This is a genomic window from Intestinimonas sp. HCP28S3_D6 (assembly GCF_052065695.1).
Classification (GTDB): domain Bacteria; phylum Bacillota; class Clostridia; order Oscillospirales; family Oscillospiraceae; genus Intestinimonas.
Map to the genome: position 1 here is coordinate 1 of NZ_JBQHTM010000026.1, position 49,567 is coordinate 49,567.

The window sequence follows — 49,567 nt, forward strand, 5'->3', positions numbered from 1 at the left end:
TTGCCGGCTTGATTCGGTTTGCCCATGCAACGAAAATATGCTGATCCTCCGCCGCAGTTTGCCGATATTGGCAGATGGTGCGGTTTTTTCATGTCATTGCGCGGTGTTGCCTTAGATACCGCAGCCCACATCATCTAAAGAGATGCATATATTACAGATCTACGACTTCCATAATATCGCCAATATCACAGTGTAATGCAGAACAGATTTTCACCAAAGAATCTGTTGATACATTTTCATTGCGACCTAACTTTGCTATTAGTGCAGAACTCACTCCGGCAGCTTGTTGTAAGTCTTTCTTTTTCATGTCCAAATCGATCAGGAGTTTCCATAGTTTTTTATAACTAACTGCCATTTATACATTCCTCCGTGACAAATCAAAATGTATCTTATGATATTATACTTTGTTTCTTTTTCTTCGTCAATAAAAGTGCACGATTCTAAAGTTTTTCAGCTCACTTTGAAGGATCTTCCACAGTTTAATATAAATACCTTTTTACATATCACTTATTAGTAATATGTTTGAAATGTGATTTTCTTCATGTCCAATAATATGATGAATCGCTTTTTGCGCAAATGCCTTGCTAATCATAGTGTCCCACTCTGCCAACTGGACAAGCTCTGCTTTTCCTGCCTCAAAATCAAACGAAATCTCACCCCATTCGCCGTCGTTGTCCACCTGGTAGAGGTAGACAGCGGCGGCGATTTTCTTTTTGCGTTTGGTCTGGGATTTGCGTTTCAATCGAATCATATGAAGCGCCCCAGCTTCTGTCAGCAGACAGGCTAAGTGTTCCACGGCTTTACGATAGACCCGTTCTGCACCGCTGGCTGTGCTGCCCTCAAAGAGGATTGCCAGTTCTTCAAAGGTCAACCGGGTGCTGATGGGGCTGACCCGCCCACAAGTCATACAGATGGCGTTTCTCTTTTCCAAAAGGGTCTGCTCTCGGTAATTCAGCTTTTCAAATGCCTCCCGGACAGCTTTAGCCTGGATGCCGTTCCATAGAATCTCCGCATAGTCCCAGTGATCATCCCGGCTGACATCCTCGCCGGTTTCTTCGCTGTCCTCGTCCTGTACGGTTTGGTAAAACGGAACACGGCTGCGATTTTGCTTGGCCAACGCCAAAAACTTCGCTGCGGTCTCCTCGGTGCAACCGTTTTTCTGGGCATATTTCTGGATTGCCGCCTGTTCAGACTGGCCAGATTGATTGTAGAGCCATGCAATTCCACGCACAGCTTTGTACTCATCCACATTTTCAAAGGAACCGGCCTCCTCCTGCATCCGACAGGTCAAAAGAGCGTTCCCGATAAAATGATGGGCATAGGTCAGAAAATCCGCCCCTTGTGCGGGAGCGTATTCCCGGAGACAATCCAGCATGGCAAGCACACAGCCCATTTTGTAGTACAAAAAGCGTTCCGGGTCATAGCGATCCAGCCCCTCCCGCAGCAGGAAACGGCGAACACGGCCATTAAGCCGATTTTCATAGCAGTGCAGGAAAAAGGAAAACCAGCGCAAATTATGGCGCTGTACAGCCTCAAGGATGTAGTCGTTTAGGTTTCCCCAGATAGGCGGTTCGGGGTCAAGCTGAAAGATGCGTTCCACTTCCCGCATGGTCACGCCCCTGGGTTCCGTCAGAAAGCTGTATTTGGCACAGTAAGAAGACAGATCCCATGTCCACGCTGTATCCATTTTCCCTCACCGCCTTTCTGATATTTTGCTGCTTATTTCTTTTTTACTGCTTCTAAAAGTGCATCCTGGGTCATTTCCTGCTCGTAGACAGTGCTGGCATAGCGCTGATCTGAAAGCGCACGGAACATCTTATCTTTTGCCAGCTTTTTCATAGTTGCTGCCGTTTCTTTATCCAGCTTTCCACGGCGGGTGCTTTGCAAAATGGTGTTCATACGGCGGGTATAAATGGCCTTGATGGGGTGATCGTCTGCAAGCTCCCGCTGCTCCCGGCCTCTTAGATTGCCGATTTGCCGACACGTCCGTCCCCGTTGGTCGCCGGGGGCCAGACCACCGCAGTATTTGGTATGCCGTGCATCAATGGTGAGAAACCATCTGCCGCAGATGGGGCATTTCTTGGGTGCATGGCCCACACAAAGCCCCTCAAACAGATCGGAACGGAACATCCCCACAAAGGAGACATAGTGCATCCGCTTGACCAGCTGAGGCTCCGTCTTTCCGGGTCGAGTGGCGGCTACATACTGCACCGAAGCATTGGTCAGGGTCATCCAAGCCGGGTTATCCAGCGACAGAGTTGGCTCACTTTTGAAGAACTGCCCGAACATTGCCGCATAACCGTCCGAGGTACGGTCATAGCCGGGTTCATTCAACCGCTCTGCAAATTTCGTCAGGGCCTCCTTGTATTGCCCCAGAGAATAACTCAAATGCCCCAGCACCTGCGCTATTCGGACGAGCATTGTTGCCTTGCTGTGCTGACCAGTCAAAGCACAAATCAGCTGCTCCTGCTGGGTAAGCTGCAAATAGGCTTTGGCGTCCTCCATATATTCCTCGGAAAAGATGGCTGCAAGTTTTTGCTCAAAATAGCTTCGATTCAGTCGGGAGAAGGGTGGTGTAACCTGCAAAAAGGAGATGATCTCGCCAGCGGCCTGCTGCACCTGCGGCAGCAGCTCCATATCCACGGAACCGGTGTTCATCCCCTGAAGTAGCTGGTTCAGCACATTGCAGGGAGTATCCAGCTTCTCAATGGTGCTGTCCGGGATGTTCAGCACCTCGCAGCCAATGGTTCCCGTGGGCATGGTACTTCCCTCATAGGTCACGGTGTCCTGCCAGAAATCCAGCGACAAAACTGCATGGTTGATGATCTGATCCATCTTCTCCCTCCTGTCATGTTTTTTTATTTTCATAATAGCACACAATTAAATTCTTGTCATGTTTTTTGAAAACGGCTTGTCATGCCATCAGCCTGTTTTTTTCGATTTTCCCCATAACCTATACAGAGGGGTGAGAAAACTGCCCCATCAAAAAGGAAATGGAGGGAATCTGTATGAATCTGTTTGAAGTGGTGAAAGCCAATATTAACACACAGGAAGCAGCGCAAACGTATGGAATTGACGTCAACCACTATGGTATGGCACTGTGTCCGTTCCATAATGACCGTCATCCGAGCCTGTATGTTTCGGATGACCACTACCACTGTTTTGCCTGTGGGGAGCACGGGGATGTGATCGACCTGACTGCCAAACTGTTTGACCTTCGGCTGTATGATGCGGCCCGAAAACTGGCGTCGGACTTTCACCTTGCACCGGACAAGCCCTTGCCGGAAGCCATTCGTCGGAAAAAGAAACACAAGACCAAAGCACAGCAGCTTCGTGAGAACGAGCAGCTGTGCTTTTCTGTTTTGAACAAGTATCGGCGGCTTCTCCTGGATTGGAAAAAACGGTATGCACCGCAAGCGCCGGAAGCTGTGTTAGATGAGCGTTTTGTGGAAGCCTGCCACCGGCTGCCCTGGGCAGAGTATCAGCTGGACATCCTGCTGCAAGGCGATTCTTATGAACGAGGCGAAGTCGTGAGCGAACTAACGGCAGACGGGTACATCCGCAAATTGCAGGCCCACCTGAGAGAGGAGCAATACCATGAACAACCCTGTTTGGATTGATGATAAAGGGAAAATCATCGAGCCGGAATATTGCCGGGATTTCCTGTCCCGGCATCCAATGCGCTGCATCAATGATCGCTTTTATACTGTGGATGGCCCGTTGCCGGATGAAAGCAAATTGAAGCGGACAATTTATGAGGAAATCTCTCCCTGGCTTCATGCCAAGGTTGCACAGACGGTGGAGCAGATAATCAAAGCGTTGAAGCTGGCGGCATACACAGACCCGTTGCCCCTGCAATGTGACCGCATCCATGTGGCTAATGGCACTTATTTTCTGGACGGTACATTCACAGAGGAAAAAGAATACTGCAACAACCGCTTGTCGGTGCCTTATCGGGCAGATGCTCCCGCACCGGAACAATGGCTGCATTTCCTTTCGGAACTGTTGGAACCGGAGGACATTCCCGCCTTGCAGGAGTATCTGGGCTACTGCCTGATTCCGTCCACCAAAGGTCAGAAAATGCTCATGCTGATCGGCAAAGGCGGCGAGGGCAAAAGCCGGATCGGTGTGGTGATGAACGCCATTTTCGGGCTAAACATGAACACCACTTCTATCCAGAAGGTAGAAAACAACCGTTTCGCCAGAGCAGACCTGGAGGGCAAGTTGCTGATGGTGGACGATGATCTGGATATGAATGCCTTGACCAAAACCAACTATGTAAAATCCATTGTGACAGCAGAACTGCGAATGGATTTGGAACGGAAGAAAGAGCAGAGCTATCAGGGGCAGCTGTATGTGCGTTTTCTCTGCTTCGGCAACGGGGCATTGACTGCGCTTCACGACCGCAGCGACGGTTTCTTTCGCCGCCAAATCATTCTGACTACCAAGGACAAGCCTGCGGATCGGTTCGATGACCCATTTCTTGCCGAGAAACTGATTGCCGAAAAAGAGGGAATCTTCCTCTGGATGCTGGAGGGACTGCGGCGGCTGATCGCCAATCACTATCACTTTACCATTAGCCAGAGAGCCAGGGATAATATCTCTTCCGCTGTTCGGGACGCCAACAACATTCTGGACTTTCTCGATTCTGAGGGTTATGTGGCATTCAAGGCCGACTATGAAGCCAGCACTAAAAATCTGTATGCAGCCTATAAGCGGTGGTGTGAGGACAACGCAGAAAACCTACTGTCCCCAAAGAGCTTCGCAAACCAGCTTAGCCAAAACGCAGAACGCTACAATTTAGAGCCGGTCAGCAATCTGCACATCGGCGGTGGAAAACGGTGCCGGGGATATATGGGTATTTATATTCTGCTCTCGCCTATGGAGTTGTAATGAAACTTCAAAAACTTCTGTTCGTGCGTTCATGCGTTCCTAATCGGGTGCAGCCTGTGGAACGAAGGAACGCACGAACGCAAAAAATCGAAGTTCATTTTTGTTGTTCGGCTCAGAGGGCGCTCTAAAATCCTTACTTCCCAATCAATGGTTGTGCAAACAGTGAAAAACACTACTGTAAACAGAACGCAAATCATCATTCGGTGATTTGCGAAACAGTGACGCTGGTATGCGGTAAGGTGACTATTTTCACGGTTTCGCTTGCAAGCCCACCTAACGAAAAAGTTGATGGGGGCTGTTGCGGACAGTTCTTCACAAGCGCAGTTCTGAGCGATTTTTGAGCAGCAATCAAGATTTACTCTACCGTGCAGCGTGTATGCTCCACGGTAAAACCATTTCATGAAAGAATGAGGTATTTTCTATGAAATACAATTTGAGAAATGAAATCAAGTCGTACATCGTGCGTTCCGGTTACACGATGCAGGAAGTCGTTGATCGGCTTTCTGAGGATTACGGCTGGAGTGACAGCGTTTCCAACCTGTCCAATAAGCTCCAGCGGGAGTCCCTGCGGTATGTAGAGGCGGTACAGCTTGCCGACGCCCTTGGTTATGACCTCGTATGGCAGAAGCGGAGGGACAAATGATGCCTGTCGTTCCTGCGGCCCGTCTCTCTCGTCCCCATAGCAATAACGCAGTATTGCTATGGACAGGCGGCGAAAACATTCGATTTTTCGCTGCCGCCGGATGGCTGATGTTTCGCAAAACATCGGCTGTCCGGGCTGAACAACAGGAAACGATGCAGGCGGTTTCCGGGCAGTTCAGCAGCGGTCATCGCAATGACCGCAATTCCCCCTCGGAGAGCCCACGGCACTTTGCAGCCCTTCGGGATGAAAGTGTCATAGTGGGTTATTACACTTCCCGCAGGAAGTGCATCCCCGCCCCCCAGCCGTCTGCCGCACAACGGAAAGGAGCTGATTTGTATGGCCAGAAATGACGGAATCGACCGCACCTTTGCCCGTAACCAGGACTTGCCCACCCTTGATGATGTGGCAAAGGTGCAGGAACACAATGAACGAGAAAAGGACAGCTACTCCAACCAGGATATTGATACCACCCAGACCTACCGGAATATCCACTTCAAAGCTCCCACCGACAGCTATACCGCTATGTTCGATCAGATGATTGCTGATGGGATTATCTCCACCCGTGGCCTGAAAGCCGATGCGGTGAAATACGGGGAACTGATTTTTGATGTGAACTCCGCCTATTTCCACAATCACGGCGGCTACGAATATGCCAAGCAATTCTACACCGACGCATACAAAGCTGCCGTAGAGATCGTGGGCGGTGAGCAGTATATCCTCTCTGCCGTCATGCACGCCGATGAACGCAACCGGGCTATGTCGGAAGCTCTGGGGCAGGATGTGTATCACTACCACCTTCACGTGGTCTATATCCCGGTGGTGGAAAAACAGATTCTCTGGTCGAAGCGGTGCAAAGATAAGGCCCTTGTGGGCACAGTCAAGGAGACCATCATGCAGGTCAGCCGCAGTAAAAAGTGGGAATCCAAGGTAGCTCTGGATGAGCAGGGTAATCCGCTTCTGACCTCCAAGGGGAAGAAAGTCCTGCGGACATCATACAGTGTCCTGCAAGACGATTTCTTCAACTATATGAAAGCTGCCGGATATACCGATGTGGAGCGTGGAGAGCGTGGCAGCACCGAAGAACATCTGACTGTGACCCAGTTCAAAGTGGCACAGGAGCAGCAGCGGCTGGAAGATGTGACCGCTCAAATCGCTCAGACAGAGCAGGCGCTGGACACTGTACAGGCTGCCGTTGAGAAAAAGCAGAAGGAACTGCAATCCCTGCAAAAGCAGACCAAAGAACAGCGCACCACCGCCCTGACCGTACAGGAAATCCGCTCCATGGGGAAAAAGACGATCACCGGCAATATCACTCTGACCCCATCCGAGTGCAGCACACTCAAGGATTATGCGGTCAATGGGATTCTTGCCAAGGCAGAAAACAGCCGCTTGGAAGATAAGTTGCAACAAGCGCAAAAGAGTGCTGCTGTCTGGAAACAGCGATATGAATCGCTAAAAGAACAGGTACGGCCTTATCTGGAAGCTGTCAAGCTCGCACCCGAAAAGGTGCGGGCTTTTCTTGATGCTATTTTGACCCGTACCTGGCAAACAAGGCAGCACGATCAGCCTTCCCGCCGCAAGTCGCAAGATATGGAACTTTAACAGAAAGGGATTTTTGCTTATGACCAATCTGACAACAAAACTCAATAAGCTGGTGCTCGATAATGCTCCTTCGGAAAAGCTGATTAACGCTTGTGCCGAAATCGATATTGAATCCTGCTTTGACCCGATTTTTGAACCGCCGATTGATTTTCTGGAAGAATGCCGGAAACGCTGGGAAAACCGGATGAATCCGTTCACCGGTACGGTGGAACGAAAAATCGGAAATACCTGGTATCTGCTGGAGACTGTATGCGACGGAAATGAGCCGCTTACTCACAAGGTAAAACGGCTCATTTTCTCGGATAAGGAGGCGCTTTGTTCATGACACAGACTCAAATTCATGCTACAATATCACCATGCACACCGATTCTGTCAGCTGACCCAACCGTAAAGGAGGACGCTATGTTGGATCAGCAGAAAATCACCATCCTGTACTGTCGCCTCAGCAATGAGGATGCACTGGATGGAGAATCAAATTCGATACAGAATCAAAAAGAGTTTTTAACCCGGTACGCAGCCGAGCATGGCTACACCAACCTGAAAATTCTGGTGGATGACGGATATACGGGAACCAATTTTGACCGCCCCGGCGTACAAGAAGGCTTTGCACTGGTTAAGCAGGGGCTTGTCGGTTGCTGGCTGGTCAAAGATCTCAGCAGGTTTGGCCGAGATTACCTGACCGTTGGGCAGTACACAGACATCATTTTCCCCAGCTACGATGTGCGTTTTATCGCCGTCAACGATGGTGTGGACAGTGAACGAGGCGACAGCGACGGCTTTGCCGCTATTCGTAATTTGTTCAACGAATGGTATCCACGGGACACCAGCAAAAAAGTCCGGGTTGTATTCCGTCAGAAAGGCACCAGCGGAAAGCATCTGGGAAAACCGCCCTATGGTTATCGCACTGACCCTGCCGATAAAGACCATTGGATCATTGACGAGGATGCCGCCCCAGTAGTCAAGCGCATCTTTGACCTGGCTATTGGCGGCAAGGGGCCGGAACAGATTGCCCGTATACTGGAGAAGGATAAGGTGCTGACTACCAAGGCGCTGTATGCTAAACAGTCGGAAAACCATCCTGACCCGAAAAAGCGGAAGAAGATGCCTGAGCGCCCTTACCATTGGATTGGTCAATCGGTTGTGGGTATTCTGGAACGGATGGAGTACACCGGCTGTACCTGCAATTTCAAGACCTATTCCAAGTCCTACAAGCTGAAAAAGCGGATTCCCAATGCAATCGAAGATATGTGTATCTTCCCTGATACGCAGGAAGCAATCGTTTCTCAGGCTCAGTGGGACAGGGTGCAGGAGCTGCGAAAAAACAAACGCCGTCCCACAAAAGCGGAACGGCAGGGATTATTCTCCGGGCTTCTGTTCTGTCCCGATTGCGGGAACAAGCTGCACTTTGCTACCTGCAAGAGCTTTGACGGCAAGCAAGACCATTATGTATGCTCCAGCTACAAAAGCGGCCGAGGCACCTGTTCTGCCCACTATATCCGGGAAGATGTACTGCGGGAACTGGTGTTGGAACGCATCCGTGCGGTCAATGCCTATATCCGGCAGGACGTGGAGGGCTTTCAGGAGGAGTGGCTGCAATGCCGCCGTTCCGATCAGGAACGCAACATCCGTGAAGATCGGAAACGAGTGGAACAGGCCAAGAAGCGGCTGGCTGACTTGGATGTTCTTCTGTCCCGACTCTATGAGGATTTTGTCCTGGGCGATCTGAACAAGGAGCGGTACAAGAAAATGACCGCCGATTACGAGGCAGAACAGGAACGGTTAAAGCTCGAAATCGAAGTGACGGAAGAATGGCTGGAAACGCAGGAAACCATGAGTGCGGATGTGGATGCCTTTGTCGCCCTGACTCAGAAGTATGTGGATGTACCGGAATTGACACCTACGATAGTCAATGAGTATATCAAGAAGATTGAGGTGTTTGCGCCAGACAAATCCAGTGGCAAGCGGGTACAGAAGGTAAAAATCTACTTCAACTTCGTGGATGACGTAGAGATTCCTGTGATTTCCGAGCCTGTTGTTGCGAAATCTACCCCTGGACGCAGAAAAACGGCGTGACCATTGCGGTCACACCGTTCTCTGCCCCTCGCAAAGCTAAATAGTACCTTATCACTATTAAGCCTTTGGAAACGGGTTTTTTGTTTCACTCTCTTGTGATGGTGGAGATAAGCGGGATCGAACCGCTGACCTCTTGAATGCCATTCAAGCGCTCTCCCAGCTGAGCTATACCCCCAAATGAAAGAGAGTGACGATATGAAACTGTAAGTGGTGGAGATAAGCGGGATCGAACCGCTGACCTCTTGAATGCCATTCAAGCGCTCTCCCAGCTGAGCTATACCCCCATATGAGTTCCGCCCGGAACTGCGGCGTCCCGTACAGAACGGATATTATTTTACCATCGAGTTTCGGGAATGTCAAGGGCTTTTTCAGATTTTTTTGGGGAAAGTTGTTTTGAGGATGAAAATTTGAATATCAAAGAAAATTGTGCAAGTTTACGATTGACATTTTCCAGGAACATGATAAAATTACGCTTAAATTATTTTAGTTAAAAAAATTTAATTAAAATAATAGAATTGAGAGCCCGCCCCCTGCGGGCGAAAGGAGAACGCGACGATGTTTGAACAGGTGAGAGATGTTATTGTGGATACCCTGAGCTGCGATCTGGAGGCCGTGACCATGGACGCCCGCCTGGTGGAGGACCTGGAAGCCGACTCTCTGGACGCCGTGGAGCTGAACATGGCGCTGGAGGAGGCCCTGGGCTTTGCCATCGATGACGAGGAGCTCCAGAACATGAAGACGGTGGGCGACATCGTCCGCTATCTGGAAGCCCATCAGGAGTAAGCCATGGAGCTTTCTGACATCCTGGCCCTGCTGGACCGCTTTGACGCATCCTCTGCCGCCTCTATGAAACTGCGGCTGGGGGATCTGCGCCTGGAGCTGAACAAGGCGGCAGCACCCGCCGCCGTAGTCGCCGGGGCTGCCGCCGCACCTGCGGTGGTCCCCGTGCCCGCCCCCGCTGCAGAGGTGCCCGAGGCTCAGCCGGAGGGCGCCACTGTGAAGGCACCCCTGGTGGGTACCTTCTATGCCGCCTCCGCCCCCGGCGAGGCCCCCTTTGTCTCCGTGGGCGACACGGTGAAGAAGGGCCAGACCCTCTGCGTGCTGGAGGCCATGAAGATGATGAGCGAGGTCCCCGCCCCCTGTGACTGCGTGATCCTAGAGATCCTGGCCAAGGACGGGGACCTGGTGGGCTTTGACGCCCCGCTCTTCCAAATCAGGGAGCTGTGAGTTTATGTTCCATCGAATCCTGATCGCCAACCGGGGCGAGATCGCCGTGCGTATCATCCGCTCCTGCCGGGAGATGGAGATCGAGACGGTGGCGGTGTACTCCACCGCCGACGCCGACGCCCTCCATGTGAAGTTGGCCACCCAGGCGGTTTGCATCGGCCCCGCCAAGGCGGGGGAGAGCTACCTCAATATGTCGGCCATCCTCACCGCCGCCCTGGAAACCGGCTGCGACGCCATCCACCCCGGCTACGGCTTCCTCTCCGAGAACGCGGAGTTCGCTGACCTGTGTCAGCAGTGCGGACTGAAGTTCATCGGCCCCTCCGGAGACGTGATCCGGAAGATGGGCAACAAATCTGCCGCCCGGGACCTGATGCGCGCAAACGGCGTGCCGGTGGTGCCCGGCTCCGACGGCCCCGTCTCCAGCGCCGAGGAGGCCCTGGAGATCGCCGGGACCATCGGCTATCCCGTCCTCATCAAGGCCAGCGCCGGCGGCGGCGGCCGCGGCATGCGCCGGGTGGACGCCGCTGAGGACCTGCCGGCCCTCTACGCCGCCGCCCAGGCGGAGGCGGTGGCCTGCTTCGGGGACGGGGAGCTCTATGTGGAGAAGCTGATCCTCAGCCCCCGCCACATCGAGTTCCAGATCCTGGCCGACAGCCAGGGCAACGTGGTCCATCTGGGGGAGCGGGACTGCTCCATCCAGCGCCGCAACCAGAAGCTCATGGAGGAGTCTCCCTCCAAGGCCCTGAGCGCCCAGCTGCGTGAGGCCATGGGCGGCGCGGCGGTGCGTGCGGCCCAGGCAGCCGGCTACCAGAGCGCCGGTACCGTGGAGTTCGTACTGGACCACGACGGCAACTTCTACTTTATTGAAATGAATACCAGAATTCAGGTGGAACACCCAGTCACCGAGTTCGTCACCGGGCTGGACCTCATCCGGGAGCAGATCCGCATCGCTGCGGGCCTCTCGCTGTCCATCCGGCAGGCGGACGTCCGGCAGACCGGCTGGGCCCTGGAGTGCCGCATCAACGCCGAGGACCCCAGGGGCGGGTTCCGCCCCGCCCCTGGCAGGGTGGAGTTCCTGCACCTGCCCGGCGGTCCCGGTGTCCGGGTGGATACCGCCCTCTTCAACGGCAGCGAGCTTTCTCCCTGGTACGACTCCCTGGCGGCCAAGGTGGTGGCCTACGCCCCCACCCGCCTGGAGGCCATCCGCAAGATGCGCCGGGCCCTGGAGGAGCTCATCATCGAGGGCTTCCCCACCACGGCGGACCTGTGCCACCTGATCCTGTACCAGCCCGATTTCATCAAGGGCAGATATGATACCGGCTTCCTGGAGCAGCACATGGACGAGCTGCTCCAGTGGGATTGTGAGGGCAGCAAATGAGAGATTCCTTTCGGCAGCGGCGGGAGCGCATGATCCAGCTCAAAACCCGCCGCGAAGGCAAAGAGACCGACATTCCCCGCAAGCACATTGCCAAGGCGGTCTTTGGCAAGTGCCCCGACTGCGGGTCCATGGTGCCCAAGACCGAGCTGGCCCGCACCCTGTATGTATGCCCCAAGTGCGGCTACCACCATCCGGTGGGAGCCTACCTGCGGCTGAGCATGCTCCTGGACTCCAAGAGCTTCCGGGAGCTGGACGAGAAGCTCACCGCCCCCAATGCCCTCAAGTTCCCCGGCTATGACGACAAGCTCCAGGCGGCCCGGAAGAACACCGGCCTCACCGAGGGCGTAGTCACCGCCCGGGGCAAGATCGACGGCCGCTTGGCCGTCTTTGCCGTGCTGGACAGCCGCTTCCTCATGGGCAGCATGGGGGCGGCGGTGGGGGAGAAGGTCACCCGGGCCGTGGAGTATGCCGACCGGGCAAGCCTTCCTCTCATCATCTTCTCCGCCAGCGGCGGCGCCCGGATGCAGGAGGGCATCCTGTCCCTCATGCAGATGGCCAAGACCAGCGCCGCTCTGGAGCAGTTCAGTGAGCACGGCGGTCTTTATATCTCCGTGCTTACCCACCCCACCACCGGCGGCGTCACCGCCTCCTTCGCCTCCCTGGGCGACGTGACCCTGGCCGAGCCCGGCGCCCTCATCGGCTTTGCCGGGCCCCGGGTCATTGAGCAGACCATTGGGCAGAAGCTGCCCGAGGGCTTCCAGCGCTCCGAATACCTGGAGGAGCACGGCTTCGTGGACCAGATCGTCCCCCGGAGCCAGATGAAGGAGACCCTCTCCCTTCTGCTGAGACTCCATGAGAAACGGGGTGAGGACCATGGCTGAGATCACTGCGGCTGAGCGTGTGGCCCTGGCCCGCCACGCCGGACGGCCCGGCACGGTGGACTACATCTCTGCGCTCTTTACCGACTTTTTTGAGTTCAAGGGGGACCGGCAGTGCCGGGAGGACCCCGCCATTCTGGGCGGGGTGGCCCTCTACAAGGGCCACCCGGTCACCGTCATCGGACACCGGAAGGGCAAGACCCTTCAGGAAAATATGACCTGCAACTTTGGTATGCCCGGCCCCGAGGGCTACCGGAAGGCCCAGCGCCTCATGCGCCAGGCTCAGAAGTTCCGCCGGCCGGTCATCACCTTTGTGGATACCCCCGGCGCCTACCCCGGCCTAGAGGCCGAGGCCCGGGGACAGGGGGAGGCCATCGCCTCCACCCTGGCCCTCATGAGCTCCCTGGACGTGCCGGTGGTCACCATCGTCACCGGCGAGGGCGGCAGCGGTGGGGCTCTGGCCCTGGCCGTGGCCAACCGGGTGCTTATGCTGGAGAACGCCGTCTACTCCGTCCTCTCCCCGGAGGGCTTTGCCTCCATCCTGTGGAAGGACTCCAGCCGGGCCGGTGAGGCGGCTGGGATCATGAAGCTCACCGCCCGGGACCTGGTGGAGCTGGGCGTCGCCGATGAGGTCATCCCGGAGCCGCAGGGAGGGGCCCATGAGAATCCCCAGGCCGTCTTTGTGGCGGTGGACCGGGCGCTGTCCCGCGCTCTGGACCGGGTGGTCCGGGAGGGGGACTTCGCCCAGCGGCGCTATGAAAAATTCCGAGGGATGGGCATGCCCCGCTCCCGGAAGGAGGGGCTATGAAGGGATTGAAGATTGTGTCCACCGGCCGGGCTCTGCCCGCCAAGGTGGTCACCAATGATGATATGAGCAAGCTGGTGGAGACCAGCGACGAGTGGATCACCACCCGTACCGGCATCCGTACCAGACACTTCTGCGAGGACGAGACCCAGTCCGACCTGGCCGAGCAGGCGGCACGGAGGGCGCTGGAGCAGGGGAAGGTGGAGCCCAAGGACCTGTGTGCCTGCATCGTGGCCACCGTCACCCCTGACCACTCCGCCCCCACCAGCGCCTGCCTGTTGCAGCAGCGGCTGGGCCTACCTGAGGACATCCCCTGCTTTGATATGAACGTGGGCTGCACCGGCTTTATCTACGCCCTCCAGGTGGCACGGGGCTTCCTGCTCCAGAGTAGCCGGCCCTACGCCCTGGTCATCGGGGCGGAGTCCCTCAGCCGCATCACCGACTTTACCGACCGCGGCACCTGTGTCCTCTTCGGCGATGGCGCCGGTGCGGTGGTGGTGACGTTGGAGGAGGGTGGCCTCTACGCCTGCACCCTGGGCGCACGGGGGGATGCCGAGGCCATCCTGATCGAGGGACCCGGGCCCGAACGGCCCTATATCCACATGGACGGGCAGAAGGTGTTCCGCTTCGCCGTAGAGGCGGTGCCCAACTGCATTCACGTCCTGCTGGAGGAGACCGGCCTGAGCCTGGAGGATATCGACTGGTTCGTGCCCCACCAGGCCAACAAGCGCATCATCGACCATGTGGCGAAGAAACTGAAGGTCCCCAACGAGAAGTTCTACCAGAACATGATGCGCTACGGCAACACCTCAGCGGCCAGCATCCCCATCGCGTTGGACGAGATGAGGGAGCAGGGGCTGCTGAAAAAGGGCCAGAAGATCCTGTGCGTGGGCTTCGGCGCCGGTCTCACCTGGGGCGGCGCCCTGCTGGAATGGTAATAAGGGCAGGCCGGTACCGGCTGCCATCAAGAGAGTAAGGACGGGTAACACCATGAAATTGAACGAGATCCTGGGGACGGAGTTCCCCATCATCCAGGGCGGCATGGCCAACATCGCCACCGGTGAGTTTGCCGCCGCCGTCTCCAACGCCGGGGCCATGGGCCTCATCGGCGCGGGCGGCATGAATGCCGACACGTTTCGGGAAAACATCCGGAAGTGCCGCACCCTCACCGATAAGCCCTTTGGCGTGAATATCATGCTCATGCACCCCCAGGCCAAGGAGATGGCCCAGATCGCCGCTGAGGAGAAGGTCCCCTTCATCACCACCGGTGCCGGCAACCCGGCCTCCTTCATCCCCATGTGGAAGGAGGCGGGGGCCAAGGTCTTCCCCGTGGTCTCCGTGGTGGCTCTGGCCAAGCTGGTGGCCCGGGCGGGCGCCGACGGCGTCATCGCCGAAGGCACCGAGTCCGGCGGCCATGTGGGTGAGCTCACCACCATGGCCCTGGTCCCCCAGGTCTGCGACGCCGTGGACCTCCCCGTGGTGGCCGCCGGTGGCATCGCCGACAGTCGTCAGCTGGTGGCCGCCTTTGCCTTGGGCGCCTGCGGCGCCCAGGTGGGCACCTGTCTGCTGGTCAGCCAGGAGTGCCCCATCCATGAAAACTACAAGGAGGCCGTCCTCAAGGCCAAGGACAGCGGCACCGTGGTCACCGGCCGCATCGGCGGCACCCCCGTCCGCATCTTGAAAAACCCCATGGCCAAGGCCTACATCGCCAAGGAGAAGGAGGGGGCCGACAAGATGGAGCTGGAGCAGTTCACCCTGGGCTCCCTCCGCCGGGCCGTCTTTGAGGGCGACACCAAAAACGGTAGCCTCATGGCCGGTCAGGTGGCCGGTATGCTCCACGAGATCCGGCCCGTCCGGGCAATCCTGGAGGACCTGTGCGGCGGCTGCAAGTCCGTTCTGGACCGCCTTGAGAAGGAGGGTTTTTGATGAAGCTGGCTTTCCTCTACGCCGGCCAGGGCACCCAGCACGTGGGCATGGGCAAGGACCTCTATGAGGCCTATCCCGCCTTTCGGACGGTGCTGGACGGCGCTAAGCTGGACTTCGACCTGAAAAAGCTGTGCTTTGAGGGCCCGGAGGAACAGCTCAACCAGACCCAGTACACCCAGCCCTGCATGGTGGCCTTTGCCGCCGGCGTCACCGCCGTACTCTACGAGAAAGGCATTCGCCCGGCCATGACGGCCGGCCTGAGCCTGGGCGAGTACTCCGCCCTGTGCGCCGCCGGGGTGCTCACTCCTGAGCAGGCCATCGAGCTGGTGGCCTTCCGCGGCAAGGCCATGGCCGGCGCCGTTAAGGACCGGCCCAGCGCCATGGCCGCCGTCCTCATGCTGGGACGGGAGGAGCTCCAGAAGTGCTGCGACGCCGCCTCCCACCTGGGGGTGGCCGAGATCGCCAACCTCAACTGCCCCGGCCAGATCGTCATCGGCGGCGACGCCGCCGCCGTGGAGGAGGCCGGTCGCCTGGCCAAGGAGGCCGGGGCCAAGCGGGTCATGCCCCTGAAGGTGAGCGGACCCTTCCACACCTCCCTGATGGCCCCCGCCGGCGCCGCTCTGGAGGAGCGGTTCCACACCGTGGAGTTTGCCCCCATGCGCTGCCCCGTCCTCTTCAACTGCAAGGGCGACGTACTGGGTGAGGGGGACACCATCCCCGGCCTGCTGGTCAAGCAGGTCCAGAGCAGCGTCCACATGGAGGACACCATCCGCAACATGGCTGCCCACGGGGTGGATACCATTCTGGAGATCGGCCCCGGCAAGGCCCTGAGCGGCTTTGTCAAGAAGACAGACAAGAGCATCACCACCTACGCCGTGGAGACGGCGGAGGACCTGGAGGCGGCGGTGGCCGCCCTGAAAGGAGCGTAAAAGATGAGCTTACAGGGTAAATGTGCTCTGGTCACCGGCGGCAGCCGGGGCATTGGCCGGGCAGTCTGCCTGGAGCTGGCCCGTCAGGGCGCCCGGGTGGCGGTGAATTACGCCGGCAACGCCGCCGCCGCCGAGGAGACGGTGAAGGCCTGTGAGGCCCAGGGTGTGGAGGCCTTCGCCATCCAGGCCGATGTGGCCGACGCCGCCGCCTGCGAGACCATGGTGAAGGAGGTCCTGACCCGCTTTGGCCGGCTGGATATCCTGGTCAACAACGCCGGGGTCACCCGGGACGGTCTCATGCCCATGATGAAGGAGGCTGACTGGGACGCCGTGCTGGACATCAACCTGAAGGGCGCCTTCCACTGCATGAAGGCGGTCTACCGGCCCATGATGAAGCAGAAGTACGGACGCATCGTCAACCTCTCCAGCATCGTGGGCCTCCGGGGCAACGCCGGCCAGGCCAACTACGCCGCCAGCAAGGCGGGGCTCATCGGCCTCACCAAGTCCATGGCCAAGGAGCTGGCCGCCCGGAACGTCACCGTCAACGCGGTGGCCCCCGGCTTTATCGACACCGACATGACGGCCGCCCTGCCTGAAAAGGCCCGGGAGGCCATGCTGACCACCATCCCCATGGGGCGGCTGGGCCAGGCTGAGGATGTGGCCAAGGCTGTGGCCTTCTTCGCCGGGGACGAGTCCGCCTATGTCACGGGCCAGGTCCTGTGCGTGGATGGCGGTATGGCGGTCTAAAGGAGGAGAGCAGAGATGGAAAGAAGACGGGTAGTCATCACCGGCCTGGGGGCAGTCACCCCCGTGGGCCTTACCGCCGCTGAGAGCTGGGCGGCCGTGAAGGCTGGAACTTGCGGCATCGCCCCCATCACCCTCTATGACGCCTCCAACATGAAGGCCAAGCTGGCTGGTGAGGTCAAGGGCTTCGACCCGGCCAACTATATGGAGAAGCGGGAGGCCCGGAAGGTGGACCGCTTTGCCCAGTTTGCCATGGCAGCCGCCCAGGAGGCGGTAGAGCAGAGTGGTCTGGACTTCGCCAAGGAGGACCCCTACCGCTGCGCCATCATTATTTCCGCCGGTATCGGTGGCCTCATCACCCTTCAGAACGAGTGTGTGAAGGGGGCCCAGAAGGGGTTTGACAAGATCTCCCCCTTCTTTATCCCCATGGCCATCGCCAATATGGCCTCTGCCCATGTCGCCATCAAATATGGTCTGAAGGGCATGGCCACCTGTCCCACCACCGCCTGCGCCGGTGGCACCAACGCCGTGGGCGACGCCATGCGGCAGGTCCGGGACGGCTACGCCGACGTGGTCCTGTGCGGCGGCGCCGAGGCCGTGGTCACGGAGCTGTCCATGGGTGGCTTCACCTCCATGCACGCCCTCCACACCGGGGACGACCCCACCGCCGCCTCCATCCCCTTTGACGCCCGCCGCAGCGGCTTCGTCATGGGCGAGGGCGCCGGTGTGCTGGTGCTGGAGGAGCTGGAGCACGCCAAGGCCCGGGGCGCCAAGATCCTGGGTGAGGTAGTGGGCTACGGCGCCACCTGTGACGCTTACCACATCACCGCCCCTGCCCCAGGCGGCGAGGGCGGCGCTAAGGCCATGTCTCTGGCCCTCGCAGACGCCGGGGTGGCCCCGGAGGAGGTGGGCTACATCAACGCCCATGGCACCTCCACCCCCATGAACGATGCCTGTGAGACCCAGGCCATCAAGACCGCCTTCGGTGAGCACGCCTATCACCTGGCGGTGAGCTCCACCAAGTCCATGACCGGCCACATGCTGGGCGCCGCCGGCGCCGTGGAGGCCGTGTTTACCGCCCAGACCCTGATGGACGGCTTCCTGCCTGCCACCATCGGCTATCAGGAGCCCGACCCCGAGTGCGATCTGGATGTAGTGCCCAACGTGGGCCGCAGTGCCGACGTCAAGTACGCCATGTCCAACTCCCTGGGCTTTGGCGGCCACAATGCCAGCATCCTGCTGAAGAAATGGGAGGGTTAAGCCTGTGGAGCTGAACATCGAGCAGATCCAGGAGATCATCCCCCACCGCCCCCCCTTCCTGCTGGTGGACAAGATCGTCGACTATGTCCCCGGCGAGTGGGCCAAGGGCATCAAGGCGGTCACCGTCAACGAACCCTTCTTCGTGGGCCACTTCCCTCAGTACAAGGTAATGCCTGGCGTGCTCATCATCGAGGCTCTGGCCCAGGTGGGCGCGGTGGCCATCCTCTCGCTGCCGGAGAACAAGGGAAAGCTGGCCTTCTTCGGCGGCATCAAGAACGCCAGATTCAAAAAGCAGGTCCGCCCCGGCGATGTGCTGGAGCTCTCCTGCGAACTCATCGAGCGCCGGGGGCCAGTGGGCTTCGGCAAGGCGGTGGCCAAGGTGGACGGAAAGGTGGCCGCCCAGGGTGAGCTCACCTTCGCCGTAGGCGGCTGACGACCCATTGCCAAAACGGCGGATTTCAGGTACGATGGTAGAGAAAAGGCCGGCGTAGGCAGAGGCGATACGTACGGACACAGTCGTTTTGGAGGGGAACAGTATGCTGGAACAGGCGTTCAACGAAGTGTATACTAAATTCAAGCTCCATTTCTACCGCTCGGTGTTCGGGCGGTTTCAGAAGCGGGAGGCCAGCCTGACCACCGTGGAGACCTTCTGCATGGAGATCATCATGGCCCTGGGGAAGCCCACCGTCAACGAGTTTTCCAGCTTTGTGGGCATCTCTGCCCCCAATGCCGCCTACAAGATCAACAATCTGATCCAGAAGGGCTATGTCCGCAAGGAGCAGTCCGAGACGGACAAGCGGGAATACCACCTGGTGGTGACCCAGAAGTATATTGACTACTACAACATCAGCTACGGCTACCTGAGCACGGTCATGGACCGGATCAAGGCCCGGTTTCCGGCGGAGGATGTGGCCAAGATCGAGGAGATGCTGGACATCATTTCCGACGAGCTCATGCCCGAAATTCTACTGCCAAAACACACCTAAAAATGGTCCCCTCCGGCATGTGCCGGAGGGGACCATTTTTGTTACATGCCCATGCTCTGGGTCATGTTCTCAGCGGCGTCCTCCATGGCCCGCATGGCCTTTTTGGCGGTGGCCTTGAGGGTCTTTTTCTGGGGGGCCATCAACATCCCCAGGGCGGCGCCGGCGGCCATGCCGATGCCGATGTTGCGCATCATGTGCTTGCTCTCCATATTCGATTCCTCCTTCTGGACAAGGTCCAAGCTTATTGTGCCCAGGATTCACGAAAAATCCATTGCCAAACGAAGATACATCTTCTATAATTGAACCGTATCGGCGAAACGGACGGAACTGTCCCGCCGCCGGAAGAACATTCCCAGGGGAGCGGGCTGCCCGGTCCCTCTCTTGTTGTGTCCAATATGGGAAAGGAGCAATGACGTGAAGCTTCTCATCCAAAAAGGCCGTCTGGTCGACCCTGTGGGGGGGATCGGCGGCGTTATGGACATCCTCATCGAGGATGGAAAACTGGCTGTGATTGGCAGTGACCTCCGGGACCAGGACGCCCAGATCATCGACGCCCGTGGGCTCACCGTGTGCGCCGGCCTGGTGGACATGCACGTCCACCTACGGGAGCCGGGGTTAGAATACAAGGAGGACATCTCCACCGGCACCGCCGCCGCTGCCCGGGGGGGCATCACCTCCGTGGCCTGCATGCCCAACACCAAGCCCGCCGTGGACAGCCCCGAACAGGTCCGCTACGTCCTCCGCCGGGCCGCTGAGTCCTGCGGGGTGCGGGTGTGGCCCATCGGCGCCGTCACCGTGGGGGAGAAGGGGGAGAGCCTCACCGACGGTCAGGCCCTGAAGGAGGCGGGCGCTGTGGCCCTCTCCGACGACGGTATGCCCATCCAGAACGCCAACCTGATGCGGGATGCCCTCATCCGCGCCAAACGGCTGGGACTCACCATCCTCTCCCACTGCGAGGATGCCAATATGGTGTGCAATTACGCCGTCAACGAGGGGCGGGTCTCCCGGGCTTTGAATCTCCCGGGCCGCCCCGCTATCGCCGAGGAGCTGATGGTCATGCGGGACGCCATGCTCTCCGAGGAGACGGGGGCCGCCGTCCACATCTGCCACATCTCCACCGCCGGCAGTGTGGACATCGTCCGGCAGTTCAAGAAGAAGGGCGTCCACATCACCTGTGAGACCTGCCCCCAGTACTTCACCTTCACCGAGGACGAGGTCCTCACCCAGGGCTCCATAGCCCGCGTCAATCCCCCCCTGCGGACCAAGCAGGATGTGGAGGCCATCATCGCCGGGCTCAAGGACGGCACCATCGACGCCATCGCCACCGACCACGCCCCCCACTCCGCCCAGGAGAAGGCCAAGCCGCTGGCTGAGGCGCCCAGCGGCATGGTGGGTCTGGAGACCTCCCTGGGGGCCACCCTCACCGCCCTCTATCACACCGGGGAGATGGACCTCTCCGACATTCTGAAGAAAATGACCTTCAACCCGGCCTGTATCCTGGGCATCCCCAAGGGCCGTCTGAGCCTGGGGGGCGAGGCCGACTTCACCATCTTCGACCCCAACGAGACCTGGACGGTAGACCCGGCGCAATTTGCCTCCAAGGGGCGCAATACCCCCTTTGCCGGACGGGTGCTGACGGGCAAAGTGAAATACACCATCGTAGGCGGCAAGATCGTCTACGAAGACAGATAAGGGAGGACATAAAGATGTCGTTTGACGTTTTGCAGGAGAAGATCATCGCCAAGAAGAACCCCACTGTGGCCGGTCTGGACCCCAAGCCGGAGCAGATTCCGCCCCACATCCTGAAGGCCGCCTACGCCGAGCATGGCGAGACCCTGGCCGGTGCCGCCGAGGCGGTGTGGCAGTTCAACAAGGGTCTTATCGACGCCCTCAAGGACGTGGTCCCCGCCGTGAAGCCCCAGGCGGCCTACTACGAGCGGCTGGGCTGGCAGGGCCTGGCCGTCATGGAAAAGACCATTGCCTACGCTAAGGAGCAGGGCCTCTTCGTCATCGCCGACATCAAGCGCGGCGACATCGGCTCCACTGCCCAGGCCTACGCCGACGCCTGGCTGGGCGAGACCCAGGTGGGGAGCGCCGCCCTCACCGCCTTCGGCGCAGACTGCGTCACCCTCAACGGCTACATGGGTTCCGACACCGTGGGCCCCTTCGTGGACACCTGCAAGAAGTATGATAAGTGCCTCTTCCTCCTGGCCAAGACCTCCAATCCCGGTTCCGGCGAGCTCCAGAACCTGACCGCCGGGGACAAGCTGGTCTACCAGCTCCTGGGCGACATGGCCGAGAAGCTGGGCGAGGGCACCGTGGGCAAGTATGGCTACAGCCTGGCCGGCGCCGTCACCGGCGCCACCTGGCCCGAGGAGCTCAAGGAGCTGCGGGCTCGTCTGCCCCACACCTTCTTCCTGGTTCCCGGCTACGGCGCCCAGGGCGGTACCGCCGAGGACGTGCAGTACGCCTTTGATAAGGATGGCCACGGCGCCATCGTCAACGCCTCCCGGTCCATCATGTGCGCCTGGCAGAAGACCGGCAAGGACGGCGCCGATTTCCAGGAGGCCGCCCGCGCCGCCGCGGAGACCATGAGGGACGCCATCGGCCAGTACGTGACCATCCGGTAAGGCCATGAAGTGCCCGTTCTGCGGCGAGGACATGGTCCCCGGGGCTATGCAGACCAAGCGGGTCCGCTCCGTTGACTGGGAGTATCGGTGGCTGCCGCCGGCTGAGGAAGCGCCGGAGGCCGGCGGGCGGGAGTCCCTGCCCGAGCCGGCCAGGGCTCTTCTGGACAAGGTGGAGCGCCGCTGGAAGGTGCCTGACTGGGACGAGAAGAAGGCGGTAGAGCTGCGCCCGGCCAAGGAGGGCGAGCAGGGTCTGGAGGGGATGCTTCTCTCCGGAAACATCTGCTACGAGGGCGCTTGGTACTGCCCCAAGTGCGAAAAGGCCCTGTGGCTCCTGGAGCGGGTGCCGGAGGGTCCGGCATGGCTGGAGCCGGAAGAAAAAGCGGAAGAGAAGGAAACACCGCCGCCGGAGAAGGCAGCCGTCCCCCAAGCGCCGCCGCCGTCCAGACGGCCTAAGCCCAGGGACGACCCCTGGGAGGAGAAGGGCTTTTTCGGCCGGCGGAAAAAGCCGGACTGGGAGAAATAGGTGAACGGTATGGGAGAAAAGAAGACCTGCCCCGCCTGCGGCGGAGCAATGGAATATGAGCGGCTGGTTCGTATGGAGGGCTGGCCTGACCCCAACAGCGACCATCTGCCGGCCTTTCCCATGGAACTCCACATCTGCCCCAAATGCGGCAGGGGGGAGCTGTATCTGCCCCAAGAGGAGCTGGAGCGGCGGGAGACAGAGCAGCGGGAGGAAGAAGAGGACAGAGCCTGGCTCCTGGATTTCCAGGAGAAGGTGAAGGCGGGAGAGATCAGCGCCCAGATCTTTATTTGTCCCACCTGCGGCAACCCGCGCCGGGACCGGAGGTGCCCCATCTGCGGCAGCGTGGTGGACCTGGAGACCATGGAGGAGACCTTGCCCGGCGACCCTGACCGAAAGTGAGGGAACGGCATGGAAGCGGAACGAAGGACAAAAAAATGCTCCGCCTGCGGCGGAGAGACGGGCTATGTCCGGGACATGCGTTTGAAAAACGACCTGCCCTTCAGCCCTGACTTTTTCGATGCGGCGCTCTACCGCTGCCCCGCCTGTGGGCAGGTGGGGAAAAGCGAGCGGTGCGCCTACTGCGGAACGAGCTGTCTGCCTGTGAAAAGGTCTGGAGAGGCTCAAAGAGAGAAGGCCCCGGAGCCGAAGAAGAAAAAGCGCCGCTGGTTCGGCCGGGACGACGACAAGCCGGGTTGGGAGGGCTGACCGTGGAAGAGCAAAAAGAGAACACCGAAAAACGCTGCCCCGCCTGCGGGGCGGTGCTGGAATACCTGAGCCCGGCCCTTTTGCCGGCCCGGCTCAACTATCTGTGCGCCCGGGCCGACCTGTACCTGTGCCCCCAGTGCGGGCGGTACGAGTTCTACCGGGACCCCCGCTGGATCGAGCGGGACAAGGAGAAAAAGAAGTAGGGAGGGTTCTGGATGCCTGTCCAGAAGATCTGTACCGTGGCGGAGGCCGTCCGCCTCAACGAATATGCCTATGCCCTCACCCTGGAGGTGGGAGAGGAGATGGCGGCCCAGACGTCCTGCGGCCAGTTTGTCCACATCAAGTGTGGAGAAGAGCGGCTGCTCCGCCGGCCCATCTCCATCTGTTCCTGGGACAAGACCACCCTGCGGGTGGTCTTTGAGGTCCGGGGAGAGGGGACCGAGTGGCTCTCCCGGCGAAAGGCTGGGGATGAGCTGGACGTGCTGGGCCCTCTGGGCCACGGCTTCGACATCTCAGCCAAGAAGATCCTGGTGGTGGGGGGCGGCATCGGCGTGCCCCCCATGCTGGGTGTGGCCAAGGCCGCTGCTGCTTCCGGGGCGGAGGTCCACGCCGCCCTGGGCTTCCGGGACCAGGGCCACAGGATGCTCACCGACGAGTTCGCCGAGTGCTGCCGCTCCATGAGCGTCATCAGCGACGACGGAACCACCGGCCGGAAGGGCTTTGTTACCGAGCTGGTGGAGGAGTTTCTTCAAAACCAGCCCTGCGCCTCGGCCGACTGCGCCGCCTGCTCCGGCAAGCCGGTGCCCCCTGTGGTGATGGCCTGTGGCCCCAAGGGGATGCTGAAGGCGGTGGCCAAAACCTGTGCCGCCCACGGCGTGGACTGCCAGGTTTCCCTGGAGGAGCGCATGGGCTGCGGCGTGGGAGCCTGCCTGGTCTGCGCCTGCGATATGGCCGACGGCCACCGGAAGCACGTCTGCAAGGACGGCCCCGTCTTTGACGCCAAGGAGGTGGACTGGAATGACTGACCTGCGGGTGAATCTGGCCGGGGTGGAGCTCAAGAACCCCATTGTGGTCCCCTCCGGCACCTTCGGTTTCGGCCGGGAGTACGGCCATTTTTTTGATTTGAGCGAGTTGGGTGCCATCTGTGTCAAGGGGCTCACCCCCCTGCCCCGGGAGGGCAACCCCGCCCCCCGGATCGCCGAGACCCCCATGGGCATCCTCAACTCCGTGGGGCTCCAGAACCCGGGCGTGGACGCCTTCATCGCCCACGAGCTGCCCGAACTTAAAAAGCACGACGTGAAGATCATCGCCAACATCTCCGGCAACACCCCGGAGGAGTACGGCGGCATGTGCGAAAAGCTGTCGGCGGCGGGGGTGGATATGATCGAGGTCAACATCTCCTGCCCCAACGTGAAGGCGGGGGGCCTGGCCTACGGCACCAAGCCGGAGATGGCCGCCGAGGTCACCGAGATCGCCAAGAAGAGCGCTACCGTCCCCGTGATGGTGAAGCTCTCTCCCAACGTCACCGACATCACCGAGATCGCCAAGGCGGTGGAGGGGGCGGGAGCCGACGCCATCAGCCTCATCAACACCATTCGGGGCATGCGCATCGATGTGAACACCCGCCGCCCCATTCTGAAGATGAATACCGGCGGCCTTTCCGGCCCCGCCGTGCTGCCCGTGGCGGTGCGGATGGTGTGGGAGGTGGCCAATGCCGTCAAGGTGCCCATCCTGGGCATGGGCGGCGTGAGCAAGGGCGCTGACGCCGCCGAGCTCATGCTGGCCGGCGCCACGGCAGTGGCGGTGGGAACCGCCTCCTTTGCCGACGTCTACGCCCCCGTCCGGGTCCGGGACGAGCTCGCCGCCTACGCGGAGAAGCAGGGCCTGGCCCGGATCACTGAGCTCACCGGTGCCGTCCAGCCCTGGTGAATCCCAGCAGTTCTGAGAAAGAGAAGGAGATCCCAATGACGAAGATCTATCTGGTCCGGCATGCGGAGGCGGAGGGCAACCTTTACCGCCGCATCCACGGGCAGTATGACAGCCTCGTGACCGACAACGGCTACCGGCAAATTGCCGCGCTGGCTCACCGGTTCGAGAGCATCCATGTGGACGCGGTGTATTCCAGCGACCTCTTCCGCACCCGCACCACCGCCAAGGCCATCTATAAGCCCAAGGGCCTGACCCTCACCACCCGGAAGAGCCTCCGGGAGGTGGCCATGGGGGTGTGGGAGGACCGGACCTGGGGCGAGGTGGCCCGCACCGACGCCCAGCAGCTCTCCTGGTTCAACGCCACCGACCGGCGCTGGAAGGTGGAGGGGGGCGAGAGCTTTGAAGAGGTGCGGGAACGGGTTTCCGGTGCCATCCGACAGATCGCCCACAATCACCCCAATGAGACGGTGGCGGTGGTGTGCCACGGCACCGCCATCCGCAATGCTTTGGCGGTTTTCCAGGGCATGAGTATCGAGGAATCGGCCAGTCTGCCCCACAGCGACAATACCGCCGTCTCCCTGCTGGAGTTTGACGGGAACGACGTCCGGGTGGTCTTCCACGACGACGCCAGCCACTTGCCCGAGGAGATCTCCACCTTCGCCAAGCAGCGCTGGTGGAAGCAGGATACCGGCAGCATGGCCGACGCCAACATGTGGTTCCGGCCCCTGGACATGGAGAAGGAGAGCGACTTCTACCGGCAGTGCCGGGGGGAGGCCTGGCTCAACATCCACGGCTCCTGGGACAACTACGACGGGGATGCCTTTGCCCACGACGCCCTGGAGCAGTGGCGCTTTGACCACAACTCGGTCATCTGCGTCATGCTGGGGGACGAGGTGGCCGGAGTCCTCCAGCTGGACCTGCGCCGGGATGCTGACAAGGGCATCGGCTACATCCCATTTGTCTATATGATGCCCACTCTGCGCAAGCGGGGCCTGGGCGTCCAGCTCATCGGCCAGGCCGTGTCGGTCTACCGCCCCCTGGGCCGGGATTACCTGCGCCTGCGCTGCGCCCCGGATAATCTGGTGGCCCAGCGATTTTATAAGAGGTACGGTTTCCACAAGGTGTGTCAAGCTACCGGTACCCGTGTTCCCCTGGACATTATGGAAAAGTACATCGGCTACGGGGAATGAGGCGGGATACCGCGGCACATAAAACAAAGAGAGAAGGAATTTGTATGGATCGCAATGAAAACCAGAAAAGAAACTGACAATTTGCCGCCAAGGGCCTGACCCTGATGACCCTGTCCGGCCTGCTGCTCCTGTCCGGCTGCTCCTCGGACGGGAAGGCCCCTGAGAGTACGCCCAGCGCTGCGCCTGAGGTCACGGAGACCCAGCCCGTCTCCACCGAGACGGTGGAGCCCACCGCCCCCACGGCGGAGGACCTGGGCCTGACCCCGGAGGAGATGGACACGGTCAAGTACAACATCTATGTTGAGATGAACAACGAGATTGTCGAAGTGCCGGATAATATTTACAGCTACTATCTGGTGGTAGAGTACGCCGACGAGTTCGCTTTTGTGCCGGATACGCCCTACGAATATAAATATGACATCAGCCCCTTTGACAGCAGCCTGCTGGACGACGCTCTCCTGGTGGCGGGGATGGAGCCTGCCTTCGAGACCCTGGACGATCTGACTGTTCAGATTGCCGAGCCCATGCGGGCCCTGATGGATACCTTTGATGACATTTACAGCTGCTACGACTTTTCGGACAACCAGTATGCAAAGGCCAAGGAGTTCCACGCGGTCATTCAGGCCAATGTGGATACCTTTGAGTCCCTGGCCTACACCTACATGGACGCCGTCTCCCAGCTGGCGGTGGAGCGCACCGCCGCCGAGGAGCAGAAGATGCTGGACGAAGGCCGGACTATCATCTATAATGCCAGTCACGCCATCACTGTCACCCGGGAGCTGCTGGACGAGTGCTACAAGCAGGATGTATATGATGACAACATCCAGGACCTGGACCTGACCCCCATCTATCCCCTCCAGGCGGAGCTGAAGACCACGGTTGACGCCTATAATGCGGCGGTGGAGGACAAAAACCAGCTCATGGCCGAGTCCCTGAGCGGCTCCCCTATGTACAGCCTGGAGAGCCTGGTCCAGGCGGTGGACTGGATGGTCATGCAGGTGGAGAGCGGTTCCCCCATCTCTGATCCCGGCCGCGACTACCTGGGAGGCATCATCCACATCGAGGAGGTCCTCTCCGACTGCATCGACGACTACAACTACGCCTTCGCCGAGTAAGCCGGGGCGCTCACTCCGCCTGATATAACAACGGCCCTTCTTTTGTGTGGGGGGCGGCTTCCCGGACGCACCTGTGGTGCCGCGCCTCAGCGAAAGACCTCAGCCACCAGCTGACCGCCCAGGCGGAAGCCCTGGGCGAAGGCCGAACGCTCCAGCAGCCCCAGCAGTGTCCTGTGCGCCTCCTCCAGCTGTTGGAGAAGTTTTCGACGCTCCGGGTCCGGGTCGTCCATGAGGGCCGCCCAGGCCAGTTCGAAGCGCTCCGCCGCCGAGTCATATTCCTGGTCCGGCGAGCGAGGGACCTCGAAGGGGCACAGTTCTCCGGCATAGAGTTGGTCAAGGATATTGTCCATAATAACCTCCACATGACTAATTCGTCATATATAATTATAAAGCGACGAATTAGTCGCGTCAAGGGGTGATGAGATGAAATTCCACATTCGCTTGAAGGAATTGCGCCAAAAGGCCGGCGAAAAGCAGGAGGAGGTGGCCAACGCCGTAGGGTGCGCCACCCGGCAGTATCAACGCTTTGAAAAGGGCGAACAAAAACCCGGATTCGACAACCTGTGGAAGCTGGCCGACCACTTCGGCGTCACCATTGACTATCTGGTGGGGCGGACCGATGAACCATAGACCAAAGCGGCGGCGGCCCCTGGCCGCCGCCTTCCGATTCTTTGACATTAAGAGGTATACGCTATGAACACCCGATTTCTCCCCGTCTCCAAAGCTGATATGAAGGACCTGGGCTGGGAGGACTATGATTTCCTCATCATCACCGGCGACGCCTACGTGGACCACCCCTCCTTCGGCCCGGCCATCATCTCCCGGGTGCTGGAGGCGGAGGGCTACCGGGTGGCCGTGATGGCCCAGCCCGACTGGAAGGACCCGGCGGCTTTCACCGCCCTGGGCCGTCCCCGGCTGGGGGTGATGCTCTCAGCGGGCAATATCGACTCCATGGTGGCCCACTACACCGTGGCCAAGCGCCGCCGGACTGACGACGCCTATTCCCCGGGAAAGCGGGCGGGACTGCGCCCCGACCGGGCCACCATCGTCTACGCCAACCGGGTCCGGCAGGTCTTTGGAGACATCCCCCTGGTCATCGGCGGCCTGGAGGCCTCCCTCCGCCGCTTCGCCCACTACGACTACTGGGAGGACAAGGTCCGGCGTGCCATTATTTTTGACGCCCAGGCCGACCTTCTGGTCTACGGCATGGGGGAGCGGGCCACCCGGGAGATCGCTGCCCGGCTGGCCTCCGGCACCCCCATCTCGGAGATCACCGATGTGAAGGGCACCTGCTTCGTGGGCAAAACCCCGGGGGAGTGTGCCTACCCCATGGTGGAGGTCCCCTCCTTCGAGGAGGTGCGGGACGACAAGCGGGCCTACGCCCAGGCCAACATGGTGGAGTATAACGAGCACGACCCCATCGTGGGCAAGGCCATCCTCCAGCGCCACGGGGACCGGCTCCTCATCTGCAATCCCCCCGCCATGCCCCTCACCACGGAGGAGATGGACGCCGTCTTCGAGCTCCCCTACGTCCGGGAGCCCCACCCCATGTACGACGACATGGGGGGCGTCCCCGCCATCGAGGAGGTCCGCTTCTCCGTCATCCACAACCGGGGCTGCTTCGGCGCCTGCAATTTCTGCTCCCTGGCCTTCCACCAGGGGCGGATTATCTCTTCCCGTAGCCATGAGAGCGTCATCCGGGAGGTCACCGAGCTCACCAAGCATCCCGGCTTCAAGGGCTATATCCACGATGTGGGCGGACCCACCGCCAACTTCCGCCGCCCCGCCTGCAAAAAGCAGATGAAAGCAGGGCTGTGCAAGAACCGGGCCTGTCTCTCTCCCACTGCCTGCCCCAACCTGGATGCCGACCATACTGATTACCTAATGTTATTACGAAAGCTGAGATCACTCCCCGGAATCAAAAAAATCTTCATTCGTTCGGGTATCCGCTTTGATTATATGATGAAGGACCCCAGCGGGGAGTTCTTTGCCGAGCTGGTGAAGCACCATGTCTCCGGCCAGCTGAAGGTGGCTCCGGAGCACTGCGTCAACGGGGTGCTGGACGAGATGGGCAAGCCCCACATCGAGGTCTACGAAAAATTCCGGCAGAAGTATGAGCGGCTCAACCAGAAGTACGGCAAGGAGCAGTACCTGGTGCCCTACCTCATGTCCTCCCACCCGGGCTGCACCCTCCAGGACGCTGTGAAGCTGGCCGAATGGCTCAACAAGTCGGGCCGTCAGCCCGAGCAGGTCCAGGATTTTTATCCCACCCCGGGCACCCTCTCTACCTGCATGTACTACACCGGCCTGGACCCCCGGACCATGAAGCCGGTCTTTGTCCCCACCGACGCCCACCACAAGGCCATGCAGCGGGCGCTGATGCAGTGGAAGCGGCCGGAGAAGCGCCCCCTGGTGAAGGAGGCCCTGCGGGAGGCCCACCGGGAGGATTTGATCGGCTACGGGAAGGAGTGCCTCCTCCGGCCTGACCGGCCCGCCTGGACCGGTAAGCCGGGCACGCCCGTCAAGGGTAAGCCTGCCGGGCGGAGCGGCAAGCCTCCCAAGCGGGAGGACCAGAAGCTCAAGCAGAAGGGCAAGCGGGTGGAGCACAACGACCCACAGCCCAAGCGGAAGGCGGGCTGGGCCAAGCCCAAGGCAAAGAAAAACGCCAAACCCGGCAAGGGCAGAAAATAAAAAGGAAAAAACAGAGGGCGCGGAAAACTTTTCCGCGCCCTCTGCCGTCCAATAGGCATCTGAAGTTGAGAGGTGACCTATGGAACTGCGGTACAACCTGACCCAGCAGGACTTCAAGCGGGGGATTCTCCTCCATGAAAAGCGGCCCAAAGGACCATTGGCCGTGATTCGGAAGGTGGAGTGGTTCTTCTTCCTGGCCATGGCCCTGTTCAGTGCCGTGATGCTGGTCATGCTGACGGTCATCCTGGCCGCCGGACAGTGGGAGGACGACTTCGGCACCGTGCTCGGACTGTCTGTCGTCACGCTGGTGGGTTCCCTCTGCTTCCTGTGGGTACTCTCCGCCCGGCGGCGGGCCTTCCACGGGGGTCGGATGCTGGCGGGGGAGGACGGCTTCTTCGGTCCCCGGACCCTGACCCTGACCAAAGATGGGGTGGCCGAGACCTTCGGCGTGGGCCGCCGGGTGGAGCCCTATGACGCCCTGGTTGAGGTGTGGGAGAAGAAGGGTTATGTCCTCCTCTATCTCAAAAGCGGCGTCTGGGAGGTGTTGCCCCCCTGTGCCTTCCCCGGGCCGGAGGAGCGGGCGGCCTTTCTCACCGCCCTGGCGGAGGCCCGGCAGGGCCGGCCGCCCCAGACGGTCGGGGACGAGACGGCGCTCCCGCCGGAGCCGGATGAGGAGGGCGCAGTCTTTACCCTCCGCTATACCTGGGAACCGGAGGGCCTGCGGCAGGCCCTGCTCCGGTCCAACCTGGCCTACCTTCGCACCAAGCTCTACTGGCGGCCGGCTATGATCGCGGTGGCTGTCCTCTCTGTCCCCATGCTGGTGTCGGGGCTCCTGGCTCTGGCCAGCGTCCTGAACGCCCTCCCCGCTGTGAACGGGGCGGAGGTGGCCAGCGCCATCGGCCTCCTTATTATCGGCCTGGCCCTTTGCGCCTCCTGGCTGTCCTTTTTGCCCGGCTTCATGGCCTGGGCCATCCGGCGGCAGGATAAGAAGGGGGCCTTTGACAAGCTGCTGGAAGGGTCCATTACCGATGTCATCGGCCCCAACGGTGTGGACAGCCTGCGGCCCGGGGAGCGGGAGCGCACCCTGTGGAGCCAGATCGGCGGTGTCAAATCGGCGGACTGGGGGCTGGTCCTCTTCCGGCGGGACCGGAAGATGCTCCTCTTCCCGGCAGAGTCCTTTGCCGACCGGAGCGAGCAGGAGCGGGTGGCGGAATATGCCCGCGGGCAGACCCGCTGAGGGTATAGAAGGCTTTCAAAGTGGAAAAAACAGCGTGGAACACAACGAAGGCCGTGTGCTCCACGCTGTTTTTGGTTTAGCGCTTCCCGGTCAGGGTGTCGCCGGCCTTTTCAATGGCCCGGCCGGTCCCTTCGGCAGCGTCTTTGACCGCGTCGCCGGCGTCCTTTGCGGCGTCTTCCACGGTATCCTTGCCCTCGTCCGCTGCGTTTTTGGCATCTTCGATCATACTGTGCTCATCGCTGGTGAGGCCGTCCTCATCCAGGTCCACCTGCCCATCTTCACCGGCGTGGTAGTTTTCAGTCTCCATGGGCATGGAGCTGGTGGACGGTGTCTCGCTGACCGACGGTGTCTCCGTAGGGATCACCGTCGTGTTGGGCGTGGGGGATACCTTGGGCTGGCTGGAGCAGCCCGCCGCAATTAAGAGCAGCGCCAGGGCACAGATCAGCGCAAGATAGGGTCTTTTCATATCCTTGCCTCCGCATTGTTAAAGTCAGGTTCCCAATCGCTTTTAGTGTGCGCGGTAATGCTGGGTCTAGCCCCGGAAAAATTTTTGATAAAACAAAAATAGGGCTTGCATTTCCAGAAAAATTCTGCTATACTCCAATCAGTAACAAGAATGATTACTGATTAGAGGGAAGTGAGTTATGACTGGCAAGCGTTACTCCAAGCAGCGGGAGCTCATCTATCAGTGCCTGATGGAGACCCATGAGCATCCCACCGCCGAGATGCTCTACCAATGGCTCAAACCGGAAAACCCCAGCCTGAGCCTGGGCACGGTATACCGGAACCTGAATCTGCTGGCAGATGAGGGACTGGTTACCCGGATGCCCTTTCCCATCGAGCGGTACGACGCCAATACCCGGCCCCATCCCCACTTCCGCTGTCGGAAGTGCGGCTCTGTCTATGATCTGGAGGGCGTGGAGTACGATGCGTCCCTGGATGAAAAGGTCGGTGTGCTCACCGGGCACCAGGTAGACCGCCACGACCTGGTTTTCTCCGGCATCTGCACCCACTGCGTCACGCGGCATTAAGATCCGCGCAACTATGTCCCGTTTGTCCGCAAAAGGCGGACCCGATGATAGAAAAGAATGAATAAATTGGAGGTCAAATTTATGGAACTCAAACTGTATCGCTGTGCTCACTGCGGCAATATCGTCTTCAAGGTCGTGGATAAGGGCGTGCCCCTGATGTGCTGTGGCCAGAAGATGGAGGAGCTGGTGCCCAACACCACCGACGGCGCTCTGGAGAAGCACGTTCCCCAGGTCACCCGCGACGGCAACCATGTCACTGTCCAGGTGGGCTCCACCATCCACCCCATGCTGGAGGAGCACTATATCCAGTTCATCGCCGCCGTCAGCGGCAACAAGGTCACCTTCCAGATCACCAAGCCCGGCGAGGAGCCTGTGATGAAGACCGGCGGCGCCGACCCCGTTACCGCTTACGAGTACTGCAATCTCCACGGCTACTGGAAGGGCCAGGAGTAAAAGTGAACTGTGAGCCGATGAGGCTCATCCCGCCTTTGAATTTGAACTTTGAAAGGAGCTTTTTCTTATGGAACTAAAGGGCAGCAAGACGGAAGCCAATCTGTGGAAAGCCTTTGCCGGAGAGTCCATGGCCCGCAATAAGTACACCTACTTTGCCAGCAAGGCCCGTAAAGAGGGCTATGAGCAGATTGCCGCCATCTTCGAGGAGACCGCCGGCAACGAGAAGGAGCATGCCAAACTGTGGTTTAAGGCACTCAGTGGCATCGGCGATACCGCCGCCAACCTCCTGGCCGCCGCCGAGGGCGAGCACGAGGAGTGGACCGAGATGTACAAGGAGATGTCCGAGACCGCCCGTGAGGAGGGCTTCCACGCTCTGGCCGACGCCTTCGCCGCCGTGGGCAAGATCGAGAAGAGCCACGAGGAGCGCTATGTGAAGCTGGCTGAGAACCTCTCCAACAGCGAGGTCTTCAAGCGTGCCCAGGTCAAGGTCTGGTACTGCCGCAACTGCGGTCACCTGGAGTACGGCACCGAGGCCCCCCAGGTCTGCCCCGTGTGTGGCCATCCCCAGGCCTACTTCGAGATCAAGGCCGAGAACTACTAAGCAAAATCCGACGCATCATAAGAGGCGCCCGCTCATCGGAGCGGGCGCCTTTCGTTGCTGCTGGGAAAATGCGATTGTCAATTTTCTCCGAATGTGATATGTTTATACGTATCAACATCACAATATGGTAGGAGGCACCGCTATGCCAGAAGAGATCGCGGCCGGGATCTACCGGATTCCGGTACCCCTGGTGGGCAACCCGCTCAAGGAACTCAACGCCTATCTCCTAAAAGGTGAGGACGGGAATCTGCTCATCGACACCGGGTTCCGTCAGCCGGCCTGCCGGGGGGCGCTCTTTACCGGCCTGAGGGAGCTTGGTATCCGCCGTGGGGAGACAGAGGTCCTGCTTACCCACCTCCACTCCGACCACTCCGGCCTGGCGCCGGAGGCCGCCGGTGAGCAAACCATCTATATCAGTGAGGTGGATCGCCTCAGCTTGGATGACCGAGCTTACCGGGAGCGGTACTGGAACACGATGGAGGAGCGTTTCCGGGAGGAGGGGTTTCCCCGGCACCTGATGGCCAATATGAATGAGACCAACCCGGCACGATCCATGGCGCCACCCGCAGGGGGACATTATGTGGGTCTCGCCGATGGTCAGATCTTGGAGAAGGGCGGATGCCGCATCCAGTGCCTGCTCATGCCTGGCCACACGCCTGGTCAGATGTGTTACTGGTTGCCGGAGCGTGGCGTCCTCTTCACCGGGGACCATGTGCTCTTCGACATCACCCCCAATATCACGTTCTGGCCCATTCTGCCGGACGCTCTGGGGGCCTATCTGGAAAGCCTCAAAAAGATCCGCGCCTACGACCCGGAACTCACCCTGCCCGGCCACCGAAAGAGCGGAGACCTGAAGACCCGCGTTGACCAGCTCCTCTGCCACCATCAGCGACGGCTGGAGGAGGCTCTAAACGTGGTAAAGGCCCATCCGGGACGGGGGGCCTATGAGTTGGCCGGTCACATGACCTGGAAGATTCGGGCCAGCTCCTGGGCAGACTTCCCGGTAGCACAGAAATGGTTCGCCGTGGGCGAGTGCATGTCCCACCTGGACCACCTGATCGTCCTTGGCCAGCTCCGCAGGGAGACGGTGGAGGGCAAGGCGGCCTACTATCCCATTTGATGTGAAAGAAAACGAGAGGAATGACGATATGGAACAGGCAAAGGTATATTTTTCTGATCTGAGAGCTCCCATTGGCACCAATCTGCTGAAGAAGCTGGAAAAGCTCATCCGCACCGCCGGCATGGGTGAGATCGATATGGAGAAGAAGCTGGTGGCCATCAAGATCCACTTTGGCGAGCCGGGCAATCTCTCCTTTCTCCGGCCCAACTACGCCAAGGTGGTGGCCGACGTGGTCAAATCCATGGGGGGCGTACCCTTCCTCACCGACTGTAACACCCTCTACGTAGGCCGCCGGAAAAACGCCCTGGAGCACATGGACGCCGCCTATGAAAACGGCTTTTCCCCCTTCTCCACCGGCTGTCAGATCATCATCGGCGACGGCCTCAAGGGGACCGACGATGTGGAGGTGTCCGTGGAGGGAGCTGAGTATATCCAGACCGCCAAGATCGGCCGGGCAGTGATGGACGCCGACGTCTTTATCAGCCTGACCCACTTTAAGGGCCACGAGGCCACCGGCTTCGGCGGCGCCATCAAGAACATCGGCATGGGCTGTGGCTCCCGCCGGGGCAAAATGGAGCAGCACAATTCCGGTAAGCCGGAGGTCCGCCAGAAGAAGTGCGTGGGCTGCCGTCAGTGCGCCAAGCAGTGCGGTCAGGACGCTATCTCCTACGGAGAGGACCGGAAGGCCTTCATCGACCAGAACAAGTGCGTGGGCTGCGGCCGCTGCCTGGGGGCCTGTAACTTCGACGCCATCGTCAACCGGAACGCCAGCGCCAACGACGACCTGAACCGGAAGATGGCCGAGTACGCCAAGGGCGTGGTAGACGGCCGGCCCCAGTTCCACATCAGTCTGGTCATGGACGTTTCCCCCTTCTGCGACTGCCACGCTGAGAACGACATCCCCATCATCCCCGATGTGGGTATGTTTGCCTCCTTTGACGCGGTGGCTCTGGATCAGGCCTGCGCCGACGCCTGCCTGCGTCAGCCCGTCATGCCCGGCAGCCGTCTGGACCAGTACCTCCACACCGAGGGCTGTGAGGACCACCACGACCACTTCTGCAATAACTTCCCTGAGACCAACTGGCGCTCCTGCCTGGAGCACGCCGAGAAGATCGGTCTGGGTACCCGCTCCTACGAGCTCATCGAAGTGAAATAAGCCATCAAGTCGAGAAAGGATGTTATCTATGGACGTAAAGGAGATCCTGAAGCACTGTGACCACACCCTCCTGAAGCAGGAGTCTACCTGGGCACAGATCAAGGAGATCTGTGATGACGGCCGTAAATATGAGTGCGCTTCTGTGTGTATTCCCGCCGCCTATGTGCGTCAGGCCGCCGAGTATGTGGGCAATGACTTGAAGATCTGCACTGTGATCGGCTTCCCCAACGGCTATTCCACCACCGCCGTGAAGGTCTTTGAGACCGAGGACGCCATCCGTAACGGCGCCGACGAGATCGACATGGTCATCAATATCGGCTGGGTGAAGGATCAGAAGTGGGATGACCTTCTCACGGAGATCAAGGCCATCAAGGAGAGCTGCCAGGGCCGCATTCTCAAGGTCATCGTGGAGGCCTGTCTCCTCACCGAGGAGGAGAAGATCAAGATGTGCGAGATCGTCACCGCCTCCGGTGCCGACTATATCAAGACCTCCACCGGCTTCTCTACCGGCGGCGCCACCCGGGAGGACGTAGCCCTCATGGTGAAGCATGTGGGTCCCGGCGTGAAGGTCAAGGCTGCCGGCGGCATCACCAGCCTGAAGGACGCCGAGGACTTCCTGGCCCTGGGCGCGGATCGCCTGGGTACCTCCAGGATCGTCAAGCTGGTGAAGGGCCAGCAGGGCGAGGGATACTGAGAACTAAATCTCATTTTGTATGAAGCGGAGACCGTCCGAAAGGCGGTCTCCGCTGTTTTTTCAGGTGTGCAGCCGTCCTTTTCCCCAAGACCTGCTTGGACGGACGGCGATCATTTAACACTTTTGTAACAAAAACGTAAACTTTTTTTGACAACCGCGAAATTTCGGTTGCGCTCTGGTAAAATGTGCGATATAATAGGCCCGTGCTCGGGAGGATGGACCATTTTTGAAGATGTCTAGGCCATACCGGGCATTGATTTTGAAAGGAAGGTAGATCAGCTTGAAGAATTTTAAGAAACTTTCCGCTCTTGTTCTGGCTGGCGCCATGGTGTTCTCCCTGGCTGCCTGCGGCGGCGGCAGCAGCGAGACTCCCGCCCCCGAGACCACCACTCCCGCTGAGACCACTCCCGCCGAGACCGCTTCCGCCACCGACATGAAGGTGGCCATGATCACCGACTACGGCGACATCACCGACCAGTCCTTCAACCAGACCACCTATGAGGCCTGCAACGAGTTCTGTACCGCCAACAGCGTGGAATTTACTTATTATAAGCCCGCCGGCGACTCCACCGCTGAGCGTGTGGCCATGGTGGACGCCGCTGTGGCCGAGGGCTACAACGTGGTCGTGATGCCCGGCTACGCCTTCGCCGAGACCATCAAGGAGACCGCTGAGATGTATCCCGATGTCACCTTCATCGCTCTGGACGTGGGCGAGGCTGACCTGGGCTCTGACTACACCGTGCCCTCCAATGTCTACTGCGCCGTGTACCAGGAAGAGCTGTGCGGCTACATGGCCGGCTACGCCGCTGTGAAGCTGGGCTACACCCACCTGGGCTTCCTGGGCGGCATGGCTGTCCCCGCTGTGCAGCGCTACGGCTACGGCTTCGTGCAGGGCGCTGACGCCGCTGCCGTCGAGCTGGGCAACGGTGCTGATGTGACCGTGGAGTACGTCTACGGCAACCAGTTCTTCGGCGATGCCGACATCACCGCTTACATGGACAACTGGTATCAGACCCAGGGTGTTGAGGTCGTCTTCGCCTGCGGCGGCGGCATCTACACCTCCGCTGCCGAGGCCGCTGCCAAGGTTGGCGGCAAGGTCATCGGCGTGGACGTGGATCAGGCTGGTATCATCGATGCTTACGGCGAGGGCATGACCGTGACCTCCGCCATGAAGGGCCTGGCCAACACCACCAAGCACCTCCTCCAGGAGGTCATGGACGGCAACTTCGCCAACTACGGCGGCCAGATCGAGACCCTGGGCCTGGTGTCCGGCGACGATCCCACTGCCAACTATGTCCAGCTGCCCATGGAGTCCACTCAGTGGAGCGACTCCTTCACTCAGGACAACTACAAGGCTCTGGTGGCTGGTATGTACGATGGCACCATCACCGTCTCCAACGACGTGTCTGTGGCCGCTGCTGACAACGCCACTGTCATCACCGTCAACGAGTACGGCAACATTAAGTAAGAGATCCATCCGGATCTGAGAAAAGGCCGCCGCGGCATCTGCCGCGGCGGCCTTTTTTCTATGGGTGGGAGAGAAAAATGGCACATCGAACATTTTTGTTTTGAATTATGCGCCTGAATATAGTACAATGGTAGAGAACCATATATGCTGATATATGCTGGCTCCGCGCGGTGTGAAAACACCGGGGCGGACCTGGGGCGGAAGCCCTACGGGCCGGCGCTTCGCGGACGGTCCAGCAGATACTATGCGACAAGAGGGAGGGCGGTAAGCTTGGAGCAGCCATATGCCATCGAAATGCTGAACATCACCAAGCGGTTTCCCGGCATCGTTGCCAACGACAACATCACGCTCCAGTTGAAGAAAGGTGAGATCCACGCGCTTCTGGGCGAGAACGGCGCCGGTAAGTCCACGCTGATGAGCGTCCTCTTCGGCCTCTACCGGCCAGAAGAGGGCACCATCAAGAAGGACGGTCAGGTGGTGGAGATCAAAGACCCCAACGACGCCAATGATCTGGGCATCGGCATGGTCCACCAGCACTTCAAGCTGGTGGAGTGCTTCACCGTGCTGGACAATATCATTCTGGGCGTGGAGCCCTGCAAGGGCGGTTTTTTGCAGAAGGCCGAAGCCCGGGAGAAGGTCATGGCCCTCTCTGACAAATACGGCCTGAAGGTGGACCCGGACGCCCTGGTGGAGGACATCACTGTGGGTATGCAGCAGCGTACCGAGATCCTGAAGATGCTCTATCGGGACAATGAGATCCTCATCTTCGACGAGCCCACCGCCGTCCTCACCCCCCAGGAGATCGACGAGCTCATGGACATCATGCGGGGACTCAAGGCCGAGGGCAAGAGCATCCTCTTCATCACCCACAAGCTCAACGAGATCATGGCGGTGGCCGACCGCTGCACTGTGCTCCGCAAGGGCAAGTACATCGGTACCGTGGACGTGGCCACCACCACCAAGGAGGAGCTCTCCAAGATGATGGTGGGCCGTGACGTAGACTTCGTGGTTCACAAGGAGGAGGCCAAGCCCAAGGATGTAATTCTCTCGGTGGAGGGCCTCACTGTGGCCTCCAAGGTCCACAGCAACAACAACGCTGTCAAAAACGTCTCCTTCACCGTCCGGGGTGGGGAGATCGTCTGCATTGCCGGCATCGACGGCAATGGCCAGACCGAGCTGGTCTACGGCATCACCGGCCTGGAACCCGTGAAGTCGGGTAAGGTCACCCTGTGCGGACAGGACATTACCCACGCCCCCATCCGTAAGCGCTCCACCATGGGTATGAGCCACATCCCCGAGGACCGACACAAGCATGGCCTGGTGCTGGACTACACCCTGGAGGACAACATGGTGCTCCAGCGGTATTTTGAGCCCCAGTTCGTCTCCGGCACCGGCTTCCTCAAGCGCAAGGCCATCCGAGAGTACGCCGAGCGGCTCATCGAGCAGTACGACGTGCGTTCCGGCCAGGGCCCCATCACCGCCGCCCGGGCCATGTCCGGCGGCAACCAGCAAAAAGCCATCGTGGCCCGTGAGATCGACCGCGATCCCGAGCTGCTGGTGGCCGTCCAGCCCACCCGCGGCCTGGACGTGGGCGCCATCGAGTATATTCACAAGCAGATCGTGGCACAGCGGGACGCCGGCAAGGGTGTGCTGCTGGTCAGTCTGGAGCTGGACGAGGTCATGGCCCTCTCCGACCGCATCCTGGTTATGTACGAGGGTGAGATTGTGGGCGAGCTGGACCCCAAGACTACCACAGTGGAAGAGATGGGCCTCTACATGGCCGGCGCCAAGCGAAAGGGGGCTTAAGGGATGAAACAGAAAAACTCGATTCTGCGCAACAAGGGTGTGCAGTCCCTGCTGGCCTCCCTGCTGTGCATCATCATCGGCCTGGTCATCGGCTACCTGGTCCTTCTGGCCATCAACCCCGCCGGCGCCTGGGAGGCCATCCTGACCATCGTCAAGAACTTTTTCTACTATCCCAGCGGCCCCGCCCGAATGAAGTACCTGGGCAGCACCCTGGTCAAGACCGCACCGCTGCTCATGTGCTCCCTGTCGGTGCTCTTCGCCTATAAGGTGGGCCTCTTCAACATCGGTGCCGCCGGACAGTATGTGGTGGGCGCGGGCGCCAGCCTCTACTGCGCCCTGGGCCTCCAGATGCCCTGGTTCGTCTGCCTCATCGCCGGTATCGTGGCCGGCGCCGTCCTGGGCGGCATCTCCGGCGCCCTGAAGGCCTACCGCAACGTCAACGAGGTCATCTCCTGCATCATGCTCAACTGGATCAGCCTCTATGTGGTCAACGCCCTGCTGAGCAACGTGAAGGAGTCGGCCAGCCCCTACACCATGACCCTCTCCAGCACCAACCCCTCCGCCATCATCCCCAGCCTGGGCCTGGGTGAATTCTTCTCCAACAACCAGTATGTCACCATTGCCATCCCCCTGACGGTGATCGTGGCCATCCTCATCTGGGTGCTGCTGGAGAAGACCAAGCTGGGCTATGAGCTGCGGGCCACCGGCGGCAACAAGTTCGCCGCCAAGTACTGCGGTATGCAGGAGAAGCGCAACATCATCCTGACCATGGCCATCGCCGGCGGCCTGGCCGGCTTCGGCGCCGGCGCCTTTTTCCTCACCGGCTTCGAGCAGTGGCAGTGCACCCAGTCCTCCGTGCCGGCCATGGGCTTCAACGGCATTGCCGCCGCCTTCCTGGGCGGCCTGAACCCCATCGGCGCCATCTTCTCCTCCTACTTTATCCAGCACATCACCAACGGCGGCGCCTATGTGGATAAGACCATGTACTCCGCCCAGATCTCTGACCTTATCTCGTCGCTTATCATCTACCTGTGCGGCTTTGTGTTCTTCTTCAAGACCGCGCTCACCGCCTGGCTGGACCGCCGCGCCGAGCGCCGTGCGGCCCAGGAGCAGAAAGGAGGGGAAGCATAATGCTGCTGCTGATCCAATATACCATTATCTTCGCCTCGGTCCTCATCCTGGTGGCCCTGGGCGGCTGCTTCTCCGAGCACTCCGGCGTCATCAATATCGGCCTGGAGGGCATCATGGTCATGGGCGCCCTGGGCGGAGCCCTGATGATGAAGTTCGCCCCAGCCGGCATCCCCGATGTGGGCATGATCGTGCTGGTGGTCCTGGCCGCTGTGATCCTGGGTATGCTCTACTCCCTGCTGCTGGCCGTGGCCGCCATCAACTTCAAGGCCGACCAGACCCTGGTGGGTACCGCCATGAACCTGCTGGCCACCGCCGCCGCCACTGTCTTCGTCAAGGCCATGAACACCGCCGCCGACTCCGGCAACGTCTCTGCCACCATCCAGTATATCGAGCAGAAGAAGGCCTTCCTGGTCAACATCGGTGGCTTTGAGTTCAACTGGTTCATGCTCATGGCCCTGGTGGCCCTCATCTGCTCCTGGGTGGTCCTCTACCGCACCCGCTTCGGCCTCCGACTCATGGCCTGCGGCGAGCATCCCCAGGCGGCTGACTCCGTGGGCATCAACGTCTACCGCATGCGCTATGCTGGCGTTCTGATCTCCGGCTTCCTGGGCGGCCTGGGCGGCATCGTCTATATCACCGCCGGCGTCAGCGAGTGGAAGTTCGAGTACGGCGTGGCCGGCTTCGGCTTCCTGGCCCTGGCCGTTATGATCTTCGGCCAGTGGAAGCCCACCCGCATCGCTCTGGCGGCCCTGCTCTTCGGCCTCTTCCGGGCCCTGGGTAACGTCTACACCGGCTTCGACCTGCTGAAGAACCTGAACCTGCCCAGCTCCGTCTACAACATGCTGCCCTATATTGTCTCCCTGGTGGTGCTGGCCTTCACCTCTCAGAAGTCCAGAGCCCCCAAGGCCGAGGGCATCCCCTACGACAAGGGCATGCGCTGAGTTCATAAGCGAAAAAGGAAAAAAGGGGCACTGTTTACACAGTGTCCCTTTTTTGTATCCCTCCCGGCCTTGACAAATACTGTGGACAGATATAATATGTAATTAGTTACTTATTTAGGAGAGGTGGGGCACTGTGGGCGCAATGCCGTTTGGCCTGAAGCTCGCCATCATCAACCGGGCGTTCCGCAAGAAGCTGGACGAGAAGGCCGGTAACATGGGCCTGACCGCCGTACAGCTGCGGGTGCTGGGTTCGGTCAGCCGTCTGGAGGCCGCCGGAGAGACGGAGATCCACCAGAACGATCTGGAGCGGATTGAGCACGTTACCCATCCGGCCATGACCAAGCTGCTCCAGCGTCTGGAGAGCAAGGGCTTCATCCGGTGTGTCCCCAGCAGCCTGGATCGGAGGTACAAGAAGATCACCTGTACGGAGCGGTCGGCCGGAATCCACCACATGATCCTGGAGCAGGATGAGGAGGTGCTGTCCGAGCTGTGCCGGAATTTTACCCGAGAGCAGCGGGAAGCCCTGCACCAGCTGGCGGATATGCTCCTGGAGAACATCGACGCGGAGTGAGTCGGCCGGTCAAAACTGAATTCCCCAGGCAGCGCGCTGAGGAGATACTCGGTGCGCTGCCTGCTTTTTTACGCAAATAAGTAACTAGTTACTTGATAAGGAGAGATGCGACTATGGAAAAAGAAGTAGCAGAAGCCAAAAGTCCTTTTGCAACGGAGCCCATCGGCAGGCTGATCGTGAAATTTGCCATCCCATGCGTCATTTCCCTGCTGGTGAACTCCCTGTACAACATCGTGGACCAGATCTTCATCGGCTGGGGCGTGGGCTATCTGGGCAACGGCGCCACAAATGCCGTGTTCCCCATCACCATTGTGGCGCTGGCTCTGTGCCTGATGATCGGCGACGGCGGCGCCGCTTATCTGAGCCTGAAGCTGGGCGAGGGGGACATCAGCAGTGCCAAGCGGGGGGTAGGCAATGCGATTGTTATGGTGGTTGCAGTCAGCATCGTCCTGGCAGCCGTATTCCTGATTTTTATTGATCCTATCCTGAACCTGTTCGGCGCTACCGATGCCCTGTGGGACTACGCACTGCAATATGGTACGATCATTGGGTTCGGTCTTCCCTTTATGATGATCCCCGGCGCGATCAACTCTATGATCCGGGCCGACGGCAGCCCCAAATATGCCATGATGTCCATGGCGCTGGGCGCCGTACTCAACACCATTCTGGACCCTGTGTTCATTTTTATCTTCCACATGGGTGTGCAGGGGGCCGCCATTGCTACGGTGATCGGTCAAGTGGCCACCTTTATCATGGCGGTGACCTATCTCTTTCGGTTCAAGACCTTCCGCATTGACCGCACGGCATTCGTCCTGAAAGCAAAGACCTGTGCCACAGTGCTCAGTCTGGGTATCAGCAGTTTCATTACCCAGTTTGCCATCACCATCGTCATGGCGCTGACCAACAATCTGTTGGTTTCCTACGGTGCTTTGTCCGTTTACGGTTCCGAAATCCCTATGACGGCCACGGGCATCGTCATGAAGGTCAACCAGATCCTCATCTCCATCCTGGTGGGTATCGCCGTAGGAGCTCAGCCGATCATCGGTTTCAACTATGGCGCCAAGGATTTCACCCGTGTGAAAAAGGCGCTGGACATTGCCATCGTAGCCTCTGAGGTCATCGCCATCATTGCCTTCCTGATCTTCCAGTTCGCTCCCATGACAGTGGTGTCCCTGTTTGGTTCGGAAGAGGGGCTTTACAATGAGTTTGCCGTTATGGCTTTCCGTACGTTCCTGCTGCTGTGCCCCCTGACCGGTTTTCAGACGGTGATCGCTGTATATCTCCAGGCGGTGGGCAAGCCAATCAAGTCGGCCATCCTGTCTCTGGCGCGTCAGATCATTTTCTTTGTGCCTGCGGCGCTGATCCTGCCCAAATTCCTGGGTGTAGTGGGCGTGCTGTGGACCGGCCCTGTGGCCGACGGTCTGGCTTTTCTGCTGTCGGTCGGACTGCTGATTTATGAGAGAAAGCAGCTGAAAAGAATGGAAACCGCTGGATGACCGGCGGGGATGGATATTGTGGAAGGAGTGCGCGTTATGAAACACAGAATCATCACCATCAGCCGTGAATTTGGCAGCGGCGGCCGCACCATCGGAAAAAAGGTGGCAGAGGCGTTGGGGCTGCCTTGCTACGACAGCGAACTGATTCAGAAAATGGCGGCAGAGAGCGGATTCCATGAGCAGTATATCAAGGACAACGGTGAGTCTGCTCCTGTGGGCTTCCTGTCCAACCTCACCAACCGGGCCTTCGGCCCCACCAATGAGGACTATCTGTGGGAGGTCCAGTGCAAGCTCATTACGGATCTGGCGGAAAAGGGACCTTGCGTGATTGTGGGCCGGTGCGCCGACTACATTCTCAGGGACAAGGCGGACTGCCTGCGGGTCTTTATCCACGCGGATATGGCTTTCCGGGCCAAGCGCATCGTGGAGGTGTACGGGGAGCGGGAGGCCTCCCCAGAGCAGCGGCTGAAGGACAAAGACAAGCGCCGCGCGGCCTATCACCGGTTCTACACCAACATGAAGTGGGGCCACGCCCAGAACTATGACATTACCCTGAACAGCGGGACCCTGGGGATCGAGCGTTGTGTAGATATCATCAAGGGCCTCTATTGACGGATGAGAGGAGCAGAGCGGGATAGACCCGCTCTGCTTTTTCCGCATTCTGGAATATAGACAAGATGCGGCGGGAAAAAGCCTGCCTCCCCCTTGGCTTTTGGTGGATATACCGATATAATAGGGTCAGTGAGGGGCGGATAGACCTTGGAGTCCGCTGTACACGGTCAGAACAGTACAAAAGGAGAAAAAGGGGAATGAGGATCTATCAGGAAGCCGACTACGATGCCATGAGCCGCCGGACGGCGGCCATCATCGCCGCCGAAGTCATCCGGAAGCCGGACTGCGTCCTGGGCCTGGCCACCGGCTCCACGCCGGTGGGCTCCTACCGGCAGCTGGTCGCCTGGCAGCAGGAGGGGCTGCTCAGCTTCGGCACTGTCACCACGGTGAACCTGGATGAATACAGGGGCCTGGGGCCCGACCATGAGCAGAGCTACCGCCATTTCATGCGTGTCAACCTCTTTGACCAGGTGGACATCCGCCCGGACCGCACCTATCTCCCCGACGGCCTGGCCGCCGACCCGGAGGCAGAGTGTCGCCGGTATGACGCCCTGGTGGAGTCCCTGGGCGGGACTGACCTCCAGCTGTTGGGCATGGGACACAACGGCCACATCGGGTTCAACGAGCCGGGGACGGCCTTCATCCGGGAGACCCATGTGGTGGATCTGACTCGAAGCACCATTGAGGCCAACGCACGCTTTTTCCAAAAGAAGGAGGAGGTGCCCCGTCAGGCCATTACCATGGGCGTCGGCACCATCATGTCTGCCAGGCGGGTGCTGGTGGCGGTCAGCGGCGCCGACAAGGCGGAGGCGGTGCGTAGGGCCTTCTGCGGTCCCATCACGCCGGAGGTGCCCGCTTCCATTTTGCAGCTCCACCGGGACGTGGTGCTGGTGGGCGATGTAGCCGCCCTCAGTGGCATGAGAGAAGAGGGGGTATTTCAGTGAGGATCATCGGAGCCAGTGTGTTTGATGTACAGAACGGCTTCGTCCGCCGGGACCTGTGTACCGACGGAGAGCTCATCTCCTTCCGCAGCGGGGACGATACGGTGGTGGAGGCCGACGGCTGCTGGCTGATTCCCGGCCTTACCGATCTCCACTTCCACGGCTGCCGGGGGGAGGACTTCAGCGATGGCTCCCCGGAGGGTCTTGCGGTCATGGCCGACTACGAGCTCTCCCGGGGCATCACCCAGATTTGCCCGGCGGGGATGACCTTGGACCGGGAGGCCCTGCTGGACATGTGCGCCAACGCCCGCCGCCACCGGGAGGCCGCGAAAGGCGGCGCCGACCTGGTGGGGATCAACATGGAGGGCCCCTTCCTCTCCCCGGAGAAGAAAGGCGCCCAGAACGGCGCCTGGCTCCGGGAGCCCGATGCCACCCTCTTCCGGGAGCTGCAAAATGAGGCCAAGGGCCTGGTGAAGCTGGTGTCGGTGGCGCCGGAGCTTCCAGGTGCCCTGGACTTTATCCAGCAGGTGGGGGAGCGGGTGTGCGTCTCCATCGCCCACACCACCGCCGACTACGAGACGGCCCTGGCCGCCTTCCAGGCTGGTGCCCGGCAGGTGACCCACCTTTATAACGCCATGCCCCCCTTCGCCCACCGGGCGCCGGGGGTGGTGGGGGCCGCCTTCGATACCCCTGAGAGCCGGGTAGAGCTCATCTGTGACGGTGTCCACGTCCACCCGTCGGTGGTCCGGGCCACCTTCCACCTGTTCGGGCCTGACCGGGTCATCCTCATCAGCGACACCATGAGGGCGGCCGGCATGCCCGACGGGGACTACACTCTGGGCGGACAGGACGTCCACGTGGAGGGCCGCCGGGCCACCCTGGCCGACGGCACCCTGGCCGGTTCGGCCACCGACCTCATGGCCTGCATGGTGACGGCGGTACAGATGGGGATTCCTCTCCACCACGCGGTGAAGGCAGCGGCGGTGAATCCCGCCCGGGCCATTGGCATTTACAGCCGGGTGGGTTCCCTGGAGCCGGGCAAACGGGCCAACTTGGTGCTGCTGGACCGGGATCTGGCTGTCCGGGCGGTGATTTTCCACGGAGCTCCCGTGATAGGTGCCCTCTGAGGGAGGAAAATGTGCCTTGCCTGCATGGGCAAAAAAGGGTAAAATATCAGTGATAAACGGGCCGGGTAGAGCCCGGAGAAAAGTCCGAGAGGGGCGGAGAAGATATGAATATCCGTGAATTGAGACAGGCGCTGGATGCCGGCGCGTACGACGAGACCTTCCGAAAGCTGTATCCCGGCCGCTGGGAGGGCCAGCGGGAGCGGTATCTGCACATTGTCAACGCCTTTGCTGAGCGCTTTGGCGAAGAGCACGTGGTGGAGCTCTACTCTGCCCCCGGCCGCAGTGAGATCGGCGGCAACCACACCGACCACCAGCGGGGCCGGGTCTTGGCGGCGGCTGTCACCCTGGATGCGGTGGCGGTGGTGGCCAAAAACGACCGCAACGTCATCCGGATCTACTCCGAGGGCCACGGCGAGGAGCGCATCAATCTGGAGAAGCTGGAGATCGTCCCCGAGGAGAAAGGCACCACCGCCGCCCTGATCCGGGGCATCGCTGCCCGGTTCTACGAGCTGGACCTGCGCTTCGGCGGCTTTGACGCCTATGTGAGCTCCGATGTGCTGCCCGGTTCCGGGCTTTCCTCCTCCGCCGCCTATGAGGTGCTGGTGGGCACCATCCTCAGCGGCCTCTACAACAACGGCCGGGCCACTCCCGTCCTCATCGCCAAGGTGGGCCAATTCGCCGAGAACACCTACTTCGGCAAGCCCTGCGGCCTCATGGACCAGTGCGCCTCCGCCGTGGGTGACTTCTGCCTCATGGACTTTGCCGACCCCGCCTCCCCGGTGGTGGAGTCCATCCCCTGCGTCCCTGCCGACCACGGCTATGCCCTGTGTCTCATCGACGCCGGCGGCAGCCACGCCAATCTCACTGACGAGTACGCCGCCATCCCCCAGGAGATGCGCTCCGTGGCCAAGCTGATGGGCAAGGAGGTGCTGGGTGAGACCGACCCCGCGGAGTTCTACGCCCGACTGGGCGAGTTCCGGGGCAAGGTGCCCGACCGGGCCCTGCTGCGGGCCATGCACTTCTACGGCGACAACCAGCGGGTGCTGGACCAGGCCGATGCCCTGCGGAAGGGGGATTTCCAGCGGTTCCTGGCCCTGGTGCGGGACTCCGGCGCCTCTTCCATGGACCTTTTGCAGAACATCTACCCCTCCGGCGACCCCTCGGAGCGCAGCCTCTCCCTGGCCCTGGCCCTGTGCAGGCGGCTGCTGGAGCAGGACGGCGCCTGGCGAGTCCATGGCGGCGGCTTTGCCGGCACCGTCCAGGCCTTTGTGCCCATGGGACAGCTGGAGACGTTCCGACAGAAGATGGAGGCCGTCTTTGGCGCCGGGACCTGCCATGACCTGGCGGTTCGTCCGGCGGGCGGCATCAAGGTGACGGTGGAGGAGCAGGCATGATTACCAGCAGACCCTTTGGCACCGCCGCTGACGGTGCTCCGGTGACCTGCTTCCGCCTGGAGAACGCCTCCGGCGCCTGGGTGGAGGTGCTGGACTACGGCTGCATCCTCCGGGCAGTGGTTGTCCCCGACCGCACCGGAACCCTCCGGGACGTGTGCCTGGGCTTTGATACTATGGTAGGGTACCAGGAGGACCACCAGGGCTATCTGGGCGCCCTGGTGGGCCGGTGTGCCAACCGCATCCGGGACGCCCGGTTCACTCTGGACGGCCGGGAATATGTGCTCCAGGCCAATGAGCGCTCCAACCACCTCCACGGCGGGGACCGGGGTTTCGATCAATATGTGTGGGACCACAGTGTCGAAGGGGATACAGTGGTCTTTTCGCGTACCTCTCCCGACGGAGAGGAGGGGTATCCCGGCACCCTGAAGGTCCGGGTGAGCTATACCCTGACGGAGGACAACACCCTCCGGCTGGTACTGGAGGGGGAGAGTGACGCCGACACGGTGGTGAACCTCACCAGCCACGCCTATTGGAACCTGAACGGCCACGGCGCCGGCAGCGCGGGGAACCACACCCTGTCCATCGACGCCATCGCCTTCACCGAGCTGGGGGCGGACAACTGCCCCAACGGCACCATCGCCTCGGTGGTGGGGACGCCCTTTGATCTGCGGACCGCCCGGCCCCTGGAGGCCGGCTGGGACGCCGACCACCCACAGATCCGCCAGGGCGGCGGCTACGACCACAACTGGGTCCTGCGGGGGACCGGCCTGCGCCGGGCGGCGGTGCTCACCGCGCCGGAGAGCGGCATCACCATGGCGCTCTCCACCACCCAGCCGGGACTTCAGGTCTACACCGGCAACTTCCTGCCGGAGACGGCAGGAAAGGGAGGGGCACGGTATGCGCCCCGCTGCGGTGTGGCCATGGAGGCCCAGGGCTTTCCCAATGCTATAAACCAGCCCGGCTTTCCCTCCGTTATGCTGCGGGCGGGGGAGCAGTATCATCAGGAGATTATTTTTGCCTTCGGGCACGACTGAGCGGCACAAGGAGGTGTCCCGGTGGGGCTCTACAAAATCATGATCGTGGACGATGAGGCCGAGGTGCGGCAGGCCATCGCCAGAAAAATTGACTGGAGGGCCGTGGGCTTCGAGATCGTAGCCGACGCGGAAAATGGCCGGGACGCTCTGGAGAAGGCGGAGACCCTGGACCTGGACGTGGTCCTCACCGACATCAAGATGCCCTTTATGGACGGGCTGGAGCTGGGGGCGGAGCTCTCCCGGCGCAAGCCCAATCTGAAGCTCATCGTTTTTTCCGGCTTCGACGAGTTTGAGTACGCCAAGGAGGCCATCAAGCTCAACGTGGTGGAATATGTGCTCAAGCCGGTGAATGCCGCCGAGCTCACTGCCATTCTGGACCGGGTACGGAAGGTGCTGGATGAGGAGATCGAGCAGCGGCGGAACATCAGTCAGCTTACCCAGGCCTATCAGGAGAGCCTGCCCCTGCTGCGGGAGAAATTTCTTCAGGACCTCATGCGTGGCCCCATGGAGCCCCGGGTTTTAGGGAATCTCTGATTTAATCCGCACTACCATAAAGGCTCCGGATGTGGGATAATAACACTATCAACGCAATGGTGGTGTATGGGGATGAAGAAACAGGAAACATTT

At 60.2% G+C, this 49,567-nt stretch carries 55 protein-coding genes and 2 tRNA genes; 49 read left to right on the forward strand and 8 right to left on the reverse strand.

Features of this window, described 5'->3' with window-relative positions; genetic code table 11:
- Nucleotides 1-151 precede the first annotated feature (151 nt).
- The 3 genes from ACTNBK_RS09800 to ACTNBK_RS09810 form a co-directional block, all read right to left on the reverse strand.
- Entirely contained in the window at nucleotides 152-355 is a 204-nt protein-coding gene (locus tag ACTNBK_RS09800; protein ID WP_276920751.1) for a helix-turn-helix domain-containing protein, read from the reverse strand.
- Between the two features lie 141 nt (nucleotides 356-496).
- The gene (locus ACTNBK_RS09805; RefSeq protein WP_441145671.1) at nucleotides 497-1,609 is read right to left on the reverse strand and encodes a hypothetical protein; all 1,113 of its coding nucleotides are present in this window, start codon (nucleotides 1,607-1,609) and stop codon (nucleotides 497-499) included.
- A 110-nt stretch (nucleotides 1,610-1,719) separates the two neighbouring features.
- Nucleotides 1,720-2,835: a DUF6076 domain-containing protein gene (locus ACTNBK_RS09810; protein ID WP_441145673.1), complete on the reverse strand. Its 1,116-nt coding sequence runs from the start codon at nucleotides 2,833-2,835 to the stop codon at nucleotides 1,720-1,722.
- A gap of 173 nt (nucleotides 2,836-3,008) precedes the next feature.
- Between ACTNBK_RS09810 and ACTNBK_RS09815 the strand changes: the two genes are divergently transcribed.
- The 6 genes from ACTNBK_RS09815 (at nucleotide 3,009) to ACTNBK_RS09840 (ending at nucleotide 9,211) form a co-directional block, all read left to right on the forward strand.
- Nucleotides 3,009-3,620: a CHC2 zinc finger domain-containing protein gene (locus ACTNBK_RS09815; RefSeq protein WP_441145675.1), complete on the forward strand. Its 612-nt coding sequence runs from the start codon at nucleotides 3,009-3,011 to the stop codon at nucleotides 3,618-3,620.
- Nucleotides 3,598-4,893: a DNA primase family protein gene (locus tag ACTNBK_RS09820; protein WP_441145677.1), complete on the forward strand. Its 1,296-nt coding sequence runs from the start codon at nucleotides 3,598-3,600 to the stop codon at nucleotides 4,891-4,893. The genes ACTNBK_RS09815 and ACTNBK_RS09820 overlap by 23 nt, the downstream gene beginning before the upstream one ends.
- A 421-nt stretch (nucleotides 4,894-5,314) precedes the next feature.
- Complete coding sequence (locus ACTNBK_RS09825; protein WP_441145679.1) at nucleotides 5,315-5,536, forward strand: LLM class flavin-dependent oxidoreductase; 222 nt, start codon at nucleotides 5,315-5,317, stop codon at nucleotides 5,534-5,536.
- Nucleotides 5,537-5,872: 336 nt separating this feature from the next.
- Nucleotides 5,873-7,138 (forward strand): plasmid recombination protein, encoded by a 1,266-nt coding sequence (locus ACTNBK_RS09830; protein ID WP_441145681.1) that lies wholly within the window; start codon nucleotides 5,873-5,875, stop codon nucleotides 7,136-7,138.
- 19 nt (nucleotides 7,139-7,157) lie between these two features.
- Nucleotides 7,158-7,463, forward strand: coding sequence for a hypothetical protein (locus ACTNBK_RS09835; RefSeq protein WP_087293562.1), 306 nt, complete (start codon nucleotides 7,158-7,160; stop codon nucleotides 7,461-7,463).
- Nucleotides 7,460-9,211, forward strand: coding sequence for a DUF4368 domain-containing protein (locus ACTNBK_RS09840; protein WP_418290903.1), 1,752 nt, complete (start codon nucleotides 7,460-7,462; stop codon nucleotides 9,209-9,211). The genes ACTNBK_RS09835 and ACTNBK_RS09840 overlap by 4 nt, the downstream gene beginning before the upstream one ends.
- Before the next feature lie 99 nt (nucleotides 9,212-9,310).
- Here the strand turns inward: ACTNBK_RS09840 and ACTNBK_RS09845 are convergent.
- A tRNA-Ala gene (locus ACTNBK_RS09845) sits at nucleotides 9,311-9,386 on the reverse strand.
- Between the two features lie 33 nt (nucleotides 9,387-9,419).
- A tRNA-Ala gene (locus ACTNBK_RS09850) sits at nucleotides 9,420-9,495 on the reverse strand.
- Between the two features lie 271 nt (nucleotides 9,496-9,766).
- On the opposite strand from ACTNBK_RS09850, the gene acpP reads away from it, so the two are divergent.
- From acpP to ACTNBK_RS09910, 12 genes are all read left to right on the forward strand, one after another.
- On the forward strand, nucleotides 9,767-9,994 hold the full coding sequence (gene acpP, locus ACTNBK_RS09855) for an acyl carrier protein (protein ID WP_130849165.1): 228 nt from the start codon (nucleotides 9,767-9,769) through the stop codon (nucleotides 9,992-9,994).
- Between the two features lie 3 nt (nucleotides 9,995-9,997).
- Nucleotides 9,998-10,438, forward strand: coding sequence for an acetyl-CoA carboxylase biotin carboxyl carrier protein (accB, locus tag ACTNBK_RS09860; protein ID WP_441145684.1), 441 nt, complete (start codon nucleotides 9,998-10,000; stop codon nucleotides 10,436-10,438).
- 4 nt (nucleotides 10,439-10,442) lie between these two features.
- Complete coding sequence (gene accC / locus ACTNBK_RS09865) at nucleotides 10,443-11,816, forward strand: acetyl-CoA carboxylase biotin carboxylase subunit (RefSeq protein WP_441145686.1); 1,374 nt, start codon at nucleotides 10,443-10,445, stop codon at nucleotides 11,814-11,816.
- Nucleotides 11,813-12,697, forward strand: a complete 885-nt coding sequence (gene accD, locus ACTNBK_RS09870; protein ID WP_441145688.1) for an acetyl-CoA carboxylase, carboxyltransferase subunit beta — start codon at nucleotides 11,813-11,815, stop codon at nucleotides 12,695-12,697. The genes accC and accD overlap by 4 nt, the downstream gene beginning before the upstream one ends.
- Nucleotides 12,669-13,502: an acetyl-CoA carboxylase carboxyltransferase subunit alpha gene (locus tag ACTNBK_RS09875; RefSeq protein ID WP_441145690.1), complete on the forward strand. Its 834-nt coding sequence runs from the start codon at nucleotides 12,669-12,671 to the stop codon at nucleotides 13,500-13,502. Before accD ends, ACTNBK_RS09875 begins: the two co-directional genes overlap by 29 nt.
- Nucleotides 13,499-14,437, forward strand: coding sequence for a beta-ketoacyl-ACP synthase III (locus tag ACTNBK_RS09880; protein WP_441145692.1), 939 nt, complete (start codon nucleotides 13,499-13,501; stop codon nucleotides 14,435-14,437). The genes ACTNBK_RS09875 and ACTNBK_RS09880 overlap by 4 nt, the downstream gene beginning before the upstream one ends.
- Before the next feature lie 52 nt (nucleotides 14,438-14,489).
- Nucleotides 14,490-15,425, forward strand: a complete 936-nt coding sequence (locus tag ACTNBK_RS09885) for a nitronate monooxygenase (protein ID WP_441145694.1) — start codon at nucleotides 14,490-14,492, stop codon at nucleotides 15,423-15,425.
- On the forward strand, nucleotides 15,425-16,354 hold the full coding sequence (gene fabD, locus ACTNBK_RS09890) for an ACP S-malonyltransferase (RefSeq protein ID WP_441145696.1): 930 nt from the start codon (nucleotides 15,425-15,427) through the stop codon (nucleotides 16,352-16,354). The genes ACTNBK_RS09885 and fabD overlap by 1 nt, the downstream gene beginning before the upstream one ends.
- Nucleotides 16,355-16,357: 3 nt before the next feature.
- Nucleotides 16,358-17,101 (forward strand): 3-oxoacyl-[acyl-carrier-protein] reductase, encoded by a 744-nt coding sequence (gene fabG, locus ACTNBK_RS09895; protein WP_441145698.1) that lies wholly within the window; start codon nucleotides 16,358-16,360, stop codon nucleotides 17,099-17,101.
- A gap of 15 nt (nucleotides 17,102-17,116) precedes the next feature.
- Complete coding sequence (gene fabF, locus ACTNBK_RS09900; protein WP_441145700.1) at nucleotides 17,117-18,358, forward strand: beta-ketoacyl-ACP synthase II; 1,242 nt, start codon at nucleotides 17,117-17,119, stop codon at nucleotides 18,356-18,358.
- A gap of 4 nt (nucleotides 18,359-18,362) precedes the next feature.
- Nucleotides 18,363-18,791, forward strand: coding sequence for a 3-hydroxyacyl-ACP dehydratase FabZ (gene fabZ / locus ACTNBK_RS09905; RefSeq protein WP_204738103.1), 429 nt, complete (start codon nucleotides 18,363-18,365; stop codon nucleotides 18,789-18,791).
- A 103-nt stretch (nucleotides 18,792-18,894) separates the two neighbouring features.
- Nucleotides 18,895-19,344 carry a MarR family winged helix-turn-helix transcriptional regulator gene (locus ACTNBK_RS09910; RefSeq protein WP_441145702.1) on the forward strand — a complete coding sequence of 150 codons (450 nt, stop codon included), beginning with the start codon at nucleotides 18,895-18,897 and terminating at the stop codon, nucleotides 19,342-19,344.
- A gap of 41 nt (nucleotides 19,345-19,385) precedes the next feature.
- On the opposite strand, the gene ACTNBK_RS09915 is transcribed toward ACTNBK_RS09910, so the two are convergent.
- The gene (locus tag ACTNBK_RS09915; protein ID WP_294514446.1) at nucleotides 19,386-19,553 is read right to left on the reverse strand and encodes a hypothetical protein; all 168 of its coding nucleotides are present in this window, start codon (nucleotides 19,551-19,553) and stop codon (nucleotides 19,386-19,388) included.
- A 205-nt stretch (nucleotides 19,554-19,758) separates the two neighbouring features.
- Between ACTNBK_RS09915 and ACTNBK_RS09920 the strand changes: the two genes are divergently transcribed.
- The 10 genes from ACTNBK_RS09920 to ACTNBK_RS09965 all read left to right on the forward strand — a co-directional run bounded on the left by ACTNBK_RS09920 (nucleotide 19,759) and on the right by ACTNBK_RS09965 (nucleotide 27,436).
- Nucleotides 19,759-21,036, forward strand: coding sequence for a dihydroorotase (locus tag ACTNBK_RS09920; protein ID WP_441145704.1), 1,278 nt, complete (start codon nucleotides 19,759-19,761; stop codon nucleotides 21,034-21,036).
- A 14-nt stretch (nucleotides 21,037-21,050) separates the two neighbouring features.
- Nucleotides 21,051-21,974, forward strand: a complete 924-nt coding sequence (gene pyrF / locus ACTNBK_RS09925; RefSeq protein ID WP_441145706.1) for an orotidine-5'-phosphate decarboxylase — start codon at nucleotides 21,051-21,053, stop codon at nucleotides 21,972-21,974.
- Nucleotides 21,975-21,978: 4 nt separating this feature from the next.
- The gene (locus ACTNBK_RS09930) at nucleotides 21,979-22,497 is read left to right on the forward strand and encodes a hypothetical protein (protein WP_441145708.1); all 519 of its coding nucleotides are present in this window, start codon (nucleotides 21,979-21,981) and stop codon (nucleotides 22,495-22,497) included.
- A 9-nt stretch (nucleotides 22,498-22,506) separates the two neighbouring features.
- Nucleotides 22,507-22,896 carry a hypothetical protein gene (locus ACTNBK_RS09935; RefSeq protein WP_441145710.1) on the forward strand — a complete coding sequence of 130 codons (390 nt, stop codon included), beginning with the start codon at nucleotides 22,507-22,509 and terminating at the stop codon, nucleotides 22,894-22,896.
- Between the two features lie 9 nt (nucleotides 22,897-22,905).
- Nucleotides 22,906-23,202 carry a hypothetical protein gene (locus ACTNBK_RS09940; RefSeq protein WP_441145712.1) on the forward strand — a complete coding sequence of 99 codons (297 nt, stop codon included), beginning with the start codon at nucleotides 22,906-22,908 and terminating at the stop codon, nucleotides 23,200-23,202.
- Between the two features lie 2 nt (nucleotides 23,203-23,204).
- Nucleotides 23,205-23,405, forward strand: a complete 201-nt coding sequence (locus ACTNBK_RS09945) for a hypothetical protein (RefSeq protein ID WP_441145714.1) — start codon at nucleotides 23,205-23,207, stop codon at nucleotides 23,403-23,405.
- 12 nt (nucleotides 23,406-23,417) lie between these two features.
- Nucleotides 23,418-24,227 (forward strand): dihydroorotate dehydrogenase electron transfer subunit, encoded by an 810-nt coding sequence (locus tag ACTNBK_RS09950; RefSeq protein WP_441145716.1) that lies wholly within the window; start codon nucleotides 23,418-23,420, stop codon nucleotides 24,225-24,227.
- On the forward strand, nucleotides 24,220-25,131 hold the full coding sequence (locus ACTNBK_RS09955) for a dihydroorotate dehydrogenase (protein ID WP_441145718.1): 912 nt from the start codon (nucleotides 24,220-24,222) through the stop codon (nucleotides 25,129-25,131). The genes ACTNBK_RS09950 and ACTNBK_RS09955 overlap by 8 nt, the downstream gene beginning before the upstream one ends.
- A 35-nt stretch (nucleotides 25,132-25,166) precedes the next feature.
- Nucleotides 25,167-26,321, forward strand: a complete 1,155-nt coding sequence (locus ACTNBK_RS09960) for a GNAT family N-acetyltransferase (RefSeq protein WP_441145720.1) — start codon at nucleotides 25,167-25,169, stop codon at nucleotides 26,319-26,321.
- Nucleotides 26,322-26,425: 104 nt separating this feature from the next.
- Complete coding sequence (locus ACTNBK_RS09965) at nucleotides 26,426-27,436, forward strand: DUF3829 domain-containing protein (protein WP_441145722.1); 1,011 nt, start codon at nucleotides 26,426-26,428, stop codon at nucleotides 27,434-27,436.
- 86 nt (nucleotides 27,437-27,522) lie between these two features.
- On the opposite strand, the gene ACTNBK_RS09970 is transcribed toward ACTNBK_RS09965, so the two are convergent.
- A complete protein-coding gene (locus ACTNBK_RS09970) occupies nucleotides 27,523-27,786 on the reverse strand; it encodes a DUF6809 family protein (protein ID WP_441145724.1) in 264 nt (87 codons plus the stop codon).
- 73 nt (nucleotides 27,787-27,859) lie between these two features.
- Here ACTNBK_RS09970 and ACTNBK_RS09975 point away from each other — a divergent pair, with 73 nt between their 5' ends.
- The 3 genes from ACTNBK_RS09975 (at nucleotide 27,860) to ACTNBK_RS09985 (ending at nucleotide 31,364) form a co-directional block, all read left to right on the forward strand.
- On the forward strand, nucleotides 27,860-28,066 hold the full coding sequence (locus tag ACTNBK_RS09975; protein WP_441145726.1) for a helix-turn-helix domain-containing protein: 207 nt from the start codon (nucleotides 27,860-27,862) through the stop codon (nucleotides 28,064-28,066).
- Between the two features lie 63 nt (nucleotides 28,067-28,129).
- Nucleotides 28,130-30,127 carry a YgiQ family radical SAM protein gene (locus tag ACTNBK_RS09980; protein WP_441145728.1) on the forward strand — a complete coding sequence of 666 codons (1,998 nt, stop codon included), beginning with the start codon at nucleotides 28,130-28,132 and terminating at the stop codon, nucleotides 30,125-30,127.
- A 79-nt stretch (nucleotides 30,128-30,206) separates the two neighbouring features.
- Nucleotides 30,207-31,364: a hypothetical protein gene (locus ACTNBK_RS09985; RefSeq protein ID WP_441145730.1), complete on the forward strand. Its 1,158-nt coding sequence runs from the start codon at nucleotides 30,207-30,209 to the stop codon at nucleotides 31,362-31,364.
- Nucleotides 31,365-31,440: 76 nt separating this feature from the next.
- Here the strand turns inward: ACTNBK_RS09985 and ACTNBK_RS09990 are convergent, their stop codons facing one another.
- On the reverse strand, nucleotides 31,441-31,830 hold the full coding sequence (locus tag ACTNBK_RS09990) for a hypothetical protein (RefSeq protein WP_441145732.1): 390 nt from the start codon (nucleotides 31,828-31,830) through the stop codon (nucleotides 31,441-31,443).
- Between the two features lie 178 nt (nucleotides 31,831-32,008).
- On the opposite strand from ACTNBK_RS09990, the gene ACTNBK_RS09995 reads away from it, so the two are divergent.
- From ACTNBK_RS09995 to ACTNBK_RS10080, 18 genes are all read left to right on the forward strand, one after another.
- Nucleotides 32,009-32,395, forward strand: coding sequence for a Fur family transcriptional regulator (locus tag ACTNBK_RS09995; protein ID WP_441145734.1), 387 nt, complete (start codon nucleotides 32,009-32,011; stop codon nucleotides 32,393-32,395).
- An 81-nt stretch (nucleotides 32,396-32,476) separates the two neighbouring features.
- Entirely contained in the window at nucleotides 32,477-32,848 is a 372-nt protein-coding gene (locus ACTNBK_RS10000; protein ID WP_294515791.1) for a desulfoferrodoxin family protein, read from the forward strand.
- Nucleotides 32,849-32,915: 67 nt separating this feature from the next.
- On the forward strand, nucleotides 32,916-33,449 hold the full coding sequence (gene rbr, locus ACTNBK_RS10005; protein ID WP_294515792.1) for a rubrerythrin: 534 nt from the start codon (nucleotides 32,916-32,918) through the stop codon (nucleotides 33,447-33,449).
- A gap of 142 nt (nucleotides 33,450-33,591) precedes the next feature.
- Nucleotides 33,592-34,569, forward strand: a complete 978-nt coding sequence (locus ACTNBK_RS10010; RefSeq protein ID WP_441145737.1) for an MBL fold metallo-hydrolase — start codon at nucleotides 33,592-33,594, stop codon at nucleotides 34,567-34,569.
- Nucleotides 34,570-34,597: 28 nt separating this feature from the next.
- A complete protein-coding gene (locus tag ACTNBK_RS10015) occupies nucleotides 34,598-35,725 on the forward strand; it encodes a DUF362 domain-containing protein (RefSeq protein WP_441145739.1) in 1,128 nt (375 codons plus the stop codon).
- 28 nt (nucleotides 35,726-35,753) lie between these two features.
- The gene (gene deoC, locus ACTNBK_RS10020; protein ID WP_294515895.1) at nucleotides 35,754-36,419 is read left to right on the forward strand and encodes a deoxyribose-phosphate aldolase; all 666 of its coding nucleotides are present in this window, start codon (nucleotides 35,754-35,756) and stop codon (nucleotides 36,417-36,419) included.
- Nucleotides 36,420-36,699: 280 nt separating this feature from the next.
- Nucleotides 36,700-37,887 carry a BMP family lipoprotein gene (locus tag ACTNBK_RS10025; protein ID WP_441145741.1) on the forward strand — a complete coding sequence of 396 codons (1,188 nt, stop codon included), beginning with the start codon at nucleotides 36,700-36,702 and terminating at the stop codon, nucleotides 37,885-37,887.
- Nucleotides 37,888-38,181: 294 nt separating this feature from the next.
- Complete coding sequence (locus ACTNBK_RS10030; RefSeq protein WP_441145758.1) at nucleotides 38,182-39,693, forward strand: ABC transporter ATP-binding protein; 1,512 nt, start codon at nucleotides 38,182-38,184, stop codon at nucleotides 39,691-39,693.
- Nucleotides 39,694-39,696: 3 nt separating this feature from the next.
- On the forward strand, nucleotides 39,697-40,824 hold the full coding sequence (locus ACTNBK_RS10035) for an ABC transporter permease (protein WP_294512675.1): 1,128 nt from the start codon (nucleotides 39,697-39,699) through the stop codon (nucleotides 40,822-40,824).
- Entirely contained in the window at nucleotides 40,824-41,765 is a 942-nt protein-coding gene (locus ACTNBK_RS10040) for an ABC transporter permease (protein ID WP_294512672.1), read from the forward strand. Before ACTNBK_RS10035 ends, ACTNBK_RS10040 begins: the two co-directional genes overlap by 1 nt.
- A gap of 142 nt (nucleotides 41,766-41,907) precedes the next feature.
- Complete coding sequence (locus ACTNBK_RS10045) at nucleotides 41,908-42,336, forward strand: MarR family winged helix-turn-helix transcriptional regulator (RefSeq protein ID WP_441145760.1); 429 nt, start codon at nucleotides 41,908-41,910, stop codon at nucleotides 42,334-42,336.
- A 113-nt stretch (nucleotides 42,337-42,449) separates the two neighbouring features.
- Nucleotides 42,450-43,832, forward strand: a complete 1,383-nt coding sequence (locus ACTNBK_RS10050; protein WP_441145744.1) for an MATE family efflux transporter — start codon at nucleotides 42,450-42,452, stop codon at nucleotides 43,830-43,832.
- Between the two features lie 36 nt (nucleotides 43,833-43,868).
- Nucleotides 43,869-44,444, forward strand: a complete 576-nt coding sequence (locus tag ACTNBK_RS10055; RefSeq protein ID WP_441145746.1) for an AAA family ATPase — start codon at nucleotides 43,869-43,871, stop codon at nucleotides 44,442-44,444.
- Between the two features lie 197 nt (nucleotides 44,445-44,641).
- The gene (nagB, locus tag ACTNBK_RS10060; protein WP_441145748.1) at nucleotides 44,642-45,388 is read left to right on the forward strand and encodes a glucosamine-6-phosphate deaminase; all 747 of its coding nucleotides are present in this window, start codon (nucleotides 44,642-44,644) and stop codon (nucleotides 45,386-45,388) included.
- Nucleotides 45,385-46,512 (forward strand): N-acetylglucosamine-6-phosphate deacetylase, encoded by a 1,128-nt coding sequence (nagA, locus tag ACTNBK_RS10065; protein ID WP_441145750.1) that lies wholly within the window; start codon nucleotides 45,385-45,387, stop codon nucleotides 46,510-46,512. Before nagB ends, nagA begins: the two co-directional genes overlap by 4 nt.
- A 104-nt stretch (nucleotides 46,513-46,616) precedes the next feature.
- Nucleotides 46,617-47,906 (forward strand): galactokinase, encoded by a 1,290-nt coding sequence (locus tag ACTNBK_RS10070; protein WP_441145752.1) that lies wholly within the window; start codon nucleotides 46,617-46,619, stop codon nucleotides 47,904-47,906.
- Complete coding sequence (locus ACTNBK_RS10075; RefSeq protein ID WP_441145754.1) at nucleotides 47,903-48,940, forward strand: aldose epimerase family protein; 1,038 nt, start codon at nucleotides 47,903-47,905, stop codon at nucleotides 48,938-48,940. The genes ACTNBK_RS10070 and ACTNBK_RS10075 overlap by 4 nt, the downstream gene beginning before the upstream one ends.
- Nucleotides 48,941-48,961: 21 nt before the next feature.
- On the forward strand, nucleotides 48,962-49,474 hold the full coding sequence (locus ACTNBK_RS10080) for a response regulator (protein ID WP_441145756.1): 513 nt from the start codon (nucleotides 48,962-48,964) through the stop codon (nucleotides 49,472-49,474).
- Nucleotides 49,475-49,567 lie beyond the last annotated feature (93 nt).

Bases quoted from the DNA above. Each gene is read 5' to 3' on its own strand.
- ACTNBK_RS09800 (WP_276920751.1), bottom strand. From the start codon at position 355: ATGGCAGTTAGTTATAAAAAACTATGGAAACTCCTGATCGATTTGGAC.
- ACTNBK_RS09805 (WP_441145671.1), bottom strand. From the start codon at position 1,609: ATGCGGGAAGTGGAACGCATCTTTCAGCTTGACCCCGAACCGCCTATC.
- ACTNBK_RS09810 (WP_441145673.1), bottom strand. From the start codon at position 2,835: ATGGATCAGATCATCAACCATGCAGTTTTGTCGCTGGATTTCTGGCAG.
- ACTNBK_RS09815 (WP_441145675.1), top strand. From the start codon at position 3,009: ATGAATCTGTTTGAAGTGGTGAAAGCCAATATTAACACACAGGAAGCA.
- ACTNBK_RS09820 (WP_441145677.1), top strand. From the start codon at position 3,598: ATGAACAACCCTGTTTGGATTGATGATAAAGGGAAAATCATCGAGCCG.
- ACTNBK_RS09825 (WP_441145679.1), top strand. From the start codon at position 5,315: ATGAAATACAATTTGAGAAATGAAATCAAGTCGTACATCGTGCGTTCC.
- ACTNBK_RS09830 (WP_441145681.1), top strand. From the start codon at position 5,873: ATGGCCAGAAATGACGGAATCGACCGCACCTTTGCCCGTAACCAGGAC.
- ACTNBK_RS09835 (WP_087293562.1), top strand. From the start codon at position 7,158: ATGACCAATCTGACAACAAAACTCAATAAGCTGGTGCTCGATAATGCT.
- ACTNBK_RS09840 (WP_418290903.1), top strand. From the start codon at position 7,460: ATGACACAGACTCAAATTCATGCTACAATATCACCATGCACACCGATT.
- acpP (WP_130849165.1), top strand. From the start codon at position 9,767: ATGTTTGAACAGGTGAGAGATGTTATTGTGGATACCCTGAGCTGCGAT.
- accB (WP_441145684.1), top strand. From the start codon at position 9,998: ATGGAGCTTTCTGACATCCTGGCCCTGCTGGACCGCTTTGACGCATCC.
- accC (WP_441145686.1), top strand. From the start codon at position 10,443: ATGTTCCATCGAATCCTGATCGCCAACCGGGGCGAGATCGCCGTGCGT.
- accD (WP_441145688.1), top strand. From the start codon at position 11,813: ATGAGAGATTCCTTTCGGCAGCGGCGGGAGCGCATGATCCAGCTCAAA.
- ACTNBK_RS09875 (WP_441145690.1), top strand. From the start codon at position 12,669: ATGAGAAACGGGGTGAGGACCATGGCTGAGATCACTGCGGCTGAGCGT.
- ACTNBK_RS09880 (WP_441145692.1), top strand. From the start codon at position 13,499: ATGAAGGGATTGAAGATTGTGTCCACCGGCCGGGCTCTGCCCGCCAAG.
- ACTNBK_RS09885 (WP_441145694.1), top strand. From the start codon at position 14,490: ATGAAATTGAACGAGATCCTGGGGACGGAGTTCCCCATCATCCAGGGC.
- fabD (WP_441145696.1), top strand. From the start codon at position 15,425: ATGAAGCTGGCTTTCCTCTACGCCGGCCAGGGCACCCAGCACGTGGGC.
- fabG (WP_441145698.1), top strand. From the start codon at position 16,358: ATGAGCTTACAGGGTAAATGTGCTCTGGTCACCGGCGGCAGCCGGGGC.
- fabF (WP_441145700.1), top strand. From the start codon at position 17,117: ATGGAAAGAAGACGGGTAGTCATCACCGGCCTGGGGGCAGTCACCCCC.
- ACTNBK_RS09910 (WP_441145702.1), top strand. From the start codon at position 18,895: ATGCTGGAACAGGCGTTCAACGAAGTGTATACTAAATTCAAGCTCCAT.
- ACTNBK_RS09915 (WP_294514446.1), bottom strand. From the start codon at position 19,553: ATGGAGAGCAAGCACATGATGCGCAACATCGGCATCGGCATGGCCGCC.
- pyrF (WP_441145706.1), top strand. From the start codon at position 21,051: ATGTCGTTTGACGTTTTGCAGGAGAAGATCATCGCCAAGAAGAACCCC.
- ACTNBK_RS09930 (WP_441145708.1), top strand. From the start codon at position 21,979: ATGAAGTGCCCGTTCTGCGGCGAGGACATGGTCCCCGGGGCTATGCAG.
- ACTNBK_RS09935 (WP_441145710.1), top strand. From the start codon at position 22,507: ATGGGAGAAAAGAAGACCTGCCCCGCCTGCGGCGGAGCAATGGAATAT.
- ACTNBK_RS09940 (WP_441145712.1), top strand. From the start codon at position 22,906: ATGGAAGCGGAACGAAGGACAAAAAAATGCTCCGCCTGCGGCGGAGAG.
- ACTNBK_RS09950 (WP_441145716.1), top strand. From the start codon at position 23,418: ATGCCTGTCCAGAAGATCTGTACCGTGGCGGAGGCCGTCCGCCTCAAC.
- ACTNBK_RS09955 (WP_441145718.1), top strand. From the start codon at position 24,220: ATGACTGACCTGCGGGTGAATCTGGCCGGGGTGGAGCTCAAGAACCCC.
- ACTNBK_RS09960 (WP_441145720.1), top strand. From the start codon at position 25,167: ATGACGAAGATCTATCTGGTCCGGCATGCGGAGGCGGAGGGCAACCTT.
- ACTNBK_RS09965 (WP_441145722.1), top strand. From the start codon at position 26,426: ATGACCCTGTCCGGCCTGCTGCTCCTGTCCGGCTGCTCCTCGGACGGG.
- ACTNBK_RS09970 (WP_441145724.1), bottom strand. From the start codon at position 27,786: ATGGACAATATCCTTGACCAACTCTATGCCGGAGAACTGTGCCCCTTC.
- ACTNBK_RS09975 (WP_441145726.1), top strand. From the start codon at position 27,860: ATGAAATTCCACATTCGCTTGAAGGAATTGCGCCAAAAGGCCGGCGAA.
- ACTNBK_RS09980 (WP_441145728.1), top strand. From the start codon at position 28,130: ATGAACACCCGATTTCTCCCCGTCTCCAAAGCTGATATGAAGGACCTG.
- ACTNBK_RS09985 (WP_441145730.1), top strand. From the start codon at position 30,207: ATGGAACTGCGGTACAACCTGACCCAGCAGGACTTCAAGCGGGGGATT.
- ACTNBK_RS09990 (WP_441145732.1), bottom strand. From the start codon at position 31,830: ATGAAAAGACCCTATCTTGCGCTGATCTGTGCCCTGGCGCTGCTCTTA.
- ACTNBK_RS09995 (WP_441145734.1), top strand. From the start codon at position 32,009: ATGACTGGCAAGCGTTACTCCAAGCAGCGGGAGCTCATCTATCAGTGC.
- ACTNBK_RS10000 (WP_294515791.1), top strand. From the start codon at position 32,477: ATGGAACTCAAACTGTATCGCTGTGCTCACTGCGGCAATATCGTCTTC.
- rbr (WP_294515792.1), top strand. From the start codon at position 32,916: ATGGAACTAAAGGGCAGCAAGACGGAAGCCAATCTGTGGAAAGCCTTT.
- ACTNBK_RS10010 (WP_441145737.1), top strand. From the start codon at position 33,592: ATGCCAGAAGAGATCGCGGCCGGGATCTACCGGATTCCGGTACCCCTG.
- ACTNBK_RS10015 (WP_441145739.1), top strand. From the start codon at position 34,598: ATGGAACAGGCAAAGGTATATTTTTCTGATCTGAGAGCTCCCATTGGC.
- deoC (WP_294515895.1), top strand. From the start codon at position 35,754: ATGGACGTAAAGGAGATCCTGAAGCACTGTGACCACACCCTCCTGAAG.
- ACTNBK_RS10030 (WP_441145758.1), top strand. From the start codon at position 38,182: ATGCTGAACATCACCAAGCGGTTTCCCGGCATCGTTGCCAACGACAAC.
- ACTNBK_RS10035 (WP_294512675.1), top strand. From the start codon at position 39,697: ATGAAACAGAAAAACTCGATTCTGCGCAACAAGGGTGTGCAGTCCCTG.
- ACTNBK_RS10040 (WP_294512672.1), top strand. From the start codon at position 40,824: ATGCTGCTGCTGATCCAATATACCATTATCTTCGCCTCGGTCCTCATC.
- ACTNBK_RS10045 (WP_441145760.1), top strand. From the start codon at position 41,908: ATGCCGTTTGGCCTGAAGCTCGCCATCATCAACCGGGCGTTCCGCAAG.
- ACTNBK_RS10050 (WP_441145744.1), top strand. From the start codon at position 42,450: ATGGAAAAAGAAGTAGCAGAAGCCAAAAGTCCTTTTGCAACGGAGCCC.
- ACTNBK_RS10055 (WP_441145746.1), top strand. From the start codon at position 43,869: ATGAAACACAGAATCATCACCATCAGCCGTGAATTTGGCAGCGGCGGC.
- nagB (WP_441145748.1), top strand. From the start codon at position 44,642: ATGAGGATCTATCAGGAAGCCGACTACGATGCCATGAGCCGCCGGACG.
- ACTNBK_RS10070 (WP_441145752.1), top strand. From the start codon at position 46,617: ATGAATATCCGTGAATTGAGACAGGCGCTGGATGCCGGCGCGTACGAC.
- ACTNBK_RS10075 (WP_441145754.1), top strand. From the start codon at position 47,903: ATGATTACCAGCAGACCCTTTGGCACCGCCGCTGACGGTGCTCCGGTG.